Origin of the sequence: Tunturiibacter gelidiferens (assembly GCF_014201335.1) — a bacterium.
GTDB classification, from domain to species: domain Bacteria; phylum Acidobacteriota; class Terriglobia; order Terriglobales; family Acidobacteriaceae; genus Edaphobacter; species Edaphobacter lichenicola_E.
In genome coordinates, this window is sequence record NZ_JACHEB010000002.1 from 403369 (window position 1) to 461039 (window position 57671).

At 57.2% G+C, this 57671-nt stretch carries 46 protein-coding genes (2 of these 46 only partly in view); 22 read left to right on the forward strand and 24 right to left on the reverse strand.

The annotated features are described in order from the left end of the window. Positions 1 to 332, reverse strand: partial view of a TMEM175 family protein gene (locus tag HDF14_RS05425; protein ID WP_183974297.1) — the 5' portion only. It extends 286 nt beyond the left edge of the window; the window shows 332 of its 618 coding nt (coding positions 1-332); it begins with the start codon at positions 330 to 332; its stop codon lies beyond the left edge, outside the window. Positions 333 to 422: 90 nt separating this feature from the next. Here HDF14_RS05425 and HDF14_RS05430 point away from each other — a divergent pair, with 90 nt between their 5' ends. From HDF14_RS05430 to bamA, 6 genes are all read left to right on the forward strand, one after another. Further along, positions 423 to 2639: a molybdopterin-containing oxidoreductase family protein gene (locus HDF14_RS05430; protein ID WP_183974299.1), complete on the forward strand. Its 2217-nt coding sequence runs from the start codon at positions 423 to 425 to the stop codon at positions 2637 to 2639. Next, positions 2626 to 3624 (forward strand): threonine dehydratase, encoded by a 999-nt coding sequence (locus tag HDF14_RS05435; RefSeq protein WP_183974301.1) that lies wholly within the window; start codon positions 2626 to 2628, stop codon positions 3622 to 3624. The genes HDF14_RS05430 and HDF14_RS05435 overlap by 14 nt, the downstream gene beginning before the upstream one ends. Positions 3625 to 3687: 63 nt before the next feature. Next, the gene (locus tag HDF14_RS05440) at positions 3688 to 4425 is read left to right on the forward strand and encodes a hypothetical protein (protein ID WP_183974303.1); all 738 of its coding nucleotides are present in this window, start codon (positions 3688 to 3690) and stop codon (positions 4423 to 4425) included. A gap of 23 nt (positions 4426 to 4448) precedes the next feature. Continuing rightward, positions 4449 to 6461: a S9 family peptidase gene (locus HDF14_RS05445; RefSeq protein ID WP_183974305.1), complete on the forward strand. Its 2013-nt coding sequence runs from the start codon at positions 4449 to 4451 to the stop codon at positions 6459 to 6461. A gap of 8 nt (positions 6462 to 6469) precedes the next feature. Further along, positions 6470 to 6655: a CPXCG motif-containing cysteine-rich protein gene (locus HDF14_RS05450; RefSeq protein ID WP_179580454.1), complete on the forward strand. Its 186-nt coding sequence runs from the start codon at positions 6470 to 6472 to the stop codon at positions 6653 to 6655. A gap of 221 nt (positions 6656 to 6876) precedes the next feature. After that, entirely contained in the window at positions 6877 to 9828 is a 2952-nt protein-coding gene (gene bamA, locus HDF14_RS05455) for an outer membrane protein assembly factor BamA (RefSeq protein ID WP_183974307.1), read from the forward strand. Positions 9829 to 10060: 232 nt separating this feature from the next. On the opposite strand, the gene HDF14_RS05460 is transcribed toward bamA, so the two are convergent. Beyond that, entirely contained in the window at positions 10061 to 11470 is a 1410-nt protein-coding gene (locus HDF14_RS05460; RefSeq protein WP_183974309.1) for an RDD family protein, read from the reverse strand. A gap of 225 nt (positions 11471 to 11695) precedes the next feature. On the opposite strand from HDF14_RS05460, the gene HDF14_RS05465 reads away from it, so the two are divergent. The 4 genes from HDF14_RS05465 (at position 11696) to HDF14_RS05480 (ending at position 17494) form a co-directional block, all read left to right on the forward strand. Then, a complete protein-coding gene (locus tag HDF14_RS05465) occupies positions 11696 to 14230 on the forward strand; it encodes an LPS-assembly protein LptD (protein WP_260698039.1) in 2535 nt (844 codons plus the stop codon). A 72-nt stretch (positions 14231 to 14302) separates the two neighbouring features. Further along, complete coding sequence (locus HDF14_RS05470; protein WP_183974313.1) at positions 14303 to 15307, forward strand: DsbA family protein; 1005 nt, start codon at positions 14303 to 14305, stop codon at positions 15305 to 15307. A gap of 22 nt (positions 15308 to 15329) precedes the next feature. Beyond that, positions 15330 to 16448, forward strand: coding sequence for a SurA N-terminal domain-containing protein (locus HDF14_RS05475; protein ID WP_183974315.1), 1119 nt, complete (start codon positions 15330 to 15332; stop codon positions 16446 to 16448). A 44-nt stretch (positions 16449 to 16492) separates the two neighbouring features. Further along, positions 16493 to 17494 (forward strand): Gfo/Idh/MocA family protein, encoded by a 1002-nt coding sequence (locus HDF14_RS05480; RefSeq protein WP_183974317.1) that lies wholly within the window; start codon positions 16493 to 16495, stop codon positions 17492 to 17494. A gap of 66 nt (positions 17495 to 17560) precedes the next feature. Here HDF14_RS05480 and HDF14_RS05485 read toward each other — a convergent pair whose 3' ends face one another. Further along, positions 17561 to 18787 (reverse strand): DUF5715 family protein, encoded by a 1227-nt coding sequence (locus HDF14_RS05485; RefSeq protein WP_183974319.1) that lies wholly within the window; start codon positions 18785 to 18787, stop codon positions 17561 to 17563. A 110-nt stretch (positions 18788 to 18897) separates the two neighbouring features. Here HDF14_RS05485 and HDF14_RS05490 point away from each other — a divergent pair, with 110 nt between their 5' ends. After that, positions 18898 to 19317, forward strand: a complete 420-nt coding sequence (locus HDF14_RS05490; RefSeq protein WP_183974321.1) for a c-type cytochrome domain-containing protein — start codon at positions 18898 to 18900, stop codon at positions 19315 to 19317. Positions 19318 to 19419: 102 nt separating this feature from the next. Here HDF14_RS05490 and HDF14_RS05495 read toward each other — a convergent pair whose 3' ends face one another. From HDF14_RS05495 to HDF14_RS05520, 6 genes are all read right to left on the reverse strand, one after another. Further along, positions 19420 to 19656, reverse strand: coding sequence for a hypothetical protein (locus tag HDF14_RS05495; RefSeq protein ID WP_183974323.1), 237 nt, complete (start codon positions 19654 to 19656; stop codon positions 19420 to 19422). Positions 19657 to 20095: 439 nt separating this feature from the next. Continuing rightward, positions 20096 to 20566 carry a hypothetical protein gene (locus tag HDF14_RS05500; RefSeq protein WP_183974325.1) on the reverse strand — a complete coding sequence of 157 codons (471 nt, stop codon included), beginning with the start codon at positions 20564 to 20566 and terminating at the stop codon, positions 20096 to 20098. Positions 20567 to 20568: 2 nt separating this feature from the next. Further along, complete coding sequence (locus HDF14_RS05505; protein WP_183974327.1) at positions 20569 to 21459, reverse strand: hypothetical protein; 891 nt, start codon at positions 21457 to 21459, stop codon at positions 20569 to 20571. Positions 21460 to 21542: 83 nt separating this feature from the next. After that, positions 21543 to 22004, reverse strand: a complete 462-nt coding sequence (locus HDF14_RS05510; protein ID WP_183974329.1) for a nuclear transport factor 2 family protein — start codon at positions 22002 to 22004, stop codon at positions 21543 to 21545. 33 nt (positions 22005 to 22037) lie between these two features. Next, a complete protein-coding gene (locus HDF14_RS05515) occupies positions 22038 to 22439 on the reverse strand; it encodes a hypothetical protein (protein WP_183974331.1) in 402 nt (133 codons plus the stop codon). Between the two features lie 33 nt (positions 22440 to 22472). Continuing rightward, complete coding sequence (locus tag HDF14_RS05520) at positions 22473 to 22859, reverse strand: hypothetical protein (protein ID WP_183974333.1); 387 nt, start codon at positions 22857 to 22859, stop codon at positions 22473 to 22475. Between the two features lie 198 nt (positions 22860 to 23057). Here HDF14_RS05520 and HDF14_RS05525 point away from each other — a divergent pair, with 198 nt between their 5' ends. Together HDF14_RS05525 and HDF14_RS05530 are read left to right on the forward strand one after the other, a co-directional pair. Continuing rightward, positions 23058 to 23735, forward strand: coding sequence for a hypothetical protein (locus HDF14_RS05525; protein WP_183974335.1), 678 nt, complete (start codon positions 23058 to 23060; stop codon positions 23733 to 23735). A gap of 58 nt (positions 23736 to 23793) precedes the next feature. After that, a complete protein-coding gene (locus HDF14_RS05530) occupies positions 23794 to 24126 on the forward strand; it encodes a CsbD family protein (protein ID WP_183974337.1) in 333 nt (110 codons plus the stop codon). Positions 24127 to 24134: 8 nt separating this feature from the next. Here HDF14_RS05530 and HDF14_RS05535 read toward each other — a convergent pair whose 3' ends face one another. Continuing rightward, positions 24135 to 25049: a hypothetical protein gene (locus HDF14_RS05535; protein WP_183974338.1), complete on the reverse strand. Its 915-nt coding sequence runs from the start codon at positions 25047 to 25049 to the stop codon at positions 24135 to 24137. Between the two features lie 168 nt (positions 25050 to 25217). Between HDF14_RS05535 and HDF14_RS05540 the strand changes: the two genes are divergently transcribed. Beyond that, positions 25218 to 25580 (forward strand): hypothetical protein, encoded by a 363-nt coding sequence (locus tag HDF14_RS05540; protein ID WP_183974339.1) that lies wholly within the window; start codon positions 25218 to 25220, stop codon positions 25578 to 25580. A gap of 91 nt (positions 25581 to 25671) precedes the next feature. Here the strand turns inward: HDF14_RS05540 and HDF14_RS05545 are convergent, their stop codons facing one another. Beyond that, entirely contained in the window at positions 25672 to 25926 is a 255-nt protein-coding gene (locus HDF14_RS05545) for a DUF3606 domain-containing protein (RefSeq protein WP_183974340.1), read from the reverse strand. A 182-nt stretch (positions 25927 to 26108) separates the two neighbouring features. Here HDF14_RS05545 and HDF14_RS05550 point away from each other — a divergent pair, with 182 nt between their 5' ends. Further along, entirely contained in the window at positions 26109 to 26867 is a 759-nt protein-coding gene (locus HDF14_RS05550) for a PEGA domain-containing protein (RefSeq protein ID WP_183974341.1), read from the forward strand. A gap of 69 nt (positions 26868 to 26936) precedes the next feature. On the opposite strand, the gene HDF14_RS05555 is transcribed toward HDF14_RS05550, so the two are convergent. From HDF14_RS05555 to HDF14_RS05575, 5 genes are all read right to left on the reverse strand, one after another. Further along, the gene (locus HDF14_RS05555) at positions 26937 to 27506 is read right to left on the reverse strand and encodes a hypothetical protein (protein WP_183974342.1); all 570 of its coding nucleotides are present in this window, start codon (positions 27504 to 27506) and stop codon (positions 26937 to 26939) included. Continuing rightward, positions 27503 to 28075 carry a hypothetical protein gene (locus HDF14_RS05560; protein WP_260698040.1) on the reverse strand — a complete coding sequence of 191 codons (573 nt, stop codon included), beginning with the start codon at positions 28073 to 28075 and terminating at the stop codon, positions 27503 to 27505. Before HDF14_RS05560 ends, HDF14_RS05555 begins: the two co-directional genes overlap by 4 nt. Before the next feature lie 210 nt (positions 28076 to 28285). Then, positions 28286 to 28831, reverse strand: a complete 546-nt coding sequence (locus HDF14_RS05565) for a hypothetical protein (RefSeq protein ID WP_183974343.1) — start codon at positions 28829 to 28831, stop codon at positions 28286 to 28288. A gap of 285 nt (positions 28832 to 29116) precedes the next feature. Next, positions 29117 to 32020, reverse strand: a complete 2904-nt coding sequence (gene gyrA, locus HDF14_RS05570) for a DNA gyrase subunit A (RefSeq protein ID WP_183974345.1) — start codon at positions 32018 to 32020, stop codon at positions 29117 to 29119. Between the two features lie 183 nt (positions 32021 to 32203). Continuing rightward, entirely contained in the window at positions 32204 to 35659 is a 3456-nt protein-coding gene (locus HDF14_RS05575) for a TonB-dependent receptor (protein ID WP_183974347.1), read from the reverse strand. 580 nt (positions 35660 to 36239) lie between these two features. Here HDF14_RS05575 and HDF14_RS05580 point away from each other — a divergent pair. Then, positions 36240 to 39857, forward strand: coding sequence for a TonB-dependent receptor (locus HDF14_RS05580; protein WP_183974349.1), 3618 nt, complete (start codon positions 36240 to 36242; stop codon positions 39855 to 39857). 423 nt (positions 39858 to 40280) lie between these two features. Here HDF14_RS05580 and HDF14_RS05585 read toward each other — a convergent pair whose 3' ends face one another. From HDF14_RS05585 to HDF14_RS05595, 3 genes are all read right to left on the reverse strand, one after another. Then, positions 40281 to 42119 carry a glycoside hydrolase family 2 protein gene (locus HDF14_RS05585; protein ID WP_183974351.1) on the reverse strand — a complete coding sequence of 613 codons (1839 nt, stop codon included), beginning with the start codon at positions 42117 to 42119 and terminating at the stop codon, positions 40281 to 40283. 153 nt (positions 42120 to 42272) lie between these two features. Further along, positions 42273 to 45284, reverse strand: coding sequence for a PAS domain-containing protein (locus HDF14_RS05590; protein ID WP_183974360.1), 3012 nt, complete (start codon positions 45282 to 45284; stop codon positions 42273 to 42275). A gap of 24 nt (positions 45285 to 45308) precedes the next feature. After that, complete coding sequence (locus tag HDF14_RS05595) at positions 45309 to 46019, reverse strand: YceH family protein (RefSeq protein WP_221304560.1); 711 nt, start codon at positions 46017 to 46019, stop codon at positions 45309 to 45311. Positions 46020 to 46074: 55 nt separating this feature from the next. Between HDF14_RS05595 and HDF14_RS05600 the strand changes: the two genes are divergently transcribed. The 4 genes from HDF14_RS05600 (at position 46075) to HDF14_RS05615 (ending at position 50051) form a co-directional block, all read left to right on the forward strand. Continuing rightward, positions 46075 to 47001 carry an ornithine cyclodeaminase family protein gene (locus HDF14_RS05600; protein ID WP_183974362.1) on the forward strand — a complete coding sequence of 309 codons (927 nt, stop codon included), beginning with the start codon at positions 46075 to 46077 and terminating at the stop codon, positions 46999 to 47001. A 190-nt stretch (positions 47002 to 47191) separates the two neighbouring features. Further along, entirely contained in the window at positions 47192 to 47965 is a 774-nt protein-coding gene (locus HDF14_RS05605) for a YcbK family protein (protein WP_260698041.1), read from the forward strand. 43 nt (positions 47966 to 48008) lie between these two features. Beyond that, positions 48009 to 48575 (forward strand): hypothetical protein, encoded by a 567-nt coding sequence (locus tag HDF14_RS05610; RefSeq protein ID WP_183974363.1) that lies wholly within the window; start codon positions 48009 to 48011, stop codon positions 48573 to 48575. A gap of 48 nt (positions 48576 to 48623) precedes the next feature. Further along, complete coding sequence (locus HDF14_RS05615; RefSeq protein WP_183974365.1) at positions 48624 to 50051, forward strand: MFS transporter; 1428 nt, start codon at positions 48624 to 48626, stop codon at positions 50049 to 50051. Between the two features lie 224 nt (positions 50052 to 50275). Here the strand turns inward: HDF14_RS05615 and HDF14_RS27430 are convergent, their stop codons facing one another. The 3 genes from HDF14_RS27430 to HDF14_RS05630 form a co-directional block, all read right to left on the reverse strand. Then, a complete protein-coding gene (locus tag HDF14_RS27430; RefSeq protein ID WP_221304561.1) occupies positions 50276 to 50827 on the reverse strand; it encodes an HNH endonuclease in 552 nt (183 codons plus the stop codon). A 234-nt stretch (positions 50828 to 51061) separates the two neighbouring features. Beyond that, a complete protein-coding gene (locus tag HDF14_RS05625) occupies positions 51062 to 53152 on the reverse strand; it encodes a radical SAM protein (RefSeq protein ID WP_183974367.1) in 2091 nt (696 codons plus the stop codon). A gap of 471 nt (positions 53153 to 53623) precedes the next feature. Then, positions 53624 to 54469, reverse strand: a complete 846-nt coding sequence (locus HDF14_RS05630; RefSeq protein WP_183974369.1) for a hypothetical protein — start codon at positions 54467 to 54469, stop codon at positions 53624 to 53626. A gap of 240 nt (positions 54470 to 54709) precedes the next feature. Between HDF14_RS05630 and HDF14_RS05635 the strand changes: the two genes are divergently transcribed. Next, positions 54710 to 54952: a hypothetical protein gene (locus HDF14_RS05635; RefSeq protein WP_183974371.1), complete on the forward strand. Its 243-nt coding sequence runs from the start codon at positions 54710 to 54712 to the stop codon at positions 54950 to 54952. Between the two features lie 242 nt (positions 54953 to 55194). Beyond that, complete coding sequence (locus HDF14_RS05640; protein WP_260698042.1) at positions 55195 to 55731, forward strand: septal ring lytic transglycosylase RlpA family protein; 537 nt, start codon at positions 55195 to 55197, stop codon at positions 55729 to 55731. 5 nt (positions 55732 to 55736) lie between these two features. On the opposite strand, the gene HDF14_RS05645 is transcribed toward HDF14_RS05640, so the two are convergent. Continuing rightward, positions 55737 to 57425, reverse strand: a complete 1689-nt coding sequence (locus HDF14_RS05645; RefSeq protein ID WP_183974375.1) for a metallopeptidase TldD-related protein — start codon at positions 57423 to 57425, stop codon at positions 55737 to 55739. Continuing rightward, positions 57425 to 57671, reverse strand: partial view of a metallopeptidase TldD-related protein gene (locus HDF14_RS05650; RefSeq protein WP_183974377.1) — the 3' portion only. Its footprint extends 1508 nt past the window's final position; 247 of the gene's 1755 nt are visible here — the last part of the coding sequence; its start codon lies beyond the right edge, outside the window; its stop codon occupies positions 57425 to 57427. The genes HDF14_RS05645 and HDF14_RS05650 overlap by 1 nt, the downstream gene beginning before the upstream one ends.

Genomic DNA, 57671 nt, shown 5'->3' on the forward strand with positions numbered 1-57671 from the left:
GCGACGGAAAAGGAGTCCAACTTCTTTTCGAGGACGTAGGACGTGAAGAAGGGCAGGAGCGAGAGGCAGAAGAGGAAGAACAGGTTGGCGTAGAGAACCAGTTCATCAGCCTCGTCTGTGCGGTGGCAGAGATGATGATGATTTATCCAGTAAATGCCGGTGAACGCGAAGGAGATACCGTAGACGGCGAGGGTGGGGAGCACGGCGTAAAGTCCAGCGATGCCGTCCTGATGAGGGACTTTGAGCTCGAGCACCATGATGGTGATGATGACGGCGATGACTCCGTCGGAGAAGGCTTCGAGGCGGGCTGGAGTGGCGAGATGATGTTTCATCGTTTGCCTGAGGCTGATTTTTGGCGTTGGGAGCAGCATACATCGGCGATTGGCGCGGATGTGAGGGGTGGAAGAGACTAAGATACAGAGATGGCTGAAAACCCTACTGGTACAGGTGCGCATTCGCGTGCGATGAAGGTGGTGCATGCGGTCTGTTCGCATGACTGCCCGGATTCGTGCGGCGTGCTGGTAACGGTGGATGAGCTGACCGGGCGCGCAGTAAAGGTTCAGGGCGATCCATCGCACCCGGTGACCCGGGGATTTTTGTGCGGCAAAGTAGCAAAGTACCTGGACCGCGTCTATTCAACGGATCGGCTGCTGTATCCGATGCGTCGCAAGAAGGATGTGGCCAAAGGACCTCTGCCGCAGGGGCGCGAGGCGGAGGCGTTTGAGCGGATCTCGTGGGATGAGGCGCTCGATGAAGTTGCGGAGCGGCTGAAGAAGATCGCGGCGGAGTTTGGGCCGGAGAGCGTGCTTCCTTACAGTTACGCTGGGACGATTGGACAGCTGGGATATGGGTCGATGGATAGGAGGTTCTTTCATCGGCTCGGGGCCTCTCAGCTGGCACGGACGATCTGCGCCGAGGCTGGCGGCACTGCACTCAAGAGTGTGTACGGAGTGAAGCTGGGGACAGTGCCGCAGGACTTTGCGCATGCAGGGTTGGTGATCGCGTGGGGTGCGAATATTCACGGAAATAACGTGCACCTTTGGCCGTTTATTGAAGAGGCGAGAAGGAAGGGTGCGCGGCTGGTAGTGATCGATCCATATAGAACACGGACAGCGGCGCTGGCAGATGAGCATTTGGCCATCAATCCGGGGACCGATGCGGCGCTGGCGCTGGGGCTGATGCATGTGATCCTGAGCATGGGGCTTGAGGATCGCGAGTATGTGGATGCATGCACAACTGGATTTGCGGAGCTAAGGACGCATGCGCTTCGGCCCGAATATTCGCCGGAGAATGTGGCGAGGGCGACGGGGATCGATGCAGGGACAATTGTGCGGTTGGCCAGGGCATACTCTGCGGCGGGGCGCAGCGCGGCGCGGAACACTGACGACGGCTCAAACGTTGGCGGTCCAGCGGCGATCCGGTTGAACTATGGAATCCAGAGAAGTGAGAACGGAGGCACGGCGGCCCGAGCGGTATGCATGTTGCCGCTTCTGACCGGGGCGTGGAAGTACAAGGGCGGAGGGTTGCTGCTCTCTACCTCAGGTTCATTTCCGTTCAACGAGAAAGCGCTTCAGATGCCGGAGCTGATGATGGCCAGTGCTTTGGGCAGAGCGGCGCGCGTTGTGAATATGAGTCAGCTCGGCCAGGCGCTGACGACGCTCGGAAACGATGAGAGCGATGGGCCGCGTGTGAAGGCGCTGTTCGTCTACAACTCGAATCCCGGGGCGGTGGCTCCTAATCAGAATGCTGTGTTGAGCGGGTTGCGGCGGCCGGATCTGTTCGTTGTGGTGCATGAGCAGTTCTTTACCGACACGAGCGACTATGCCGATGTGCTGCTTCCGGCACCGACGTTTCTTGAGGTAAAGGATGTGCAGGGAGCCTACGGTCATCTGTTCGCACAGGTGAACAACCGGGCGATTGTGCCGCTGGGCGAGGCACGCAGTAACGTTGCCATGTTCGGCGAGCTGGGGCGACGGATGGGATTTGAAGAGGCCTGCTTTGACGATCGTGAGGACGAGATGATCGATCAGGCGCTTGACACCGAGCATCCATGGTTTGCGGGGATCACGCGGGATCGGCTGGAACGCGAGGGGCATCTTCCGCTGCAGATGCCGCTGGATGCGAAGGGCGAGGTGTTGCCTTTCAGTACGGCGGAGTGGTTTCGCACGCCGGACGGGCGCGGACAACTGGTGCCAGTACCGGTGTTTGCTGCACCGACCGAATCTCGTGCGCACGCGTCGAAAGGGGCTTATCCGCTGGAGTTTCTGCCGAGGAAGGCGGACAACTACATGAACTCGACCTTTGCAAACATCCCTTTGCATCAGCGCATGGAGGCGCGAACCGCTGGTGTCTTGGAGATGCATGCGACCGACGCGGCGGCAAGGAAGATTGTTACGGGCGACGAGGTGGAGGTATTCAACGGGCGCGGAAGCATTACGCTGCGGGCTCTGGTGAACGCACAGGTATCTGCAGGTGTGGTGGCGGCGCGGCTGGATTGGAATAAGCTGGGTTCGGACCTCTCGGGGAACGGCGCCAATGTGAATGCGCTGACATCGGAGACGCTGACCGATATTGGCGGTGGGGCTACGTTTTATTCGACGCTGGTCGAGGTCCGAAAGGGGCACGATGGTATCCGATGAGGCGGTGTTGCCCGGGCTCGAAGAGATCGAGTCGGCGGCGGAGTTGATCTACCAGTCGATGCCGGCTACGCCGCAGTACAGTTGGCCGCTGTTGAATGAGCGGGCTTCGAAGATCGCAGGCGCAGTTGAGGTTTGGGTGAAGCACGAAAACCATACGCCAGTGGCGGCGTTTAAGGTTCGCGGTGGGCTGGTGTATATGGATTGGCTCCGGCGCGAGCGGCCCGAGGTGAAGACCGTGGTATCGGCAACGCGAGGGAATCATGGTCAGTCGATGGCGTTCGCTGGCAAGCAGCTCGGATTTCGCGTGGTGATCGTGGTGCCGTTTGGAAATAGTCCAGAGAAGAATCGGGCGATGCGGTGCCTGGGTGCGGAACTGGTGGAGTGCGGCGAGGATTTTCAGGAGGCGAGCGAGCACGCGGCTTCTCTGGCAGAGAAATTTGGATGGCATCGCGTGCCGAGCTTCGATCTGTTGTTGGTGAAGGGTGTGTCGACCTACGCGTGGGAGATGTTTACGGCTTGTCCAGACCTGGATACGTTTTACGTACCCATTGGGATGGGATCTGGTTCGTGTGGCGCGATTGCAGCGCGAAATGCGTTGGGGCTGAAGACGAAAGTCGTCGGGGTGGTGTCGAGCCATGCGCCCGCTTATGCGCTGTCGCTCGCCGACGGACATGTGATTGAGAAGGAGTCGGCAACAAAAATTGCCGACGGTGTGGCTTGCCGGAAGCCTGACGCGACGGCGTTGGAGATATTGAAGTCTGGGCTGGATCGCGTTGTGATGGTGGACGACGAGGCCGTGAAGGACGCGATGCGGGCCTATTTCGTCGACACCCACAATGTGGCTGAGGGTGCGGGCGCAATTGGGTTGGCCGCTCTGTTACAGGATCGGTCCAACGGCGGAGCACGAGTGGGGACTGTGCTGTGCGGTGGGAATGTAGACAGCGATGTGTTTGCCCGCGTGTTGGCTGATGGCGGAGCAGTCTAAGAGGCTGCCACTTGCGAGATTACCCTGAAGAGTTTTACATAGGGCAATCTTCGAGGTGCGAACATGGTTCGTTTTTTTTCGAGTCAGAGCTTTCTGGCAATCTACTCTGGATGTCTTACGGTGGTCTTCGCGGTTACGGTGCTCGCAGGATTTGCGCGGCCATGGTCTGGAAACGCGAGCTTCGACCAGATCACCGTGCGGCGAATGAATGTGGTGGAACCGGACGGGACTGTTCGGCTGGTTATCTCGGATAAAGCTGAGTTTCCGGGACTTTATCTGCACGGCAAAGAGATTAAACGAGCAGATCGGCAGGATTCGGCAGGAATGTTATTCGTCAACGACGAGGGCACCGAAGATGGTGGCCTGATCTATGGGGCCAGCAAAGATGCCGGCAACGGTCCGTCGAGCTTCAGCCATCTTAGCTTCGATCAATATGATCAGGACCAGACGCTCGTGCTGGGTGCGAGCCTTGAGGATGGGAAGAAGGCTTCGGGCGTTACGGTGAATGACGTAGGTGCGTACGTGATCACGCCGGAGTTTATCGCCGATGCGGAACGGGTGAAAGCGATGCCGAATGGTGCAGAGCGCTCGGCAGCGTGGGCAAAGTTGAATGTGAAGTATCCCTCTGCTGCAGAGCGTGGCTTCTTCGGGAGACAAAAGGACGATTCAGTTCGAGTGAGTCTACGGGATACAGCGGGGCATGTTCGTGCCGTGCTGATGGTAAAAGCGGATGGAGAACCCGCGTTAGATTTCCTGGATGGCGCGGGCAAGGTGACGAGAGAGATTAGCGGGAACAAGTAGGAAGTTTATGACGTAGACGATGAATGAGCGTGCTAGTCTGGCGCGGTCGGTTTCTGGAGTTCATTTCAACTTATATGGAGTTTGCGATGACACGTCTCTGCCTCTTGCCTGGATTGCTGTTGCTGACTTCGCTCAACGGATTTGCTTCGGGACCGGGCGACCGGGTGGCGACGGATCCCAAGAGCGTGGTTTCAGCGGAGAACGTGGCCACCTCGGCTCCGATGCCGGTGGCGGAGTTGCTGCAGACGGTGCGAATTGGGGGCGCGACATGGTCGCCCGATGGCAAGCAGATCGGATACATCAGCAACTCTTCCGGTCGGCTAAATCTTTGGGTGATGCAGGCAGATGGGACCGGTGCGCGACAGTTGCTGAAATCGAACGACCGGCAGGCAAGCCCGTCGTTTACCCAGGATGGCAAAGAGATCGTCTACCAGCAGGACAAAGGCGGCGATGAGCTGTATGACCTGTATGCGGTTTCAGTTGAGGGCGGCGAGCCGAAAAATCTGACCAACACCGATAAGACAAGCGAGAGTAGGCCGCTGTTCTCGAAAGATGGAAAGTGGCTGGCGTTTGACAGCAAAGAGAAGGTAGAACCTTCGACCAACATCGCAATTATGGAGTGGCCGGCAGGCACGGCACGGCTGTTGACGCACGAGAAAGATCCGAAGGCCTCGTGGGATGCAGCGGATTGGAGCTCGGACGGACGGTATCTGTATGCGGTACGGGAGGTGGGGACCGATGACGCGGATGTCTACCGCTTGGACGTGAAGAGTGGGACGGCGGAGAACCTGACGGCACACACTGGGAATGTACGGATGATTGCGTCAAAGGTATCTCCGGATGGGAAGACGCTGCTGATGACGTCGAATGAGAAGGGCGGCTATCAGAATGTTGTGCTGCTCGATGTTGCGTCGAAGAAGAAGCGTTGGGTGACCGATACGCAGTGGGAGGCGCAGGCCGGCGGATTTTCTCCGAAGGGAGACACTTTTACCTACATCTTGAATTCGGACGGAAGGGCGACGATCAATTTTGTGGATGTGAAGAGGCTCAAGGCGAGTGACCGAGGCATACCGGCAGGGCTGAATACTCCCGGTGCCGACCCGAGTGCGTTTCGTGAGGACGGAAGTTATTTGTTTTCGCACCAGGACTCGACGCACGCCCCGAATCTCTATCTGTTGAGTACAGGTAGCGTGGTGTCGCAAGTGACGCATAACGAGAGCCAGGTGCTGGCCTCTGCTGCGCTGCCTTCTTCACAGTTGGTGACCTACAAGAGCTTCGATGGGAAGATGATCTCGGCGTTCGTGTGGGTGCCGTTCAATGTGAAACGAGACGGAACGGCGCCCCTGGTGGTGATGCCGCATGGAGGCCCGACAGGGCAGACGCTGGACAGCTTCAGTCCGCGTGCGATTCTGCTGGTATCACGTGGCTTTGTGGTGATTGCGCCGAATGTGCGCGGTTCAACGGGCTATGGGATGGAGTTCGAAAAAGCGAATTACAAGGATTTGGGCGGAGCCGACTTGAAAGATGAGATTGCCGGCGTCGACTTTCTGAAGGCCACAGGGTTTATAGATACGAAGAAGGTAGGCATCTGGGGCGGATCGTACGGCGGGTTCATGACGCTGATGGCGATCGGAAAGAATCCCGATCTGTGGGCAGCGGCGGTGGATGAGTTTGGGATTCTGAACTGGTACACGATGCTGGAGCACTCGGACGCGCGTCTGCAGGAATATGAAAAGACGCTGCTGGGCGACCCGGTGAAGGATAAGTCTGCGTATGAGGCGAGCTCCCCATTGAAGTACATCCGGGATGAGAAGGCTCCGCTGCTGGTCCTGCAGGGCGAGCGGGATATTCGCGTACCGAAGGAAGAGGCCGAGCAGGTTGTGGAGATCCTGAAGAAAGAGGGGCGGACGGTCGACGCGGTGTACTACCCCGAGGAGGGACACGGGTTCATCAAGCGGGAGCATCAGGTGGATGAATTGACCCGGTCGGTGGATTGGTTCGAGAAGTATCTTAAAGGAGAGACGAAGACCCAGTGAGGTTGGCGATGCATGCAGCGGGGTTTCAGTGCGCAGGTTGCGGGGAGTGGGTGGAGACCACTGTCGATGAATCAGGCGGTTCGAAGCAGCAATATGTCGAGGACTGCCAGGTCTGCTGCCAGCCTAACGTCCTGACAGTGCGCTGGGATGGGTCGGCGCAGGAGTTTACGATCACGGCGGAGCTGGAAAGCTAATACGGTGGCACTTGCACCGTGCGGGTGGCAAAGCCTCTATCAATAAAGAGTGAAGAGGCCTTTGGATGCGCACTTCGTCAAACGAGCACTGCAGAATTCGTTGGTTGGATTGAGTTTGTCCGACCTGAACCGGGGCGCGAACTCGCTAACCGCTGGCCGCTCCCATATAATCAGAACTTCGCTGACTGTGCTGGCGAGCGTCATTTTAGAGCAGTGAGGGTGTGCGTATCTTTACCGTGAATCGAGAGAGCGGAAGCTCCCTGAATAGCAAGACCAAGACTGTGTGCACGCGCTCCAGACGCTCCCGCATCGCTTATGCCGCGTACATGATTGCGTTTACGGCGCTGGCCGCCACGTCGCTCTCGGCTCAGACCGGATCGTCGTCGGGCAATGTCGAGACGCTTTGCCAGCCTCAGGTGATCGGTAATCGACGCATCCCGAAGGAGTCCGTGCTGGCCCGGCTGTACAGCCGCCAGAACGACCTGTACGACCCGCTGGTGGTGGAGCGGGACTTCAACTCGCTCTGGAATACGGGCTACTTCGATGACGTGCGGATTGAGCGCATCGACAGCCCGAAGTGCGTGCAACTAATCATCTACGTGAAAGAGAAGCCAACCATTCGCGAGATCAACTACAAGGGTCTCGGCGCGGTCACGCAGTCTGACATTCTGGACCGGTTCAAGAAGGCCAAGGTTCCGCTGTCAGTTGAAAGCCAGTACGACCCCACTAAGATCAAGCGTGCCGAGGTGGTTCTCAGGGACCTGTTGGCGGAGCATGGACACCAGTTCGCTACGATCAGGACCGAAGTGAAGACGATTCCGCCGGCAGCTGTGGCGATTACCTTCAACATCAAAGAAGGGCCTACCGTGAAGGTAGGCAAGATCGCGTTTCAGGGGAACAACAACCTGAATGATCGCACGCTTCGTGCGGCGATGAAGAACCTGCGGCCGATCGGGATTCCGCACTCCATCATTCTGGAAAATCTCTTTGCGCGGACCTTCGACGCGAGCAAGCTGGACGAAGACACCGAGCGAGTACGTCAGGCCTACCGGGACCGCGGCTACTTCAAGGCTCTGACCAGCGATCCGACGACCCACATCCGCGACGCGGGCGGGATCAACCCCTTTACGTTGCATCCCTCCAAAGGAAAGCGAATCGACATTCTGATGCCGGTGGAGGAGGGCGCACGCTATAAGCTCGGCGGAATTACCTTCACCGGCAACACACACGTGCCGAACACGAAGGCATTGCGGTCGCAGTTCACGCAGAAGGACGGCGAATACTTCAACGCGACCCTGTTCGGCAAGGGGCTGGATCAGTTGCGCAAAGCCTATGGCGAGCTCGGATATATCAACTTCGTCGGAACGCCGGTGCCCCAGATCGATGAAGCGAAGAAGACGATTACGCTGAACATCGATATCGATGAGGGCAAGCCGTTCTATGTGTCGCGGATCGAGTTTACCGGCAACACCATTACGCGCGACAAGGTAATTCGCCGCGAGCTGCTGCTCGAAGAAGGACAGGTCTATAACAGCAGGCTGTGGGATATGTCGATCCTGCGCTTGAACCAGTTGAACTACTTCGAACCGTTGAAGGCGGAGCAGGATTCGGAGAGCCGCCAGAACACCGATGACGGAACGGTCGATCTGCTGCTGAAGCTGAAGGAAAAAGGTAAGAACTCGATCGGCTTGAACGGCGGTATCAGCGGATTGTCAGGAACCTTTGTTGGTTTGAACTATGAGACCAACAACTTCCTCGGTTTGGGCGAGACGCTGTCCGTGCAGGCAAATATCGGCGACTTGTCGCGCAATCTGAGCCTGGGATTCACTGAGCCGTATCTACGGGATAAGCCGATCTCGCTCGGCGCGCAGGTATTCGCCAGCAAGTATGACTTCAATCCCTCGAAGAGCCAGTCCGCGACTGGCCAGGCGGCGGGGAATCTGACAACCGCCCAGCAGTCACTTCTGACGAACTATAACCAGTCGACTACGGGTTTGACAATCTCGGCGAGTGAGCCGCTGCGGCATCTTTTTTCGCGAAGTGGTGTGACCCGTGTCGGTATTTCGTACTCGCTGTCGCGGTCTTCCGTGACGACGTTCAACCAGAATACGACCAACGTGTTTCAGTCGCTGGCCTTCCGCTCGGGCGTGGCGGGGCAGAATCAGCTGACAGGCATCATTACTTCGGTAGTGACGCCGAGCTTTACGTTCTCGAGCCTCGATCGCGCGGTTGGTCCGCATCGCGGTAAGGACTTCAACGTGTCGGTGCAGCTGGCCGGTGTCGGCGGTAATGTGAAGTACTACTCACCGATCGCCAGTTACCGTCAGTTCTTCCCGATGAAGGGGCTCAAGGTCAGCGGCGACGGCCACAATGTCCTGGGATATCGTCTCCAGCTGGCTCACACATCAGGATTCGGGGGCGAGGTTGCTCCGCCGACACATCGTCTCTACAGCGGCGGCGAGACGGATCTTCGCGGCTTCGATATCCGGTCGGTTGGACCCTACACCTTCATTCCGAATAAAGTTCAGTTCATCCTGACGAACCCTGATGGAACTTCGGTTCCGCGCGATCCCACGAACCCGGCCCTGGGTCCCGTACAGATTCCGTTGCCGATCTACCGCATGGTGTCCATTGGTGGAGATACGTCGTTCATAGCGAACCTGGAATACCGGATTCCGATCGTCAACCAGGTGACGTTTGCTTTCTTCAACGACTTCGGCATGACCTTCGACGCGCAACAGGGCCAATTGCGTCAGAGCACAGCCGGTCAGTCGTTGATCAATGGCGCCCAGTATGGATGCCCGACGATCGTCAACGGCGCCTGCTTTGGTGGCCAGTCGGTGAAGTTCCCGGACCTGCTGACGATTGTGCCAGGGACGAACTACGTTCCGCGCGACTCCCTCGGCGCCGAACTTCAGGTGATTTTGCCAGTCGTCAACGCTCCGTTCCGCATCTTCTACGCCTACAACCCGCTGCGTCTTTACAAGACCGTTCCGCAGCAGCTTGCCGTGCCGAACTCTGGCCCGGATAACGTGAATACCTTCAAGAGCTACTTCCCGAGCGATGGAGCAGGTCAGTTCAGCTATCAGCAGGCGCTGCAGTTCTACGGAGCTGACTACATTCTGCGCGAGCCGAGAAAAACGTTCCGTCTGACGGTGAGCACGACCTTCTAGTCCGGTCTGTTTATGAGCCCGCCTTCGGAGCTATTTGTCCGACGGCGGGCTTTTTCACGTTCGGGTGTTTTGGCAGCTGCCGTTTTATTGGGACGTTTGTCCTGCCGGACGAGCCTCCTGCGCGGAGTGCGGCCACTTCGTGGCGTGTATACCATCAGTCGCTGCCGCCCTCCCGTTTGTCGGGATAGACGATGAGGCATAGATCATGGCCTCGGCAAGAAAGCTTAAATCCCTAGTAGCTGCGTTGATACATGCGAGAGATGCGATCGTGCCAGCCGAGGCCATCTTCGTCCATCCAGGCCCAGAGAAAGCCAATCCCCAGCGGGCAGGCGGCGAGCACCGTGGCGAAGATGCGGCGACGCATAGCTGACCGCGTCGGGTTGTCGTCCGACAGAGTGCAGAGGCCGATGCGGGCGTAGCGCATGCCGGGGGTGGCCTCGCTGAAGGTGAAAAAGAGCAGGTGATAGAGCAGCGTAAGGACAACCAGGGTGCCGGCCGTGCCGATGGCCGCAGTCTGCAGGCTCATGGGAACGACGCTGGCGGCGAGGGCCGAAGGATTGCCCGAGAGCTTACCCACCGTGAGCGCGAAGGCCGCGACGAAGACGAAGAAGGAGGCGGTGATGATGCAGCCGTCGACGACTGAGGACATCAGGCGCAGGTTGAGCGGGGCCGCTTCGGGCCTGTGCTCGAGCTGGAAGGGGGCCTCGCGGGTTTCTACCGGAGCCGATACCGGATGGGCCGCCAGCAAAATGGAGGACCATTCGGGCGTGACAGATTCGACAACCGGGGAAGTGGAGATCTGCGCAGCTTCAACCTCGAAGATGCGGAGCTGTGCCGCAGGTACGTTGTGAGGAGCCTGGTCGGCTTCTTCGCGAAGGGGGCCCTCAGCGAGACGGGGACGGGCTTTGCGCGCGGCTACAAGCTGGCGAGGAAACTCGATAAGGTTGGCAGGAATCTCGATAGGTGGACCTGACTCTTCGAACACGGGAGCCTGGCGGAAAGCGATCTCTTCGTCGAGGGCGAGCGCTTCAGCTTCATTGGCAGCTGCGTAGGTCTCGCGAGTTTCGTAGATCAAGGGACGGCTCGGGGAGGAGACTGCTTCCTGAAAAGGAGCGCGGTTTACGTCTTCGTAGGGCTTCACGGTGAGACGGGTAGACGACGATGGAGCGTCCGCCGAAAGACTAAGCGGGAGATCTGCGACGATCAGGTTTTCTGCGGTGCCGAGTTTAGCTGCTGGTGAGGAGGGGACCGGGGCGGGCGTAGGCGGAGTGAGCGTCCACTGGTCGAGTTCGGCAAGGAGTTGATACTGTGCGTCAGCGACCGCCTGGGCACTGAGTGCTGCAACCTCTGCGGCGGCTTTGGCTTCGCGAATCGCGGCTTCAGCCTGTTCAGCGAGGAAGGTGCGGTAACTGGGGGAGTTGGCATAGCGTTCAGCGACTGCTTCGGCGATGCGGGACGAGCGTGACTTCCCCGCGTTTGGCTGCGCGATGGGAGTGACGGAGGAATTCGATTGCGGGGTACGCCGGGCGCGGTGCGCTGCAAGGCGCTCCGCTACCTGTTCCCTGAGTGCAAAGGGTGCGGCCGCTTCCGTTTCGGTCGGGGCTTCGTCAAGTGGTAGCAGGTCACGTTGTGCAGAGCTCATTGTGCTCAAATCCAAACTCGGTTCCGTAAAATCGTTTAGCCTCAAAGGGTGGCGCGTCTGACAAGTTTCAAGCCGAACGAACACGGGATGAAGATCCATTGGCAGCGCCGACTGCTTTTAGCGGATTTGCTGTCCGGCAAATTGCCTGCTTTTTCTATAGCCTTGAACGCTCGAGGAACCTGCTCCAGAAGCGTCCGCGCGACTGTTTACCTCTTGATAACTATCATGGTGCTCGCGGCAAGTCATCCACATCTGTGGGCCCAGCAGGTGACGACTCAGGCAACCCCCCTCCCAGAAGATCAGCAGTCATCATCAAGCCTGCCGGACGCACCTGGGGCCACGCAATATCCGGTGGCGGAGGTGCTGTCCGACAACGACGATACGACCGACGTAACCCTCGAGTCGGACGGCGACCAGCGCAAGACAGGAAACGTCTTCTCGCTCGACAAAAATGTAGTCATCCACTATCGCGACCGGGTAATACAGGCCGACCACATCGAGTTCAATGAGGACACCGGCGAGCTGACCGCGACCGGGCATCTGCACGTAAGCGGAGGGGCGAATCACGAGGATCTTACCGCCAGCCACGGCACGATGAACCTGAGGAACCAGACGGCAACTTTCTACGATGTGACCGGCTCGGTGGGGTTGAAGGGCGGGGGCGCGGGTCCGGGCCGCACGCTGACATATTCGAGCAGCAACCCATTTCTGTTTACCGGGCGAATGGTCGTGCGAACCGGGCCGCAATCCTACGAGATCTACGACGGAACGCTGACCACCTGCCAGCTGCCAAAACCGGACTGGATGCTCAATGCTGGGAAGTTTACGGTGGACAGCGAAAAGGCGAAGGCGCAGAACAGCATCTTTCACCTGATGAATATTCCTGTCCTGTTTCTGCCCTATGTGACCCACCCCATCGACTCGGAGCAAAGGCAGACCGGCTTCATGATTCCTGTTCCCGGGTACTCCTCGTCCAAGGGTTTCACACTGGGTGAGGAGTTTTACTGGGCGATCAACCGCAGCACCGATCTGACCGTAGGAGCGCAGTACTACTCGCTGCGCGGATGGGAGCAGTCGGCGACCTTTCGATATCGCGGGTCCGGAAATAACTTTGCGAAGGCCAGATACACCGGCCTGCTCGACCGCGGAATCGTCACGAACGGTGTGTATCTCAATCAGGGCGGCGAAGATGTTACGTTTTCTGGCCGGCATGACTTCAGTTCGCAAACCCGCGTGGCCGGCGACGTCGAATATCTCAGTTCGTATGCATACCGCGAGGCGTTCGCAGAAAACTTCAGCGTTGCCGTATCGAGCGACATCCTTTCCATCTTGTATGGCGTGCATGAGTGGGATGGATATTCGGCGTCGGGACGAGTGGACCGGTACCAGGGATTGAAACAGGCAGCTACGGCCGCAACGCCGGACGAGCCCGCAGTCGCGGAGCAGGAGGTGAGAATCTTCCATGCGCCGTCCTTGGACTTCAACACTACAGAGCATGAGATCGGCCGAACTGGATTGTTCTGGAGTATGGATGCATCGGAGGCCGGGCTGTCGCGCGTTCAGCCGGATTTTTCTACCGGAGGGCTAACGCAGCGGTTCGATCTGCATCCCGAGCTCTCCTATCCGCTGGGATTCGACGGATGGCGAATGCGGGCATCGGTCGGGGTGCGAGAGACGGCCTACAGCAGGAGCAGGCAGGTTCCCTACAACGACACCGGAATACCGGTCGAGCTTCCCGATCCGTTGAATCGAGCAGACCTGGAAATTGAGGGTGACCTGCGGGCTCCGGTGGTCGAACGGGTATTCGATTCGCCGGGAGTAGAAAAGTTCTTCGGCGGCAACGATGTAAAGCACACAATCGAGCCCGAGCTGACCTACCGCTACGTCACTGGAGTCAATAATTTCCTGTCTGTTCTGCGCTTCGACGACGTCGACGTCGTAAGCGATACGAATGAGCTGGAGTATGGAGTGACGCAGCGGTTGTTTCTGCGTCCAGTAAAAAATCGGCCCTGCAAGGAAAGGCCGGAGAGCACGGCACAGTCCCAGAACTGGGATGACGAGATCGGGATGACCCAGACCAGAGAACGGGTCGGCGATAAGAAAGATTCGCTTCCGAGCTGCGGCAGCCATCCCCTCATCAGTTGGCGGCTTGCGCAGAAGTACTTCTTCAACGAGGACTTCGGCGGTGCCGTCATCAATGGGCGACGGAACATCTTCGACACAACGCTGAACTTCTCCGGGATCGCCTTTTTGACCGAGCCTCGGGCGATTTCGCCCCTGATCTCGCGCCTGCGAGTGAGAACTTCCGCGCATATGGACGTTGAGTGGGACTTCGACCTCGATACCGGAGCGAAGAAATTTACGTCCAACAACGTGTTGGTGGACGTGCACGAGAACAACATCTTTGCCGGATTGAGCTACGCGCGGCTCAATGCTCCCGGGCGCTTCTACACTGAGGGAGTAATTTCGGCGGTCTCGAACTTCAACCAACTGCGGCTGTTGCTCGGGTATGGTTCGCCGACCAAACCAGGTCTGGGCATCGCCGGTAATGTAGGTCTGGATCTCAACGCAAACAACACCGGTCTGGTTCAATATGGTGCCGTGCAGGGGTCCTATAACTGGGACTGCTGCGGCTTCAGCGTTGAGGTTCGGAAGTACGAACTGGGCTCGGTGCGAAATGAGACGGCCGAGAGATTCAACTTCACGCTGCTGAATATTGGAACCGCGGGCAATCTGCGGCGAACGGCAAGCCTGTTTTGAGTCCTGACAGTGCGGCTTTCAGAGGGATCCGCGGCCTGTTTAACCGCCTCTGCGTGAGATAATCGAGATATTGTGCAGATTGTTGTGAAGCCGTTCCGAACCCTCATCTTTGCCCTTACGCTGGCCGCCCTCGGCTGCCATGCCCAGACGCCGACCCAGACTCCGACACCGTCTGCCGCAGACGGCTCGGGGAAGCTCTCGCCGGAGCTCGTGCGCCGTGTCGAGGTGCTGATCCGGTCGCACGCCTCTATCCCGGCCGGCTATGTCATTCAGGTAGGACCGCGCACCAAAAGCGAGGTGCCGGGCTTCGACAAAATCACCGTCTTTTTTCTCTCTGACGGCAAGTCGAGCAAGCCATCGGAATTTTTAATCTCGACCGACGGAAATACCTTGGCCCAGTTCAGCAAGTTCGATATCAGCAAGGATCCGAAGCTGCTGGTCAGTGGCGACGGGCGTCCGGCGCGCGGCGGCCCGGCAACCGCTCCCGTGCTGATCGTTGGGTTCGACGACCTGGAATGCCCCTTCTGCGCCAAGATGCATGAGCAGTTGTTTCCGGCACTGACAGAGCGCTACAAAGATCAGATTCACATCGTCTATCGCGACTTTCCGCTCGATCAGCATCCGTGGGCCATGCGCGCCGCAATTGACACCAACTGCGTCGGGGCCAAGAGCGCGACGGGTTATTGGAACCTGGTCGACTATATCCACGCACACGCCGCCGATCTGGGCGGCGCAGATAAGAGTCTCGCGAAGGCCAACGAGACCCTCGACACTCTGACACGCGATGAAGGAAAGAAGCAGAATTTGGACGCCAACGCGCTCAATGCATGCATCGCAAAGCAGGATGACACCGCGATCAAGGAGTCGATCAAGCTGGGCGAAAGCCTCGGCGTAGACTCGACTCCGGCGCTGTTCATCAATGGCGAAAAGGTGGAAGGAGCACAGCCGGTCGAAGACGTGTATCGTATGATCGATAGCGCGCTGGTTGCCTCCGGGCAGACGCCGCCACCACCGCCAACGAAGACCCCAATTCAGGCACAGCCTCAAACCCCGCCGGCGACCAAACCCGGTAACTAGCAGAAGAACGCAGGAGATCTGGATGCGGAATACCGAGGACGTGCTGAGCTTGTCGACCGATACCGAACGTACTTTTGTAGGGCGCTCTTTTCGTAGCTTCTCTGTTCCGGTAGTTCTGATTTTGGCGTCCGGGCTGCTGCCGATTGCAGGATGCAATCGCGGACACAACGCAGACGTGGTCGCAACGGTGAATGGCCACGCGATCATGCAGACTGATCTGGATAGAGCCTACAAGCTCCAGCTCGGAGACGCGGCCCAGCAACAACAGCCTTCGCAGGAACAAGCGGACTCGCTGCGTCTCAATGTTTTGCGCGAGTTGATCGACGAAGAGATTGTCGAACAGCGTGCCGCGAAGATGAATCTGACTGCTACTAATGAAGAGGTCGATGCGAAGCTGGCCGAGATGAAAGCTCCCTACACGGAGGAGCAGTTTCAGCAGCGTCTCAAAGCAAGCAACCAGACCCTCGACGATGTAAAACATTCGCTGCGCCGCAGCCTAACCATCAATAAGCTGCTCAACAAAGAGATCAACTCCAAGATCACCGTTACTGACGCCGATGTGGCCAGCTACTACAACCAGCACAAGGCCGAATTCAACCTGCTCGAAACCAAATACCATCTGGCCACGATTCAGGTGACCGATCAGCCCTCGTCCCAGCCGGGAAACCTGCAGGGAAGCAAAGCCACCAATGACGTCGAAGCAAAGAAGAAGATTCAAGCCCTGAAGAATCGCCTGGACAGCGGCGAGGACTTCGGCACCATCGCGAGCAACTGGTCTGAGCAACCCCAGACCGCGCCCAACGGCGGAGAAATGGGTTTCATCGACGAGTCGCAACTCCATTCCGATCCGATGGTTTTCGCTGCAGTGACGAAGCTCAAGGCAGGCCAGATCACCGAGATTTTGCCTTTGCTCGATGCCCAGACCAAGAGACCAGCAGGCTATGCGATCTACAAACTCATCTCACGGGATCCCGCCGGACAGCGTGATGTGAACGATCCACGCGTGCAGCAGGCGATCCGGCAGCAGCTTCGTGACGTGCGCTCGCAGCTGCTGAAGAGTGCCTATCTCGAGATGGTGCATGATCAGGCCAAGGTAGAAAACTTCTTCGCCGAACAGATCTTCAAGAACGACGCCCACTAACTCTCCAACTCAATCTCGCCACTCATTCTCTTTGGGAGGGTCTCATGACGCAGTCGCCGGTGCGGTTCGCGATTCTTGGCTTCGGCCACCATGCAGTCAAGCGACTCTTGCCGGCATTTCCCAAATGCGAGCTTGCGACGCTCAGCGGGATGTGGCGAAGGGATCACGCCGCAGCGCTCGAGAACTGCGCCGAGTTCAAAATTCCTCATTGCTTCCGGACGCGCGAGGAGCTTTGCTCTTCGCCCGACGTGGATGCTGTCTTCATCACGTCGCCAGACGCCATGCACCGCGACGATACGTTACTGGCATTGAAGAGCGGAAAGCCTGTGCTCTGCGAGAAGCCGCTGGCGATGAGCGCGGCAGAGGCCGAAGAGATGAACGCCGCCGCCAGGGCAGCGGGATTGCTCTTCGGAGTTGCGCAAAACTTTCGCTATAACCGCAGCCTGGAGTGGATGCGGGATCAGATTGCGGCAGGACGCATCGGTAAGCCGCAGCTCGCGCGTGCAGAGTACTGCTACCCGGCCAACAACTCTTCCCGAAAGTGGATTGTCGACGCGACCCTGGCCTACGGCGGACCCATCGGAGACGTCGGCGTGCACTGCATCGACGCGCTGCGTTTTGTTCTCGGCAACGATGTGGTGAGTGTTAGTACATTGGCCAGGAAGGATGCGTCTTCAGGCGAAGTAGAAGCGGTTGCCTCCCTGCAGATGGAGATGACCGGCGATGTCTTCGCAACCGTGACGACAAGCGCACGTACACCCTACCGCTCGTATGTGGAGGTGAACGGCAGCGACGGTGTGATGTACTCCGAGGGAGGCCTGACCGTCGACCGTCCCGTGCAAATCGTTGTGCGTCGGGGTGCAGACGTAGAGGAGACCGTCACCCTCGACAATGGTGACGGCTACACCCGGATGCTCGATGGCTTTGCTGCCACCCTACGCGGTGGCAACGACTTCGCGGCCACCGGTGAAGACGCCATTCACAATATGCAAGCGCTCGATGCAGCAATGAGGAGTTGGCGGAGTGGAACTCGCGAGCTCCTGTAATCCTGTCACGCAGAATGCTTTGAAAAGAGTGTCCCGGTTCACACCATTGCCAGTGAGACGACCGCACTAGCGCAGAGCAGTAGCAAGCGCCGACGTTCCGCCGTGATGCAGAATGGCGAGATCGCGCTCAGGAGCGGGCGGCATGTATCTCTTGTAGACGCTGACGTGGAAACAAGACTGTTGAAACTCCTCCTCGACGTCGACTTTTCCCTCTTGCACCAACGGAAGAAGGTAGCCGCGAAGCCAGGCGATCTCAGCCAGCGAAAGTCCGTGTTTCGCGATGTCGATCGCCTGCCCGGTGAGATGAGGCGACGCCGTATCTCCCTCGGCAGGTGCAGCGTTGCCATTGATATGCATCAGATGCTGCTGAAACTCGACCGTACGCACTGCGGAATTAACCTGGAGTGGCGTGTGAAACCGTGCGTAGTGAGCGCGAGCCAACGTGGCCAGAAACTGAGCAGTCCAGGGGCGGCAATATCGGCGACTCGTCGGGAGGCGATCGTCCACCTGCAGCGACTCATTCTCAGGCAGCGCAACCAGGAGCCTCTTGTTACGCATGTCGAGAAGATCGTCGTCGTTCTGAATCCGAGATAACCCGTCACGATCCGCAACTTCGTTCTGATGAACGAGGATCTCGTGAGAGCCTTTGAGCGGCGGAGGAACGATCAAGTGCCCACGCTTGTTGTACAGATTCGGCAGAATGACCGGAGTCGAAGCGACCTCTTCGACGCTGGCCAGTTGCGGTTTCTCTGCAGCCGGCCGAACAACACTGATCACAGGAACCGGCTTGGCCACCGAGACAGGCTTCGACGCGGTGGCGGGCTTGCGCGCAGATACCATCGGCGATTGCCGGGTCTCATTGAGTTCTTCAGGACGTGAGGTTCCGTGGATCGCGACCGCCGCCTGGGTCTCCACTGGAGTCGACGTGGCCGCTTTGAGAAAGTCCTCCGACGTCGCCTTCTGCGGCGCAGTCGCCGTCTGCGTAGGCTGCATCGCTCCCGGCGCAGGAGCACTGACAGCATGGCGCAGTCGACGCCGTGAAGGGGCTTGCGCATGCACACGTGCAGTTACAGGAGGATCGACTTTGGGACCAGCATGGTGTTTTGCGCTATGAGCCGCATGCGCCGGCTTCGCACCAGACTTCTGCTTCGTCGGATGCTTCTCCGCCGTAGCAGCAACGGTCTTTTTGTGACCCGAGGGATGATGCGTATGTTTGGCGAGGCAGCTCGCAGAAGATAAAGACAGGGCTGCAAGCGCCAGAAGGGCCGGTATGGGGGCGTTCAAACGCATCATGATTTCGGAGGCGCGGAACGCCAGAGCAATTTCTACGTTAAACGTTGGTGAGAGAACGGGTAAGTGGCGAAGTGGGTTCCGTATACTTATCGATTAACGGGGAGGAATGAATGAAGAGGTTGCCGGTGGGTTTTGGCTTGATCGCCATTGGGTTGATGGGGTGGGGACTGCAACTTGGAACAGCGAATGCCGCAGCGCAGGATGAAGCAGCCACCCCCGAGTTCTACACAACGAAGGTGCAGCCGATCTTCCAGGCGAACTGCTACAGGTGTCACGGCGGAATGAACCATCGCGGTGGCTTGAATATTCAGACGCGCGCAGGAATGCTGAAGGGCGGGCATGAGGGTACCGTGCTGATTCCCGGAGACCCGACCAATAGTTTGCTGGTGCGGCTGATCCGCCATGAGGGGCCGCCGAAGGATCCGATGCCGATGCCGCCCAAGCAGCCAAAGCTCTCCGATGCCGACATCGCCACGGTAGAAAGATGGGTAAAGGCTGGGGCCATCACGCCTGATGACGTGCAGAAGTAAAGGCCCGCATATCCTGTCCTCAAGTTACTGCCGCACATCTCCGGCAGAGACGACCAACTCCTGAAACTGGCCAGCACGGGCCCTCGAACTTCGATCTGCAGCTTATAGCGTGTGGGACGGTGTTGTTCCCGGGCCCGACTTTGGTTGCGCCCTGACGAAGAGGTTCTTGATGCGGCGCCGGAAGTAAAAAAGCACTCCGGAGATCGTCGCACTGATGCCTTGAAACAGGAGAAGACCGGAACCTGGGTCGACGTAGGCGTGTGCCTGCCGCTCGAAGGTAAAGCTGAGCGCAACAATCAGCAACACGGTAACGGCGACAAGTTTGAGAGTATGAGTCATTCTTTGGTTTCCCCTGGGGAGCTGCGCCTCGGCGTGCGCAATCTCTTTTGAAGTGAAGACGTGAAGTGCAGGCAAAAGTTTCGCTGCGATGAATATTTTCATATTACATGGCGCTGAGTCTTTTTTTGCTTGCGTTTCGCCATCGAAAGATCTACAGCGATCCTACGTTGTTACCGACAGCAAAGGTAGGATTTCTGCGTTTAAATTGCCTCAAACAAAATTTGGCGCGGGCCATATCGGAACGGGGTGGCCGAGCCTCCCGCCCCCGACGTCTGGAAGCGATGGGCACGACCTGCAGCTCGAAAAGGCGGTGGGTCTCACAATGCAGCAGCTCGCGAAGCATCCAATTCAGGATCCCGCGAAGCCGCCTGTCGGAGCTATCACAGGAAGTAGAGCCGTTCCTTGGAAGCAGAGCCGTTCCTTCGTCGTCACCGCAGCGCTATACCGACACACCCGCCGCAGTCACCACACCCTTCGCAGCCGATGCAATCTGTCCCATATCCTTTGTCGAAATGGCCATCGCCAGAACGATCACCGAAGACGCGATACTTACCGCCTTGTCGATGTCCTGAAGTTTACTCAGCGCCTTATCCGCTGCTTGGGTAGCCAGCGAAATCTCGCTCACTGCTTGATCGGCATTTGCGAGCGTAAGATTTGCCGCCTGAACAGCGAAGTTCCCCGCAGTAGTCATTAGCGAGTAGACGTAGCCCTGAAGTTGAACAATCAGAGGATCCGTCAGCTTGCTGCCCGCACGGATCGCATCCAGCCGAACCTGCCCGACCTCCACAGCGATGTCATGAAAGGCTTGCGCCAGCGCCGTCATCTGATCATCGGTCAGCGTCGTATCAACAGGCGCCGCTACCGCCTTGGCAACGACCTGCGCCGCAACTGATTTGTAAGTTTTCTTCATGGCTAATTCGACCTCGACTGAATATCTGAGAGCGCCGACTTCAGTGATTCGGCGATCGGCCCAACTTGTTTTGCCACTTCGACCATGCTCATCTTCTTCCCGGCCTCGTCCTTCAGCTTCGCATGCAGTGCCCCCAGATCGTCCATAGCTTTGGCGTAGCTCGCAACGGCGTCCTTGCGAGTCTGCAACGCAGCTTTGTCATGGGCATATTGCCGCTGCACCAGGATGAGATCAAGCCGTTCATTCGGTTGAGCACTGGCCATGGGGCCTTGATAGAAGGTGTCGAGAGCAAGTTTCTCGTTGCCCAGAAGCACGCTGCCATAGTCGCCCGTAATTACCTTCTTGAGCGCCCGCGTAAGCGATTGAACAGCAGCGTCATTGGCAATCACCAGCTGGCCAAGCTGCTTTTCGCGATACCCATGTGTCGCTGCATCCGCTAAAGCCTTCATCAGATTTTGCGCATCATTGCCTGCCGTAATCGCATTCGCAGAGAAAGCTGTGTTTGTGCTGAGAGCAGTTACATTCTCGTCGATCGTTGCGTCGTAACCCAGCGGCTTATTGGAAGAGAGCTTTCCAAGAGCATCGAAGTAGGCGATAAGCGCCTCCTGATCCTTCGCAAGATGATCGGCAAGCTCCTGATACGGTTTGCAGTCCTGTGCCTGCTCTGTCTTCGCCCGTTCAGCTACTGGCGTGTTCTCAAAAAGCGTATTCTGTCTCGCACAGGTCGCTGCGACATCGTTAGAAACCTTCGGCAGCGCGATCCGGGCCTCATCGGATAGTTTTGAGAGACCGGCAGCATCATCAAGATCGACACAGCCATTCAAAGACGCACACAGCGTCACAATCGCGAAGCTTCGCAACCAAAGAGTCCGGCCAAACCTGGGTACTGACACAAACACCTCTTTCCGGGCAGATCGAATGTATGCCAAATTTCTGAACTTTGCGTCCCGAACTGAGCTCTTCATACAGACCGAACTCAAGGCTTCGCAGGTGTCTCAGTATGAACCTGTGCCAGCCACTTCCCACTCTTGGGCTGTCGAACCCAGACAGTGACGGAGTTGTTGTCATTGATCTTCAGAGTGGGATTGTGTTCAGTGCCGCAATTGAAGGTGTTCAGCACGTGATAAGCAGTAAGCGCTGAGTCTGGAGTCAAAATGCGAACCTGCAGATCACGAAGTTCGTAAGACTCCAGCTTGCAATGTTTGAGCGTGATCAGCAGCGTGTCCAGAGCCTGAATATGTTCATCGACCTGAATGAAGTCTGTCGTGAAGAGACCTCGAACGGCCGCGAAGTCGCCTTCAGCCATGGTGGTCCAAAGATTTTGTTCCAGCTTGACGATGTCCACCGGAGCAGGCGGCTGTGGAGTCGTTGTTTGAGCAGGCGCGCTCAAAGCAAAAAGTGAGGCGAGGACGACGGGGAGGAGACGCATGGCAACCATGTTAGCGTCTGCCTCCCTCTTTTGTGGCGGGAGTTAGTTGGTGGCAGCGGGTCTCGTGCCGACATGCCGCACTGCGGCGTCGACGATTGCATAGAGCAGCTGTCCGTGGTCGGTCTTCGCTTTGGCCTTGATATATTCGCCTGTGCGTTTGCCTGCCTCCGCGTTATCGGGCAGAGTCAGACCGCGCGCCTGCGCCGAGATTCCCGCAAGCTGCTGAATGATGTCAAAGAAAGTGGCTTCATTCTTCCCGGCAAGCTGCCAGCAGTCCGACACCGTGCAGGTAAGAATCTGCTCCGTATTCCAGGTGTGGTTGGCGGTGGAGTCCGCGGCAGCCGAAGGTGTGATCGTGGGCGCCGCAGGCTGTTGAGCCGACGCAGTCAGCGTACCCGCAGAGGCCAGAGCGAAACAAAGAGCGAAGCGATGGATCATGCGCATTGGAGGCGTTCCTTTTCGTTCGTAGTTGGAGATCTAGTAGCGGTTATAGTGATTGTCGCGATTATTCTGCGCAGCCTGCCCGACGACAGCCCCAATACCAGCGCCGGCTGCACCGCCGATGATGGTTCCCTTGAGTCCGCCACCGAACACGGCTCCCAGCACCGCTCCGCCGCCCGCGCCAATCAGCGCGCCTTTGCCCGGTCCGATGCCGCCCTGATTGTTGCGGTAGTGGTCGTCATGGTAGTGACGGTCGCGATCGTTATAGTAGTTGCCGCCCCGACCGCCCTGACGCATCCCGCTGTAGTAGGCGTTGTCGTTGTTGTTGTGACGCTGCGCATAACCGGCAGTCCCAAATCCCGGAACCATGCCAGTCGCGATAAGCAGAGGAGCGAGTAGGACCGCATTTCTTATCTTGGTCATTCCAGATTAGATGCCGGATCTTTCTACCGCGTCCGCCAAATCTATTCGTTCAGGCTTTGATTCGCTAAACCCCCACTATCCGTGGGGTTAGGTTCCCACCATCGCCAAAATAGAAACAGTTCCACTAGATTTCGACCATTTACCGTCCCGAAACGTCTCTTCTTACGGTAGCTTTCAAACAGCGGGGTTGGAGGATCAGTGAAGAAATTGATTGGCAACATCTCGGGCATCCTGGTCATAGCAACGGCGCTTACCGCCTCGCCCACACCAGCGCAAACCGCCCCCGCACCCGCCCCGCACAAGCCCAGACCCTCCGCCAAAGCAACCATGGCAGTGTGGTCGCCCGATGTCCAGAAGGCCCTCGGCATCTCCTCCGACGACTTCAAAGCCGACGGCCTCAACAAGCTCACCCAGCCCCAACTCGCAAACCTGATGACCTCAGCCAAGCCCGACCCCAACAAGCATTGGCTCGTCTGCCCAGCCAGCGGAACCGCCCCCATCGGCCAGATCCACGTCCTGGTCACCGTCGCCGGCGATGACTCCACCGGCGCCATCGCCGGCCAGATCCTCCACGCCATCAGCTCCCTCACCGGCGTCCTCATCGTCGACACCCCCGCCGCCGCCGACCGCGCCCTCCACGTCGTCATCCAGGAGCAGACCACCGCCAAGCGCACCATCGGCTTCACCGCCTCCTACCTCACCGCCACCCCCTGCACCGAAGACATCGCCGGCAAGAAGACCGACGTCGAGCTCAAGGGCACACTCGGCACCTACACCGACGCGAAGGGCGCCGGTCTCGCCACCGACCTCGCCGGCATGCTCGATCAGGACCTCCAGCCCCTCCGCAGCGCCACCACCGCCCCTTCCACCCGCTGAGGTTTTTCCTCACACCAATCCGCAACAAATTGCATCTCACGGCGTGGAGGTTTTTGCCATGAAGGCTTTCCCTTGGATTCTCGCCGGTGTTGGAATTGGTGCAATCGTTACCTACGCAGTCCTAACCAGTGAACCAGAGTCCGCCTACGACGCTATCGACGACAACTTAAACGATGCAGCCCGCAAGACATTCGCCTGGGGCACCAAACAGCAGGCCAAAGGCAAGGCTGGCTCTGTAAAAGGTGCCATCAAGCAGGGTGTCGGCAATCTCACCGGCAACCAGAACCTCGCCGACGAGGGCACCGCCGACCGCATCGTCGGAAACGTAAAGGACGCCGCCGGACAAGTCGGTCAGGCCGTAGGACAAACCATCCACGACCTCAATCGCTAAAACGCCCGCTACGTAATCGTATACAGCGGGGCAAACTCCGGAATCCCCGCCGTCTGCCCCGCGATCCAGCGCAGCACATACACCTGTGCCGGATCGGTCAACGAGTGCGTCAGCGCATTCGGCACCACCTCGAAGATCGTGTGCGCCCCCAGATCCCGGTAGTAGTCGATATCCGGCTCAATCATCACGCAGCTCACCCCGCCGATCGTCTTCTTATCGTTCTCATGAAACGTCAGCTGCACGTTCGCCTCGCCAAACTGTATCTGCTTCCAGCTCGACGTCGCCCCCGGATGAAACAGCCCCGGAGCATTCTCCACCGCAAACTGCCCCGCCGCCGCCCCCACCTTCACCTGGTCGATCAGCCTCACATCACACCACCCAAAGAACCGGTCCTGCGCCGGAGCGTACGGCGCATCCCATCGCACCTCTTTGATGTAGTCCAGCGGTGTACCCTGCGACAGCGCGATCTGGCTCATCGCCTCGCCCAAATTCAGTAGGCACGCCAGCGGCTTCTCCGCCTCCACCAGCCCATCATACCGAGCCTCCCCGGCTGCCTCGCTCACATCCCCGCCAAGAAACGGAAACGCACTCTTCGCCGCTGGCCACCGCGCATTCACAAAGCTGAACCCCGGGTCCTTCGCGATCAGCATGATGTCCAGCGTCTTCACATACTGCTCCGAGAGCTTCACCGGCACGAACCCAGCCTGTTGATACCCATCCGCCGAAACCACCACCGTGTAGTCATCGAACAGGTTGTCATAGAAAGGAAGATTGAAGTCCAGCTCAGGCGACTGGAAATCCTGCCGCACCTGCTGCGTCTGTTGCCCATCAACAATCTGCACCAGAAAATTAGCCGGCTTCGAAAACAACTGCCGCGTCCCATCAAAGATCCGAAGCTGTAACTTGCTCGTCTTATCCGCCATAGCTCTCCTTTTCTAAAGGAAACCAAGTTAGCACTTATGGCCGAACTCCGTCGTCACAGTCTCATAAACGAGTCCTAAGCATCAGCGGATAGGGCAACCCCGCCGATCCATACAGAGTCGTACCTATCAGGTGAGTAGTGCGGTAAGGCTGCCCATCTGGAGGTTCTTATGATTTTTCGCAAAAACGCTTTGGCGCATCTAATGCTGGCTGGTGTGCTTTCTCTCAGCGTTGTGCCCGCTGGCTTGGCGCAAGCCACGCAAGACAGTGATGTGAACAGTTGGTCTGCGCCACGCGGCTACGATATGGCTTATCCCGAGAACGGCACCCCCAACATGGTGGCTCGTCAAGGCTATGCTGCAGGCTTCAACCAGGGCCAGGCCGACGTATCGCGCGGCCAGTCGTTCAAGCCCACGGACAACAAGGCATACGCACACGCAAAGATCCCGAAGGGGATGGACAAAGACGCGTTCAAGACAGAGTTTCGTGAAGCCTTCGTGAAGGGATACACCAACGCCTACAAGGGCCAGTAGCACTCGCGAAATACCACAACTTAAAGAAACAACAATGCCCGCTTTCGTGACCACGCAACAGTCGCGAAAGCGGGCATCTCTGTATCAGCTGTTATTTGTGATGACTCAGAGCAGCGCGAACCTTCTCCACATGCGTACCATGCACGCGGATCGCCTCATGCAGTTGATCGCCCGTCACACCAAACTCCTTCGCCCAGTAATGAATATCGGACGACATCTTCGGATTAATCTCCTTCGGATCATGCGGGCCTTTCTCCGGCTCGACGTGTTCCGCATGAGCGGTGCGAACTTTAGACTTCTCAACCTCTTCATGCTCGTGCGGCCGTGCGGGATCTGGATGAGACATGTATTCATTCCCCTTTTTGTGTTCCACAGATTAGATGCGGAAGTGGTGGTGCAGGCACACCCACTACGGAATCCTCTGCGACTTTCGTGGCAAAGTTACGAAGGTGCTACTTGTCTTATGAATGGCGACAGGGTAGCTTTCGTACTGACTTTCAACTTACTGAGACTAGGTCGTACGAAAACATGCGTTACCCCCTTGCTTCACTTTTTTTGGTTCTTTCTGGATTGGGCAATTCAGCCTTAGCGCAACAAAGTGCAGCGCCCGCTGTACCTGTAAGTGATCAAGACAAACCCCGCGTCTACGTAACCGATAGCAATTCATGGTCGACCCAAGGCTCTGCGGGTGGATCTCACGGCTCGTTCGGTGCCAGCTCTTCAGGCGGAGCACGACCGCAGACTGCTGAAATCATCAAAACCTTCGGACAGCGTTGCCCCGAGGTCACCGTCAACAACCGCGCCGACGCAAGCAACTACATCGTTGAGTTGGACCACGAAGGCGGCAAAAGCGTCTTTGCTCATAAAGACAAGATCGCAGTCTTCGTCCAGAAAACAGGCGACTCGATCTTCAGCGAATCAACTCTATCAGTCGGCGGCTCCGTTAAAGATGCCTGCACGGCACTGCTCACTCATTGGTCTGCGCACTCAAGCGAATTGAAGACTCCGCCGAATGGATTCGCTCAGCCCGTTCCCGATGGCGGACACGGTGTTGCGCCATCGTCTGTCGCTTCCGTTCAACAGTCTTCCATCACGGTGGACTCAAGCGTTCCAAACTGTGACATCGAGGTAGACGGAAATTTCATGGGCAACACACCATCGACGTTGACTCTCGCCCCGGGCAAGCACCAGATTGTTGTGAAGAAAGCGGGTTTCCAAGATTGGTCGCGAAGCATGTTGGTGGCGAGCGGCTCTGTGAGACTTAGCGCAGAAATGGTTCAGAAATAGAATTGCCGCCCATCTCGACGAGATAATACGTCGTCAAGATGGGCGGCAACAGAAGAATCAACCCACGCTTCAGAACGCTAGCAGCCGATCAAAGAATGAGCGATAGCGCCGCAACGCCTGTCTCAAATCTTCAGTAGACACGTTATCCCCGCGATCCCATTGATGCTCAAGCTCCGTGCGGGTTGCGCTGAACTGCTCCGAGATCCGCGTCACCAAAGTTGCTACAAGCTCATCCGCCTGTTTCACAGCAGTCCTCGGCTCATCCACAAAACCAATCTGAGCCTTATCCCACTTTGCGCGAAGATCATTCAACTCAGTGGTCGGGAACAGCTGTCCCGGCTGGTCCGATCCGACCGTCGAATCGACCCCTGCAGTGGTCTGTCCGACAGCCGCTCTCTCGTCATACCTGTCGTCTGTCCTTCCCACAACCCGTGGCTCCCGAACGAACACATCATCGCTTTTCTCGGTAGTTCGCCAATCCTCGTCAACAACTCGCTCATCGCGTACAAGATCATCGCGGCGATCATCGATGACCTCCGGTGCAGTCTCCGCCGGATAGATTCTTCTTTCAGAACCCGCCACCCGGTTAGCAACTTCATCTGCCGTCAATCTTGCATCATCACGAATTTCGCCAATCATGCTACCTCCTTATGGGTCGCGGCCGACACGCCCAGTAACTCGTCAAACAGGGAACGAAAGTGCACCATGGCTCTTCGCAGGTCCTCAGTCGTGGACTGGCCCTTCGCATGGCGCAAAACAATGTCGTGTGCATTCCGGTAGTTGCCGACAGTTTCGGGATAATGAACCGAGATATCCTCGGCGCGCCGATCGAACTCACTCATCGGATAGCCCCGCGAGTTCATCACATCCGTCACCAACCGATCCGCCTCATTCACCGCACCTCTGGGATCGTCCACAAACTGCTTCTGGACGAAGGTCCACTGATGGAGGTACCGATCCCGGTCGGCAGTCGGCAGGTCACGCAGCTTCAGCGCCGATACGCGCCGCTCGCGTTCCACAAGAACGTTTTCAGCAAGTCTGGGATCGCCCTGCTGACGTACGACCCGGTCATACTCCGGTCCAAACTTCTCCTTCAGCCGTGCCGAACTGTTGCGCCGGTTATACAAAACCACCGCCACAATCACCAGCAAAGCCACCACAGCAACAATCGCAATCAACACCTTCGGGTCCATAGCTCTTGGGTCCATACTTCACCCCCTTTGCATTCCTTGATGCGGGCGATACCCGACCGCGTTGTGCTGGCCGTGCGTTCATCTGTGGACATCTGTGGATTGTTGGTAGCGCGAAAGCCCTGATCATTCCTGCGAAAACAAGCGTCAACTTCGCGGACAACGCAATGGTCCACCACCGAAGAGTGATTTGTGAGGAAAGATTTTTAGCAGCAAAGAGAAGCTGATTCAGTCTCCCGCAGGAGACTTCACATCGTCAACGACTCCGCGACCGAGCAACAACGCGTGAAGCTTCTCCTCACCCAACACCCGACGAAGCTCCCTGAACCCGAACAGAGGAACGAACGCGCAAAAGATGACCAGAGCCCGCGACACCATGTCCGTCCAGTGGAGACCGTGCATAACCGTCCCCGACGGCTCACCCTTGATGAGCCTCTTCACGAACTCTTCGAGGATATGGAAGACAAGCACAAGCGCCGCAAAGATCAACGACTTGAGCAGAATAGACTGGTACAACGGCCTCTTCTCGTAGCCCCTGCCCACATGCAGCATCTCCCCAATCAGAATCACCTTGCCGATCACCAGCGCATTGATCAGCGCGAAACTATAGTTCAGAACGTCGTTGTCGACGTCGTACTTCTTCAACAGCAGCATCGTGTACGTCACAAGCGCGCAGAAGAAGAACGCCAGGTACGTGGCGATCACCACGAACTCCATAAACTCATGCTTGGCCTTCTGCTTAAAGCCAACCTTTGTCTTCTCGTTGTCGCTCATGGAAGTTCTCCTGCCGCGGCAAACCCCATCACCACAGGGCGCGCGACACCGAATCGAGAGAAGAATAGCAGCCTACCTCAGCCTCATTCCCAAAAAGGGAACAATCAAAAATAAATCCCCAAAACCTGGCGCATTTTTTAAGCTCCAAAAACTGACTGCTTAAACTCCACGTTCACCACGCAATCCACCACGTTCTCACCACCAAATCACCACGAGAAAATGCCCGTTTTTGCCAAAAACCCCAGCAAAAACGGGCACGTCCACCCACAAAATAAAAATACAAAACTACTGCAGCAAAGTTCCCTCTTCCGGCAAAGTCTTAGCCTCCTCCGGAGGAATCACCACAGCCGCCGCCACCTTATCCTGATCCTCAAGATCCAGCAGCTTGACCCCCTGCGTACTTCTTCCAGCGGACCTAACACTCTTAGTATCAATGCGAATGATCTTCCCAAACTGGCTGATCACCATCATCTCCGTAGTATCATCCACCAGCTGAATGCTCGTAACCTTGCCAATCTTGGGCGTTGTCTTCATGTTGATAACCCCTTTACCACCACGAGATTGCAGGCGGTACTGGTCAACGTCGGTCCTCTTCCCAAACCCATTCTCACTCACCGTCAAAACCAGGCAAGGCGTCAAACCCAGCTGTTTATCAAGCTTTTCAAGCTTCGCCGCAACTTCAGCCGAAGCAATCGGCGCCGCAAGTTCCCCAGGCTCGGCAAGTTCCAGCGGCTGCGCCCCGGTCGACTCGGTAGCCTCATCGATCGCCGCCTCCACCTGATCCGTAAGCCCCTTCTGAGCAGCACGTTCGAGCCGAGCCTTATTGCGCGCCTCGTTCGAAGGCGTAACCGCCGCCCCAATCACATAATCGCCCTTCTTCAACGTAATGCCACGATTTCCCGTAGCAGGCCGACCCATCGGGCGTAAGTCCTGCTCATTGAATCGGATAGCCATACCGTCATGCGTCGCCAGGAAGATCACCTGCTCACCATCCGTAACCCGCGCAATGATCAGCTCATCGTCCTTCTCAATGTTGATAGCGATAATCCCTCGTGCCATCACATTCGAAAAGTCCTTCAGTGCAGTCTTCTTCACCGTTCCGTTTCGAGTGGCAAAGAGAATGTACTTGCTCTCTTCTTCGAGATCTCGAACAGGGAGGATGGTCACAACTTTTTCACCCGGCTGCAGCGCGACGAGCGAAGCCATCGCCTTACCCTTACCGGCTGCACCAATGTCGGGAACCTCATACACCTTGAGCCAGTACACGCGCCCGGTGTTGGTGAAGCACAGCAAATACGCGTGCGTAGAGTCGATGATGAGCTGCGCAACAAAATCCTCTTCGCGCGTCTTCATCCCGAGACGCCCGGTTCCACCGCGGCGCTGCTGCCTATAAATAGAGATCGGCGTGCGCTTGAGGTAGCCAGTGTTCGACACCGTCACCGCCACTTGCTCGTCAGTAATGAGGTCTTCAAGCTGGAGTTCGGCCGTCTCATCAATGATCTGCGTGCGGCGAGCATCGCCATACTTGTCGCGGATCTCGGTAAGCTCTTTGACGATCACCTTGCGCAACTTCGCCGGAGAAGCAAGAATTGACTCGAACTCAGTGATGTTGTCGCGGACTTCAGCGAGTTCCTTGAGAAGCTCGTCGATGGAAAGCTGAGTCAGGCGGTAGAGCTGCAGTTCGAGGATAGCGTCAATCTGCTTGTAGCTGAGAATCAGAGTCCCGGTCGTGCTGAACGTCATGTCGACGCCGTATTTAGCGGGATCGAGCGTAACACCGCGAAGCTCAGTTCCGCGAAGGTTGATACGTTTGTTCGAGAAGTAGGAGAACAGATTCTCGCGTGCATCGGCGCGGCTCGAAGACTGACGAATAATCTTGATGACGTTATCGAGGTGGTCAAGCGCGATCTGGTAACCGAGCAGAATGTGTTCGCGGTCGCGGGCCTTCGCGAGAAGAAAGGCCGTCCGGCGACGAACGACTTCGGTACGGTGATCAAGAAAGGCGCGAATCGCCTGATCGAGCGGCAGTTCTTTTGGCTGGCCGTTATGAACGGCCAGGAAGATCATCGAGAACGAATCCTGCATCTGCGTATGTTTGTGCAGCTGATTCAGAACAATCTGGCTCTCTGCACCGCGCTTCAAGCCGATGACGATACGCATGCCGTCACGGTCGGATTCATCACGGAACTCGTCGCGAGCGATGTCGGTGATGACACCCTCGTTGACCAACTCGGCGATGCGTTCGATGAGCTTCGACTTATTAACCTGATAAGGAATCTCAGTGACGATGATCGCTTGACGACCGCCGGAGATATTTTCGATGCTGCACTTCGCTCGCATCATGAAGCGGCCACGGCCCGTGCGGTAAGCATTCGGGATATTCGTCTTGCCGAAGAGATAACCGCCGGTAGGAAAGTCGGGGCCGAGAACATGCTCGAGCACCAGGTCAAGATCAGACCGGTGATCCTGCGGAGACTTTTGCAGTAACGAGATGCAGGCGTTCACGATCTCAGTCAGGTTGTGTGGTGGGATATTAGTCGCCATACCGACAGCGATGCCCGAGCTACCGTTGACGATGAGATTCGGAACGCGCGCCGGCAGAACCGTAGGCTCTAGCGAAGACTCGTCGTAGTTCGGCGAAAAGTCGACTGTGTCGTAGTCGATGTCGGCGAGCATCTCACCGGCGAGCCGCGTCAGCCGGGATTCCGTATAACGCATAGCTGCAGCTGAGTCGCCATCGACCGAGCCAAAGTTCCCTTGGCCATCTACTAATAGGTAGCGAAGCGAAAATGGCTGCGCGAGCCGAACCATCGTGTCGTAGATCGCCGAGTCGCCATGGGGGTGGTAGTTACCCATAACGTGGCCCACCACCTTGGCCGACTTGGTGTACTTCTTGTTGAACTGGAGGCCCATCTCCTGCATGCCATAAAGGATGCGGCGATGAACGGGCTTGAGGCCATCGCGGACATCGGGCAGAGCGCGGCCGATGATGACCGACATCGAGTAGTCGAGATACGATCTCCGCATCTCTTCTTCAATATTGATAGAGAGCATGAACGCGGCGCCGCGGCCCTGAACGGTCGAGCCGTCTGGAGGAGATCCTGCCGGGGGTGGGTTATTTGAATTAGCGTCCTGCGGGGAGGGTGCGTTGGGGTTCTTCGGGTCCTGCGGAAACAGATCGTCAGCCATGGTGTACTTCCATGATAAATGCTTGATTTGGCTGGGTAAAGCCGCTCCCTGAGAACCAAATCTTGGACATCAGCTAGACGCAGAAAATGCGGGACTTAGAGGCTATCTAGTCCAAACTTTTAAGGCAACAAAAAAGGGACAGGCTTTTTGGCCTGTCCCTTATGTCTTTTATCGAGCGTTCTCTTAGAAGTAGAGTTTGCCAGATAGTTGAACGGTGCGAGCGTTGTTAAGGAAGACCTTTCCAGGCTGATTGAAGAAGCCACTCCCCGCCGTCTGGAAGTTGATGTAGGTTGTTGTGTTGGAAGTTTGATTGACGTTGTTTACCGTGCCCGGGGTGTACTGAGCATGATTTAGGACGTTGTAGGCCTGAGCGCCAAACTCAATCGAATAGCGCTCACGGAACGTAACCCGCTTGAGAAGCGACATGTCAAAGTTATTGATGGGTCGCGTCGGCAGCGTATTGCGTGCGCCATTCGGTAAACTACCTTTCCCGCCAGCGATGTAGTAAGCATTCGGGTCGTCGGCCACGTAGCCCACGATGTTAGCGGTGCAAGTGGTTAGTTCGGTGCCCGGGGTGCAGAGGCTATCAAGGTTGGTAGCATGTTGAGCAGAAACCGTGCTCGAAGTTCCCTTCACTCCGTTCGGGTTGATGATGGTACGGTCGATAGCGGTGCTGTCGCCGTTCAGGTTGGAGTTGATGCCGGATAGTACGGTGGCATATTCAGGCGATTCATAGGTGTAGATCGGGGCAATCGTCCAGTTGCCAACTACATTCCTTAAGAGGAATGAGTGTGCATGCTTATAAAGCTGCAAATCGTACACAGCTTCGAGGGAGATACGGTTCGTACGATCAAGAGCCGAGCGGCTATAGTCGGCCGCTACGTTCTGCGAGTTTTGCGGTCGACGCGGAGTGAGCGTGGTCGCGAAGACCTCGGCCGTCGCATCGTCCATCGTCTTGCTGTATGTGTACGAGAAGTTGGTTTGCAAACCCGCAGTAAACTGCCGGGTCACGTTTGCGACCAGCGCGTTGTAGTTAGAGCTGGAGTAAGGCTGGTACGAAGTGATTTTGCTCGTGAAGCCCGCAGCGAGGAAGGCGGGAACAATGTTGGACAACGTGTTGATTTGTGCCAGAGTGCTGGCGCCAACCGGAGCTATAACTGAAGTGCCGCCTGACAAAGATGTAGGAAGAGCATTAGAGGCATTCACACGGGGTTGGACGTTGAGTTGATCCTGAGTCGGCAGGTGGATGCCGCGGGTTCCGACGTATCCGATCTCCGCAGTGTAGTTCTTCGCAAAAGTGCGTTGGATGGTGAGGGTGTAGGTCTCAGCATATGGCACCGACTGGTTGGGAATGAAAGCTGCAGTAGCCCCACGCTGGTCAGCAAGTCCTGCGGGCGTGTTCGGGAACACCAGGATCCCGCCGTTACCCGGAGGAAGGCCGCCGTTCGCGAGAAAGTTAGGATCGCCTGGTTGAGGATTTCCAACGTTACCCACATCGTTTGTCGCCGAGTACTGAGGTGGGAACGAGAGAGTACCCAGGTTGTCGAAGAGGACGTCGTACGACAAGCCGAAACCCGCGCGGATCGAGGTCTTGTCGTCTGGAGCGAAGTTCACACCAAAGCGAGGTGCAAAGCTCCCATAGGCTGGCTTTGGCTCGGCGAAGGAGATGAGACCAGGAACGGAAGCCGCTACATTCAACGATTGAGCGCGCTCACCGACCGGGACCGACGTGAACTCGTACCGCAGTCCACCGTTAAGAGTGACCCGCGGGCTGACGCGCCAGGTGTCGTTGACATAGCCGTAGAGAGCTGTCTGGTCACCGTAGTAGGTAAGGTTTCCAGTTGAACGCTCTCCAAAGCTGGTAGGCGCTAAATCCTGTAGAAACTCTGACAGGTTATTCCATTCGTAGTCGCCTCGAGCACGTTGAGTGAAACCCTGCGGAGAGATGTACTTTCTGCCATCAAATCCAATCTTGATGGTGTGCTTGCCTTTGACGTAGCTGACATTGTCAACAACTTGATAGAGGTTCTGAATCGTGAACTGTGGAGCGTTCGGATCGGGACCAAGGTTTACGAATCCTTGATCGTCGAAGGTCAGGTTCGGGAATTGATCCAGTCCTGGATAGCTGAAGTTTCCAGCGGTGAGAGTGTTGGAGTAGCGGTTGAAACCGATACGGAACTCGTTGGTGAGGTTTGGGGTGAAGGTGTGGAATTCGCTCAGAGCAACTAGCTGATAACGGAATGGCTGTTGCGTGAAGAAGATTGGAAATGGGATCGTGTTTGCGGCAGTGTCCGTATCGGAAAGCCGATTGTAGATATAACGTCCGCGGAAGCTATCCTTATTGGAAATGGTGTAATCGACGCTTGTCGTTAGCACGTCGAAATTTGAGGGAGCACCTGCTGTGCTCTGATAATTCCCCAGGGGAATATTGGTTGTTGATCCTGAGACGGCAGAGTTTACCGTCAGAAACTGGGCCCCAGTAGATTCACTGCCGCATGCAACGTCTGCCGAAGCATCGATGCCTGTTCCATTAGGACCCGACGTCGTCGCCGCAGGGGTGTACTTCAGGTATTGTGCAACGTTGTTTGCGTTTAGACCATAAGGAGTAGCAATCGACTGGAGAGCTGTAAGACCGGCCCCAGTTGGAACGCACGAGAAAATCGCTGGATTTTGCCCTACCGAGTTCCGCTCGTAATTAGCGAAAAAGAAGAGTTTGTCCTTCAAAATCGGGCCGCCAACCTGTCCACCATAACGGTTATTGTCATAACGCGGGTTGATGGCGGGCTTGCCGCCTTCGGTTCCGCTTTCGGCGTTCAAGTTCCGGTTCTGGAAATACTCATAGATGCGTCCGTGAAACTTGTTGGTTCCGGACAGCACGTCGGTATTGAACTGACCTCCAGAAGAGTGACCGAATTCTGGGGAAAACTGATTAGTGATTAGAGTGAAACTCTCTACCGAATCGTTGGGCACATAGATGAGAGGACCAGTAACAGCCTTGTTGTTATTGTCGACGCCTTCAATGGTGAAGTTATTATTCCGCGGACGCTGTCCACCGATCGAGGGGCCGATCCCAATACCAATACCGCCGCTCGATGCTACTCCAGGGCTCAAGAGCGATGCATTCAAAACCCCAAAACCAGTCGAACCACCCGATGCAGTCGACGGCAGATCAGTAAGCTCCACATTGCTAAAAGTCTGTGTCAGGTTCGTGCTGGTCGTGTCGAGAACCGCCCCGGCCTGCGCCGAAACTTCCACAGTGGTGCTCGCGCCGATCGACAGGCTTACATTGGTCGTAGCCGTCTTATTGAGCTCAACTTCGACACCGAGCAGCGTGAACGGCTGAAAGCCAGCGGAGTTGACGACAACGTCGTACTTGCCGGGAAGAAGATTACCGGCACGAAATTCGCCCGCCGACCCAGCCTTAACCGTAGTGGCCACGCCGGTGCTTTCATTCGTAACCGTGACGGTTGCATTTGGGATGGTGGCTCCCGTGGGATCCTTTACTATACCGACCAGATCGCCACTTGTGGTCTGACCATATATAGATGGCGCGGTTAGAAGGAGTGCGAAGAGAGCAACTGCGAAAAGGGATATCCCTTTCGCGAAAAGACGCGACTGAGGAAACTCATTGAATTTCATCGGTATAACTCCGAACTGAAGGGATGCAATCCTAAAAGCAAGTGGAGTACCAAAACGGATCGATCCGGTGTCGAGTCGAATCATAGAGTTGCGGCTGAGCAAAGTTAATATTCTATGAAAATAGGTATTCGACATCCGTTTGGCCCGTCGATAGACCGGCTCCAGCTCGAACCCGGGCGTGTAGGTTTTAGCCGGGAGTGGATGGCCCCATCTGCGAGACCTTTATTCCCCCGGACTCACCGGCCATCCCCTGCACCCACCTCCGGTTACCTGGTAACCGCCTTTGAAGCTTTTTGCGTGCCCAAACCCCCGAGCGAACCCCAACCAAAAGGGACGGAGATCTGTCTCAATCCAGTTTTCGGGAGAAGAAATTCTCTATTCCATAAAACAGGATCCTCACAAGGGGTGACTTATCAGCCATGTCGCAGAAAAAATCCTTGGTTTAGCTGGCTTTTCGAGTCAGTGAAATTTCTATTTGCAATGGCCCTAAAGATGCATATGCATCAGGAACAGTGTCGCGACGACCGATTGACCCCCGCTGTGGGATTGTTCCGACCAAGACCCAGGAGAGCAGAAAAAGATGAAAAGGTTTCTTTCGATATTGATGATCCTATTCGCCGCCGTGACGTTGAGCTACGGCCAGGCCACCTCGCAAAATGGTGGATCGATCCAAGGCTCTATTACGGACCCCTCGGGCGCCACGGTGCCCGGCGCCACAGTTACGATCCTCGATGTCGGTACTGCCTCCGAAAAGACAGTTACAACCGATAAAGCCGGCTATTACAGCGTCGGTCCGCTCACGCCTGGATCATATACGGTGACTGTCTCAGGATCCGGCTTCGAAAAGCTCACCGTGACGACCGTCGTCCGTACCGGTACTGCCACTCCCGGAAGCTTCAAGCTCACCCTTGGCTCCTCGGCTGAAACAGTCGAAGTCAACGCCGGCGAACTTCAGGTCAATACCGAACAGATCGGCGTCTCCGGCGTTATCACCCGCGAGCAGATCGACTCTCTGCCGGTCAACGGCCGCAACATTCTTGATGCCGCTCAGCTTCAGCCAGGCGTTGTTCTCCAGTCCGGCCAATCGTTTGATCCCACCAAGGCAGGCTATTCGGCCATCTCGGTCAGCGGCGTCGGCGGACGTACAACACGCATTCTGCTTGACGGTCAGGACATCACCGACGAGACCGTCGGAACCACAATCTACAACGTCCCGTCGGGCGCAGTTCAGGAGTTTCAACTCAATCGCTCCACACAGGACGTCTCCGGTTCGGTAACCTCGACCGGCCAGGTACTCGTTTCGACCCAGTCCGGTACCAACAAGATTCACGGCAATGCTTTCTACAACTTCCAGGATGCCCGAGCGGGCGCCGCGGACATAGCAGGAGCTACGGCTCCCTTCCAGCGCAACCAGTTCGGCGGCTACGTTGGCGGTCCTATCATTAAGGACAAGCTCTTCTTCTTTGGCGGATACGAGCGCATCCTCCAGCACGAACTGGACGCCGCGTTGGGTGCAGCGCCCGTCTTCCAACCGATCTTGACACAGTACCCTTTTGTCCCTGCGCCGTTCACGGATAACTTCAGCGAAGCGCGTCTCGACTACAACGGCCCGAAGGGTATTCATTTCTTTGCCCGCGGCGTCTATAGTGTCAACTCCGACTTTGCTACCTTCGGCTTGGCCCCTTACCAGGTTTATGAAAACAGGGACAACGTTCCGGGAGTCGTCGGCGGAGCCGACTTTACCACCGGCCACTTCACCCACTCCTTCCGCGGCGGCTGGGAGAAGTTCCACAACCTCCTCGAGGACGGAACTGCTGCGCTCGGCAACTCCATCTATAACCCCTCCGGTCCAGCATTGGGCGGCAACGTCACGCTCTACGGTAGCTTGTTCGCAGGTCCCAACTACCTCGCCCCTCAGGGAACCTTCCAGACCGACAAGCAGTTCCGCTATGACGGTACCTGGACCAAGGGCGCCCACACCTTCAAGTTCGGCTTCGACATGAACCGCCTGGCCAGCGGCGGTTTCGCAGAGTTCTATGGTGAGTCTTTGTTCACCAGGTTGAACGCTGTACCTGGCAATCTCGTCGCTGGGGGGAATGCAGCAGACCCTCTCGCCTACATTGCAAACTACTACCGCCTCGGGAATGGCAATGGTCTCTTCTCGGAGCGACCTGGTTTTGGTCTCCCCGGCGGTCTCTCTCCCAGCTGGCGTTTTGGAGCGTATATCGGCGACACTTGGAAGGCGAGTCCGTCCCTCACATTGACCGGCGGTCTACGCTGGAGTGTGGATACGGACCGTGCCAACCAGGACCTCGCAACTCCTCTTTGCTCAAGCGTAGATCCCTCGCTGCAGTTCCCTGGATGCACCGGCAACACCCCTCTGTTTGATCAGTACCAGCAGGGCCTGGGCGTCAGAACGCATCAGCCTTACGCCAACTTCGGGCCCCAGTTCGGATTCAATTTCAGCCCTGGGGATCACAAAACCTCTCTCCGTGGCGGAATCGGTATCTTCTACGAGAGCAGCGTCTTCAACAACACCGGCAACGCACGTACAGAGTCGGTTCAATCTGACTTTCCGGCCTTCAACTACGGTCAAGCGACCAAAGGTACTAACTCCGTCGCCCTTCCAGGCTTCGGCGTTGTCACCGCTGCGCCAGATGGAACCCCTCTCTCTACCATTCTGAATGAGTCCATTCGTCAGGCTGCGCCCGAGATGAACGCCATCAAGGCTGAGTATCAAGCTAAGGTCAAAAACGTTGCAGGTACCAACCCGTCCTACATTGGAAGCGGAAACGGACTATTTGCGAACAGTATCTATGGGGGTCCATATAAGAGCCCATACTCCATTCAGTTCAACGGCGGAATCCAGCGTGAGGTCGCAAAAGGCATCGTAGTAAGTGTGGACTATGTTCATAACGCGACCCTTAAGATCCCGATCTCGCAGGACGTCAACCACAGCGGCGCGGCACGTACCCTCAACGTCTCCGCAGCGCAAAACGCTATCGCCGCCACGACCGCAGCCTTTGGTTGCTCCGGAGGCGCTTCGCAGGCGGCTATTAACTGCGCACTCGCACAAACAAACAATAGTGTTCACCCTGGAACTGGCGCTAACATTACCGACTTCGCCGGAGCTGGTCTCGATTCAGACTCTAACTATCTCGGCGGAACATCAGCTTCCTACAACGGTCTAACCGTAGCCACAGGAGCAGCGTTCCCGGGCACCAATCCGAATGTGGGTACGGGCTTGTTCATCCTCCCCATTGGACGCTCGGGCTACGACGCGCTACAGGCCGTAGTTCAGCAGCAGAAGTCACACCCTGCTCCCGGTATCGTGAGCAGCAACATTCAAATCTCGTATAACCTCTCGCGTATCGTCACCTCCAACGGATCAACTGCTCCCGACGACCAGTTCTTCGCCGGTGGCCAGTCCTTCAACAACGATGATCCCAACCGCTACATTGGCCGTAGCCCTCTGGATCACTCCAACGAGTTGAGCTTCGGCGGTAGCCTCGCTGTCAAGTACGGTCTGAACCTCGCGATGATCGGCCACTTCTTCTCTGCACCCGCCGTTTCTCTGACTCTCGACCAAACGGCTGGAGCGACAGGACAGCTCTTCCAGACAGATGTTGACGGTGATGGAACCATCGGCGATCTCGTACCAGGTACTATTCCCGGAGCCTACGAGCATCAGATCAAGGGTGCAGGTCTCAACCGGCTTATCAACAACTACAACGCAACCAGTGCAGGTTCGTTTACCCCTGCCGGTCAGGCTGTCATTGCAGCTGGACTCTTCACCCCAGGGCAGCTGAGAGCAGCGCAAGGCGTGCAGCAGGCTATCGCTGTCGGTCCGGACAAACCATGGAACAATCCTGCACTTCGCACGTTTGATCTTAGCGCCAACTATCCGATCCGCCTTGGCCGCTTCCATGAGGGTCTGAGCCTCGTTCCTGGCGTTGCGATATACAACGTATTCAACATGAGCAACTTTGGATCCATCGAGGGTATCCCGGGTAACGGGACCGCTCAATTGATCAACCAGGCCAATAGCGGACCCAACTTCAACTCTGTCCCGAATGGTTACCTCAACGGCCCTGCCGATGAAACAACCGCCAACGCGGCTCGCACCACGCGTAACTCCGGCACCTTCGACCAGGGCGGACCTCGTACCACCGAGTTCCAGCTCAAGCTCAACTTCTAACCTGAAACAGTCCTAACTCAAAGGTGGGGACTTCGGTCTCCACCTTTTTTCTTGCACTCTGTATCTCTGCCTCTTCGGGTTCTCTCTCCTAAAACGGCCCGGCACACGCTTGGAAGGAAACCTCCGAAGCTGCGCCGGGCTCGCCGGAATGCCGATTCCCGAAGCAACGGCGACGCGATCCCCATCGACGGCGAGCGATCGGTTGGGAAGCTACGCAAAAAATATTTGGAATTGATGGCGTGTTTTTAGGCAGCGTCGGAGTGACTGTCTTTTTTCCACGTTCACCACGCATTTCACCACGTTTACACCAGCAAAAAACCATCGCTACGAAGGCAGTTTTCGAAAATACCCCTGAAAACACCCACAAAAAGGCGAAACCCCGGCTTGACCGGGGCTTCGATTTTTTTTCCGCAAGGCAATTTCTTACTCGGCTTTACCTAGAGTTTTGTCTTTATAGGCCTTCTGCAGAACAAAAAATGCCTGTTTCTTGACCCCCTGATCGGAGACAAGACCTTTGCGGTTGAAGTTGTCCTGCAGCCCCGGATTGACGCGGCGGGCAGAACGGAAGTCCATCAAGAGCCAGGGACTTGTGCCGCGTAGTTGAGGGATCTTATTCAGCATCGCAATCTGATGACGATAGATCTCTGCCTGATACTCCTCAGTCCAAAGCGCGGGATGAATATCGCCGGAAGGCGCGTGGTTACCGGCTTTTGCATCGCCTCCCCACTCGCTCATGATCAGGGGCTTGTCGTAACGAATGTCCCATGTGGTGGTATCGGCCCCCTCCGCATGTTGCTCATACCATCCGATGTACTCGTTGACGCCGATAACATCAAGCGCTTTGCCCAGCGGGTCGTCGACGATCTTGTTCGAGCCAGCCGCGGTCTTTTCCGTCCGGACAAGAAGTGCGGCGGTGACAAGACGAGTCGGGTCAAGCTGATGTGCGAGATCAACCATCGCCGTGAGGTATTTGGTACGAGCCTCAGTGTTTGGCGTCTCATTCGCAACCGACCACAAAATAATAGAAGCCTTGTCGCGATCACGGCGAATCATCTCCGCGAGTTGCTGTTTAGATTTCGCGAGAACAGCGGGGTTATCGAACCGCAGGGCCCAGTAGTCTGGGATCTCTGCCCAGACCATTAGGCCGAGGCGATCGGCGGCGCGGGTCATACGTTCATCATGAGGATAATGCGCGAGGCGGACGTAGTTGCAGCCTAGTTCTTTCGCCCAGCCCAGAAGAGTCTCGACGTCCTTTTCGGAATAGGCCCGGCCGGTGCGATAGGGCGCCTCGGCGTGAATGGAGATTCCGCGAAGAAAAACAGGCCGGCCATTCAGCAGGATCTGAGTGCCGCGAGTTTCGATGGTGCGGAAGCCGATATTATCTTCGATCCTATCCGGGCCCGAAGAGATTTCAACCGTATAGAGCTTGGGATTGTCGGGCGACCATAGGCTGACGGACTTCGCAGGGATGCTGACGGCCGCACGCGAGTTCGCGTCGATAGTGGATTCGACTTTGGCTTGAAGTTCAGGAATCGTCACGGTGACCGGAGTGCCCGGAGACGCGCCTTCGACGTGGACATAGCCTTCGATAATTGAGTGGTCGTTCTTGCTCAGATGGAGATCGTAGTCATCGATGAACTGAGTGGGGACGGTGACGAGTGAGACATCGCGAGTGAGGCCGCCATAGTTCCACCAGTCGGTCTGGAGCGTGGGGACTCCGTCCGCAATGCGAGTGCTGTCGACCGAGAGGACGACAAAGTTGTTGCCGTCGTGGAGAGCGGCGGTGATATCACAGTCAAAGGGGGTAAAGCCGCCCTCGTGCTCACAGATTTTTTTTGTGTTTACCCAGACAACGGTGCGATAGTTGGCGGCGCCGACGTGTAGGAAGGTACGAGTGTTCGGAGCGGCAGTGTGCTGAAAGTCTTTCTCGTACCAGATGGGGCCTTCGTAATAGAGAAGTTCGGGGCGTTGCGTGTTCCAATCGCCAGGAACGCGAAGTGTGGGGGCGTTAGCGAAGTTGTAGTCCTGCGGATTGCCATTCGGGTCAAAGGGTGCGTTCATGAAAAAGCCATCTTTGCGCAGTTGCTGATGCAGGTTGTAGAGGCCCGTCGAATACTGGTCGACGATAGTGTGCCATTCGCCGTTGAGCGATGTGGCAGGGCGGTGGTCGATATCGACCAGCAGCGTAGTCCCTGTGGTCTGGGCATACATGGGCACTGCGAGAAGCACTGAGAAGACAAGTGTGCAGATTGCGGATTGCATGAAGTGTTCTCCGGTCGTGGTGCGCGGTTGGTGCGAGCGCTATGAAGGCCATAATACTTCGGTCTCTGAACATTGCTTGGTCATGTGCGAACCAGCTACGAGGCAATTGCCAAATGCGAGTGCTCTTTCATTGATGTGCGAACGGAAATGTTGCTAGGCCGAAACGGGGGTATCGACCTCGGCCCACGGAAGAAAGAGGGAGAAGATGGTGCCGTGGTGGATGGGGTGTTCGCTGCTGCGGTACGTGAGCTTGCCTTGGTGCCGAGTAACGATGCCGGCAGAGATCCACAGGCCAAGTCCCGTGCCGTTGAGGTCTTTGGTTGTATAAAAGGGCTCGAAGAGACGGGCCTTCACGGTAGGAGACATGCCGTGGCCGGTGTCGACGATGGTTATACGAATTCCATGGCGAGGCTCCTGGTAATCGGTTGAGTAATCGGTGGCGTCGTGGGCGCGAACGATCAGGCGGCCGCCGCCAGGACGCATTGCATCGATCGCGTTGGCGATGAGATTGTTGAGCACCTGGCGAATGTCGTTTTCGAAGCAAAGGATGGTCGTGCTGGTGGCATATCTCGCGTCGACCTGGATATGCGAGTTGGCGAGCCGACCCTGATAAAGATTGAGGACGGCATCGACGAGATCGGCTGCGCTGACGTGGGTGGCGCGGACAGCCTGGCGATGGAAACGCAGGGTCTGTGTGGCAATCTGGCAGACGCGGGAGAGCTCACTCTGTGCAGTCTGGAGGTACTGCCGGGTCGACTCGGGAAGGTCCTCAGACAGGGCGATAAGGTAGAGGAGGTTGGTGATGGCCTCGAGCGGGTTATTAATCTCATGCGAGATGGAGCTGGCGAGCCTGCCGACGGCCGCAAGCTTTTCGCTTTGGATGAGAGCAGCTTCAGCTTTCCTCTGATGCGTGACCTCGAGGACGACCGCAGCGATGGCCTCGACCGAGCCGTCCGCAGCAAAGACCGGTGAGTAGCTGACGTTGAAGGTGCGTTGTTCGCCGGGACGACCAGGCAGGTCGCCGTGCAGGAGATTGCTGCGAACCGGCCGGCCTGAAGCGGCCGTCTGGAGAAGTTCCTTGAGACCCGGAAGTTTGACGATATCGGTAATCACCTGGCCGAGAATCTTCTCCCTGGGAAGTCCGATGATCTCGACCTGACGATCATTGACGCGGAGATAGCGAAGTGTGGCGGCGTCGAAGAGAGCGAGGCCCACAGGAGCAGTCTGATAGATCGACTCAAGTTCGGCGCGCTGGCGTTCCGTCTCCTCCTGTCGCTTCTGGAGGGTTTCAGCGAACGTCTTGCGATCGTCGATGTCGATAGCAACGCCGAGCCAGTGGAGAATCTTTCCCGAGTCATCGCGGACGGCCTGCGCGCGGAGCCACCACCAACGAGAGAGGCCATCCTTGGCGCGAATAAGACGGGCTTCGAGATCGTACTCCGTTCCTGTGGCGACCGAGTGCGTCCAGGCCTCCAAGGCTTGCTGCCGGTCTTCGTGGTGGAAAGCCGTTAGCCAGTTGAGGCCATTGAGAGTTTCGATGGTGAGTCCGGTGTAATCGAGAAATCCCTGGTTAGCATAGGTAATGCTGCCGTCTGGCGCGCCCATCCAGATGGCTTGCGGGTTGAGGTCGGCAAGGACGCGGTAACGCGCTTCGCTGGTTACAAGGGCTTCTTCATTCTTTTTCCGTTCGGTAATGTCGATCGTGAGGCCCCGAAGACTGGCAGGCTTGCCGCCGACGGAGATGATCTGGCCACGATTCTCAATCCACAGAAAGCGACCATCCGCGGCCTGTACCTGACACTCCACAACAATCATGTGCCCCGTTTCAACGGCGGCTTGCACGGCAGCAGCGATTGTGGGGAGATATTCAGGAAGAAGAATGTTTCTAAAGGCGCGGGAGTCGGGGATGTCGGCCAAAGGATGGCCGAATACGGGATAAGAGCCTGCCCCGTAGATGGCTTTGCCGGTCGCGTAGTCCACGTCCCAGGTAGCGGCACGAGCGGTCTGCTGCACCGAAGCGAGAAGATCCTGCTGTCGCTTGAGAACCTGATCCGATTGACGGCGGGCGGTGATGTCGCGGAAAAAGAGGACGATGCCATCGTCGTAAGGACGGCATTGAATCGAGAGCCAGAGATTGAACGGCTCGGGGTAGAAGGCCTCGAACTCGCCCGTGATACCTTCGTCCATCGCTCGATGGTAGTGATAGCGGAACTCGCTGTGGCGTTGAGCAGCCGCAGGAAACTCCTCCCAGAGATTCTTTCCGAGTAGCTCGCCCACGGGGCTGAGCAGTTCCCGGGCACGGCGATTGAGATAGGTGAAGTTCCAATCATGGTTGAGGCTTACGACCGCGTCAGTAGTGATCTCGAGAACCTGGCGGAGCTGACGAGCGGCTGCGGCGCGAAGCAGCTCCGCGCCTTTGCGATCGGTGATATCGCTTGAGAAGATGATGATGCCGTCTTCGAAGGGACGAGCGGAGACTCGAAACCAGATATCTAGCGGTTCGGGATAGTAGGCCTCGAACTCGGTGGCGATTCGCCGCTCCATGGTGGTGCGATAGTGAGATCGAAAGGGCTCCCTCTGGTTGGAGGGGAACCGCTCCCAGAGATTCTCGCCGATAAGATTATCGGTTTTGAGAACGCTGAGTGCCGCGCGATTCGCGAAGGTGCAGATCCAGTTGCGATTGATGCAGACGATCGAGTCCGGAGAGGCATCGAAGATCAGTTGCAGCTGTTGAACGGCAGAGTCGCGAAGAGACTCGGCGCGCTTGCGGTCGGTGACGTCGCGATAATAGAGCGCCACGCCCTCTTCGGTCGGCAGGATATGCACATCGATCCAGACATCGAAGGGCGCGTAAAAGTGCTCGATATGCTGCGGCTCGCGCATCTGCATGGCAGAGCGATAGGCGCGTTCAAGAGCTGTGCCGACCGTCTCAGGAAAGAGCTGCCAGTGGGTTTTGGTGTGGATATCGGATGGCTTGATGCGGCTGATCCGAACCGCTTCCGCATTGGCATACGTGATGACCCAGTTACGGTCGAAGCAGAGGACGGCCTCTGGCAGCAGCGAGACCAGGCGCGCGAGGTTGTCGTTCTCGGCATCGCTCTCACGCCGGAACTGAGCGCGGCGGTTGAGAGTGACAGGCGCTTTGGTGACGATCGAGTCAGACATAGCGGCAAAGGTACCGACGAAGCTTCATCTTACAGAGGAATCGTTGATTGACACAGATGCTTCTGCTTGCAATGGAAGACGCGCTTCGAGTTGGTCGATCCGTGACTTCAGGGTTTCGAGGGCAGCCGACAGATTCGTAATTTCAGTCTCCAGTTGAGCTAGGCGCTGGCTTGAGCTCGCGGGCGCCTCGGCTCGCTCGACGGGGTAAGCGGCGAGGTCGGGCGAGGCCCCAAGAAGATGGGCGTAGCGGGCCTCCCGTGAGCCGGGCTGGCGAGGGAGGATCGTTACGAGCGGTCCGGTGGCCTCGGGCGTCCCCTCACTCATTGACGGGCGAGCGGAAAGGCGTTCCAGAGTGGACTGGACGGCGGTAAGGTCATCAAAAGTATAGAGGCGGTCGGCCCGGCTCCGGAGTTCTCCCGGAGTCTGGGGCCCGCGCAGCATCAGGAGGCAGATCACTGCGGTCTCGTCTCGCCGGAGGTTGAGGACCGTGCGGACGCGATGCTCGTACTTGGGAACCCGGGCGTCGCGGACCGGGTTGGTGAAGGCGAGGTCTTCGAGTGTGTGAAGCGCCTGCCGCACCTCTTCTTCGCTGAGTTCGAGGACAGGGTCGCGGCTGGACCGCTGATTGCACGCGTTGACCAAGGCGTTGAGCGAGAGGGGATAGTTCTCGGGCGTTGTGATTTCTTTTTCGATGAGCGAGCCGAGGACGCGAAGCTGAATGGGGTCGAGCTGCATGTCTATTAGGGTGCCATACCCAGGGTTGGCTTGGCTCGGCTGATAATAAAGAACTATGACAGTCGATCGGTTACCGTTTTTCGATGAAGGCCAGGTGAGAGCAGTGCTCTCTTATGACGATCTGATTCCCGTGATCCGTCAGGCACTGATGGATTTTTCTGCCGGGCGAGCGGTGCAGCCGCTGCGAACCGTGATGTCCCTGGCCGCTCACACAGGTTGGTTTGCGGTAATGCCAGCCGTATATAGGGGCGTAATGGGCGCGAAGATGGTCACGTTTTACCCCGGGAACGCCGATAAAGGTATGCATACGCATCAGGCAGTGATTCAGCTGTTTCGTGCGGATACGGGCGAACCGGTGGCCATCATGGACGGCCGGCTGATCACTGAGATGAGGACGGCGGCGGTATCGGCCGTAGCTGTTGACCTGTTAGCGCCGGTCGATGCGAAAGTGCTGGGGATTCTAGGCAGCGGAGTTCAAGCCCGCTCTCACGTTCAGGCACTCTCGCGAGTTCGGAAGTTTGAGGAGATCCGGGTTTGGAGCCGCATGGATGGCAACGCGAGAAGGTTCGCTGAGGAGGTTGGAGCACAAGTGACGACGGCGGAAGAGGCAGTGTCCGGAGCGGACGTAGTGCTGACACTGACAAGTTCGCCGGAGCCGGTTCTGTTTGGACGGTGGCTGAAGAAGGACGCGATGGTTTGCGCAATAGGAGCCGTGACGCCGAATCGCAGGGAACTCGATGACGAGGCCATGCGCGGAGCGGTAGTGGTGGAATCCCGAGAAGCAGCTCTGCGTGAGCCCGGGGATATCCTGCTGGCAAAGGCCGAGGTGAGTGCTGAGATCGGAGAGTTATTGCAGGGAAAGCAGTTGGATAGAAGAGATCGACCAGTGGTGTTCAAATCGGTCGGGATCGCGATCGAAGATATAGCATCGGCGAAACTGGTTTACGACCGGATCTCTGGAGGCGATAGCGGTAAGTATTGATGCAGATTCGTTTACGTAGCGACACAAGGCAAAGAACGGATCGGAGGACAGGTTCGTAAGTATGACACTAAAGTTACAGAAACGATATCGGCGCATTTGGATGGGTTCTATAAACTAGAAGAAGGAAATGACAAATTGCGAAGCGCATTTGTTGGTGCGCATTCGAACACTGGAAGCTCGGAGAGTCTGAATGCAGAGATCGCACGCTAAGGGCGTTGCAGCGGTTGTCGCCATCATGACGGTTCTATTTGGGATGAGTGGGTCGTCCTGGGCCCGGAGCGTGCGGACACGTGTCCACGCCGGCTTGCATAGTTCCATGCGAACCCCGTCGCGGACGAAGACGCATCCGGTGGCGATTACTGGCGAAGAAGTTGTGGCTGGAGTAATGCCGGACGAACTCTCCTCAGGAACGGCCTCAGGTGAGCTGCCCGACGACGGAAAGCCTTATCAGCTGCGGATGACGAATCTGCACACCGGCGAGAGTCTGGATGTGGTCTATAGGATCGGCGATACCTATGTGCCCGAGGCGCTGGAGAAGCTGGATTACTTTTTGCGCGATCACTACACGCAGGACGTGGTTCACTACGAGCCGAAAGAGTTTGATGTACTGCACGCTATGATGTCGCGGCTGGGGCGGGTAAATGGCATCATCCAGGTGGTCTGCGGGTATAGGACTCCCGAAACCAATGAGGCGCTGCGGCATGCGTCTGTGAAGACCGGAGTCGCCGAACATAGTCAGCACATGGAAGGTCATGCGATCGATCTTCGCGTCCCGGGAGTTTCGACGGTGCAGGTGCGGAATACGGCCCTCTCGCTCCGCGCAGGCGGGGTAGGATACTATCCTGTCTCGCAGTTCGTCCACGTGGATGTAGGGCCCGTGCGTGAATGGGCATTCGGCGTCACACCTCGCAAGCCAGCCCGGCGGGTTCATAGTGCTCACTCAGGAACCGTTACCGGCGAATAAAGTGCAAGGTTGAATATGCAAGGGCTCCGGAGCCCTTTTGTTTGTGCGCGGTGGGTTGGCTATACTTCGCCGCATGGAGTCTCTGCGGCGACAACTCAGAGGGCCAAAGTGGGGTCTGCACCTTGCCCGAAAGATCGCTGAGAAGATCGGCACGGACAAGTTCGCAGTTCGGGCATTGGTGAGAGAACTGTTCGACGGCGAGATCGAGGTGCGGAAGCGCGCGGCGGACGTAGCTAGGCGCATTACAGAAGCCGATGGCAGCCTGCTGGAGCCCTACGCCGACGAGTTTGCCGGATTGCTGGAGACTCTGCCGGTGGAGGAGTCGCGGACGCGGTGGCATCTGGGATTGGTGGTGCCGCGGGTAGCGTGCACGTGTGCGCAGCGATTGCGGGCGGCTTGGACGATGTCATTGCTGGCCGAGGATGAGAGCAACGTGGTGCGGTGCTCGGCCGTGGAGGGGATGGGGCTACTGGCGTTGCAAGAGCCTTCGTTGCGGGATGAGGCGGAGGAGATGGTGGAGAGGTATCTGCGCGAGGGGACGGTGGCAATGAAGAGCAGAGCGCGGGGGGTGCAACGGAGTTGGACGAGAGCGGAGCAGAAGAAGAGATGATGTCGCAGAGATGATCGTGGCGTTACTCAATTTTCGTAAAATAGAGGGATGAGCAAGAGCCGTTCGCCGCTATATGTCACGACATTGATCGCGGGCGCCTTTTTCATGGAGAACCTTGACGGCACGATCATCGCCACGGCGCTGCCGCAGATGGCGCGCAGCTTCCACGTGGGTGCGGTAAATCTGAACATCGGGATGACGGCGTATCTTCTGACGCTGGCGGTGTTCATACCGATCAGCGGGTGGGTAGCGGACCGGTATGGTTCGCGGTCGGTGTTTGCGTCGGCGATTGCGATCTTCACGCTGGCGTCGCTGCTTTGCGGGGAGGCGCGGACGCTGACCCAGTTCACGCTGATGCGGATTGTTCAGGGCATGGGCGGTGCAATGATGGTGCCGGTGGGACGGCTGATTGTGCTCCGCAATACGCCCAAGGAGGAGCTGACCCAGGCGATCGCATATATCACCTGGCCTGGGCTGACGGCCTTGGTGATTGGGCCGGCGCTGGGCGGTTTTATCACGACGTATGCAAGCTGGCATTGGATCTTCTTCCTGAATCTGCCACTGGGCGTGTTGGCCCTGACGCTGGCGCTGCTTTGGATTGAGAATGTACGGACGGATGAGCGGCATCCGTTCGACTGGCTGACGTTCGTACTGGGAGGATTTGCTTCGGTAGGCGTGGTGTACGCGATGGAGAAGCTGGGTGGCGAAGGAGGGCGCTGGCAGTTACCAGCGACCATCCTGGTGCTGAGCCTGCTGAGCGGTTCGGTGGCGGTGGCGGTTGGCAGGCGCAGGCCGGCGATCTCGCTGATCGACTTCGAGTCGCTACGGCTGAAGACGTACTCGCTTTCGGTATATGGGGCGAGTGCGTTTCGCGTTGCGGTGTCAGTGCTTCCGTTTCTTCTCCCCCTGATGTTCCAGATTGCATTTGGACTGAATGCATTTCGATCGGGGCTTTATCTGCTGGCGCTGTTTGCGGGCGACCTAAGCATGAAGGCGTTTGTGATTCAAGCGCTTCGCCGGTTCGGGTTTCGGCGGATTCTGCTGGTGAATGGAGTGATTACTGCTGCCTCGATGGTGTTATGTGCAACGCTGACGCCGGCGACGCCTCCCATGCTGATTGTGGCGATTCTGTTCTTTCATGGGGCATGCCGGTCCATGGAGTTCACCTGCATGACGACGCTGGCGTACACGGAGATTCCGGCGAGCAGGATGAGCCGCGCGAACGGATTTTTGAGCGCCATCATGCAGCTCAGCATGGGACTTGGTGTGGCGGTGGGCGCGATAACGTTGCGGCTGGTGGCGCATGCGCATGGACACTCCGCCGTGACGCCGCAGCTGCGGGATTTTCATATTGCAATCCTGGTGATGGCCGTGCTGGCGCTTGGACCGGTGGTGGATAGCCTGGGGCTGTCGCCGAACGCGGGCGTTGCCACAAGCGGCCATACGGAGGCGAATCTTGAGGTCAACCCAGTTTGAAGTGAGGACGAAAGGTCCGCTATGTTCGATGCGATGGTTGGTCGCGCTGAGGGTTGCGCATACGGACGCAAAGGCTGAGGGCTGCACAAACAATGTCGCTATTGGCTGAGGATGAGAGCAATGTGGTGTTCGCGGTGGAGGAGATGATTGAGAGTTTTTGCGCGAAGGAACATAGCGATGAAGTGCGGCGGGAATTAGTGAGCTATCTCGTTGAGGCCCAATAGCTATAGGAGCTTAGCCCCTTTTTGTATGTTGTGCTTCATGCATAGAAGTTGGATATTCTCTTCAGTGACTGATGTACCGCCCTTCGAATAAGGGAGGATGTGGTCAAAATGAAGATTTTGTTTCGAACCACACTGGATGCAGGCACCTCCATCTCGCTTCCAAACGGCTAATTTCACGAGTGAAGAGATAACTCGACGCTGCTCTATTGGCAGTCGTTCGGTAGACGGAAGGCTGGTTTCATCAGGAATTGAATGGAGCTTAAATTTGAAGACTCGTCGATTGCCATTCGTTTCTGTCCAGCTATCCACTAAATTGAATAGGCCGTTATAGGACCAGATACCATCCTTGATCTTTTCATATACTCGGACGCGAGCGGGCGGGGCTTCACTGCGAACATAAGCCTGAGCCGCATCGTGAAAGTAGCCATTCTGCGTAAGTCTTCCTGACCTGGTGCTGAGAGGTTGGTCGACTTGCTTGGGATATGGAATTTCTTTCGTCTTTGGCTCATCGTGTCCCTCGTAAATAAGCACGATCCCGTCCTCTTCAAGCACATCATCCTACGGGGCGCCTGGCCGATGTGAGGACAGCACAACAGAATGCGATTTCGTCGCATTGAAATTCATCCCGTTGAAGAGACAGACCTTCGCGATTACACATCTCGATATACGAGATAATTTCATTTGATTGCATGTAAGTATTATTGCCACAAATGAAGGCCGCCATTGCTGGCGGCCTTCATTGTGGGTGTCTGGTTTGGCGTGAAGCGCGTCTACTGCATGCAATGATTAGTCGCCGGAGACGGTCTCTTCGACTTTGGGTGCCGGAGCGGCCTTGATCTCTCCGAGGGAGATGAAGCCGGCGGGAGCGTCGGGCTCCTGCAGGATCTCCTTGCGGTAGAGCTTGGCCATGCGGGCGTTTTCGGCGTCCTGCTTGATCTTCGCATCGCGTGCGCGGATCTTCTCTTCGCGAGAGTTCTTCGCGATGCCGGACTTGTCGAAAGTGTCGTTGGCGGCGGCGTTGACGTGCTCGTCGTTGAGGACCAGGTCGTACTTCATCTCGGCTTCGAGACCGACCTTCTTACCACCGGCGAAGATCTCGTGACGGCCATGCTCCTCGTACCACTTGGTCAGGGTGGAAGTCATGTGCATCTTTTCGATGATGTTTCTCCAGCCCACGCCGGTGTTGTATGCGCAGAAGCTGATCTCACCCTCTTGTGTGGCGTAGGGGATGATGCACTGCTCGGTGCGGCGGAAGTCGTAGTTGAAGAGGTCCTGGAACCACATGCCGGCGATGAAGAGGAAGTTCCAGCGGTCCGCGCGGCGCTTCTCGATGTCGGCCATGGTGCGGTCCGCAGTGACCTTGCCGTAGTTCTTTCCGGTAGCGCCGAAGCACTTATCGAACTTCTGCAGCAGGTCGACGATCTTGAAGTGCGTAGGGGCCTTCGACGGGTCGTAGTTGCGCAGCAGCGCAAGCGACACACCCACGATCGAAAGGAACTTGCCGCGAGCCGCATCGTTGATCTTTGCGACATCCTTCGCGAGCTGCACGGCATCGAGGAAGGCGGTGACCGGAACGGCCTCTTTGGTCTCCTTGTCGATCATCAGAGCCATGCCGATGCCGCAGTTGGGATGGCAACCGCAGGAGAGCTGACCCCAGTCGCGGTCCGGTCCGTGCACGAGGTCGGCCCAGTCGGAGAAGGTGGACATAAACGAGATCGGGAACCAGTCGCGGGTGCTCTCACCAAGGCCAGTCTGGTCACGGACGTCGTGTGCAAGGTGCGACAGAGTGTAACGCTGCGCATGGCGACGCTCGTCGGAGATGTCTTCGTCGCGACCGGTAAAGCTGACGGGCTGGAACGAGAGGAAGTTGATCTTCTTCGGGTTGTCGAGTGCGAACTCGATAATCCGGCCGACCTGCTCGTTGTTGATGCCGTTGATGATGCAGGTGACGGGGACGATGTCCACGCCGGCCTCATGCAGGTTGTGAATGGCCTGAAGCTTCACGTCAAACGCGTTGCCAACCTTACGGTGCGAGTTCGGCGCATTGCCGATACCGTCGAACTGGAGATAGGCGTAGCGGAGGCCGGCTTCTGCAGCAGCCTTGGCAAACTCCTTGGACTTCGCGAACTCAATGCCGTTGGTCGCGGCCTGTACAGAGTTGTAACCAACCTTGCGGGCGTAGGCGACGGCGTCGAGGAAGTAAGGCGACAGCGTTGGTTCACCACCCGAAAACTGCACGCTCATCTGACGACGCGGCTTGATCGTGATCGCGTTGTCGAGCATGGTCTTGATCTCGTCCCACGTCAGCTCATGGACGAAGCCGACCTGGTTGGCGTCCATGAAGCAGGGATCGCACATCATGTTGCAACGGTTCGTCAGGTCGATCGTAAGAACCGATCCGCGGCCGTGCGTCACGGTCGAGGTGCCGTGGTTGTGCAGCTTCTCGTCGTTGTGGGCGCGAATGTCGCGGCCAGGGAAGACGTCTTCGAGGTGCTTCATCATCGGCGGGTCGATGGACATGACGTCCTCGAAGTGGCCGTGAATCGGGCAGTCCTTGACCATCAGGATCTGGCCGTCGCGCTCAATGATCTGGGCCTTGATCTCGCCGACCTTCTCGTTGAGCAGGATCTCGTGAGGCAGCTTGCCGTCAACGATCTGCTGACGAATCTCCGGGATGCACTTCGGGCAGAGAGAATCGGTCGTGCGGGGCCAGCCCAGGGGCGGCTTCTCTTTCTGATAGCTCTTCAGAAGCGGCTTATCGCTCCACCGGGGGGTGAAGCTGGCGTTGGGGCTGAACGAGTTCAGCTTGTTGAATACTGCCCAACCTGCTTTGGCTCCATAGGTGAGAGCTTTTTCCGCAATTTTTGCCTTCGGCATGTACTTTGTCTCCTGAGTGTTCGTCTAACTCTTCCAGATGTCTTCTGGATTGTTACTTAATTTCGTCTACGAAGACCGTTTTTTACACTGCTGATCCGATGCGGTTACCGCGAAGAGCAACCCTCGCTTGATCGACCTATCTGTTGCTTTTCCTGTCAGATGCAGCGGGGATCCGGTTCGACTCACCCCTTAACAGTACCCAGCTTGGGGGTCATATCGAAGCATGTGGTATCGAACGGCAAGAATCTGCATTGAACGGCAGTTTAGAGCGGCGGATGGGGGCGAAGTTTTTACGCTCAATAAGGAAAATATGTCACTGAAAGTCTGAATCTGAGGAAGCGGCCGCAGTGTCGGTGCATATCGCGTTGAGAGTTGTGATTGCAGATAGCAGCAAAACCAAGATCAACCGCCGACGCATACGAATGACTGCGTTGCCTCCATCAATAGGACGTAGCGGAACTCCACTCAAGCTTATTTGAGGTGAGTGATTTCGAGCGCCTCATCGAGAAACTCAGTAACGACAAAGCCGATTGCACCGCCGGCCATCGAGGTGCCAAAGGTCTGTGCTGTCTGGCTGAAGCTGCGATTTATATCAGGGTAGTATGCGTTGCTAAGGGCGGCTCCAAAAACGCGGCCGGAGATAAGGGAGTAGTTCGGTGTAGCATGGCCATCGTCTGCGCGGGTGATGAGAGCGCGGGTTGCGGCGTATGCGGCGCGTTTGACTACATTGTGGCCTTTGCCCATCTTGTAGTAACGCGGATCCTCATGAAAGAGCGGAGCGAAGACGACGTTGCCGAAGATGTTCTGACTGGTGTTGCGTAAAGCGGCGGCGGCCAGGCGTTCCCCGAATGCACCACTGTCGGTACCGTAGTTGGGGGTGCCGTTGATGAGTTGAGTGTATGCCGCTGAGGTAGTCCATCCGACGAGAGAGAACAGGGTAAAGCTCTGCTTGAATCCCATCACCTCTTTATCGTGCGCGGAGAGGGGTGGAGCTACTTGCCCAGGGTAGATGGTGATATCGCTGCGCGTGGCTAGAATCCTGCGTTTCACTGAGGCTGGATTGAAGGCGTCGCCTACCGGGTTCGCGAAACTGTCCGTTTCGTTGCCTGAACCGCTGGATTCGTCGGTGGAAGAGGTGCTGCTTGAGACCTCAGGAGCGTCGGGAAGAGAGAGCATGGCGTTCGTTGCGACGAGCGCGCGGGGTTGGGTTTGCGCCTTCGCGATGAGGCCCATTGAGGCAAGCAACGCCACGGTGGTGAAGATGAGGCTTTTATTGAGGAGCTTTCCTGAAGCCAGCCGTACCCTTGCAATTGTCAAAAAATAACTCCCTTACAGGCTAAATATCTCACCACCGGTTAGAGTTCAGCGACCGGCTATTGGTCGCAACCTGCATGATGAGAACTTTTGCCTACGTATAACGGACGCACAAACGTCACGGCAAGTTGTATTTACCCACTCCGCCCCATCCAAACACTTGTTACCATCCCGGCACGTAGATGCAATGACCATTGACGCTCTCTTTTCCACATCATCTAATCAATTGGTGGAGGTGCGCGCATGTCAACCGAAGAGCCGAAGCGACCGTGGGAGCAACAGTTGCGGGATGCGGCAACCCACCTGGAAGCAGATCTTAAGAACGTCGTAAAGTACATCAACGATGAAGTGGTGCCCGATGTGCGGCGCAACGGCTCAGAGGCGCTAAGAGCTGCTGCAGCAGAGTTACACAAACTCGCATCGCGAATGGACGATCATGCGCGCAGGTCGTCAACCCCACCACCGAAAGACACATCGAAGCCGTGATCACCGTCCGGCGTAGGTGTGCCGCAATGCTGTCGGCGTGTGCGCTGATAGTCAGCGGTTGCCATAAGGAGAAAACGAGAGCCTACCGGCCGCCTCCTCCGCCGTCGACGACAACTGCGTCCAGTCAAGGCAAAGTTTCGCGGGGATCGCGGACAAACCCCACAGCTGCTCAAATATCACCTCAACCGACTCCAGCCCCGATTCCAGGCAATCTTGGAAAGCCCGTCTCAAGTGAGGTAGGAATGGCGAGCTGGTATGGCCCTCCCTACGCCGGTCGAAAAGGCGCTGACGGCACGGTCTACGACCAGAACGCGATGACCGCCGCGCACCTGACTCTCCCCATGGGGACCATGGTGCGTGTGACAAATCTGACCAACAACCAATCTGTCGTGGTGAAGATCACTGATCGCGGCCCGTTCGTTCATGGACGCATTATCGATCTGTCACTTGCCGCCGCGAAGGCGACCGGAGTGTATCGCGCCGGCGTCGCCAAAGTGAAGGTGGAAGCGTTCGCAGCGCCCGTTCGTGCGAACGGCGATCCGGGCGGACACTGGTGCGTACAGGTCGGGGCCTTTGCGCGAGAATCTGACGCAATAAAGCTTAAAGAGGAGATGATTCGACGCTACGCCACGGCCAAGGTCATCGAGTTCCCCGGGCCCACCGGGCATTGGGTCAGGATCAGCCCAAAGCTGCCGAACAAAAGCAATGCAACCGAGGTGGCCGACAGCATTCACCCCAAAGATCCTGCCGCTGCGCCCTATCTGATCCGAACCGACTAGCGATGCTACTTCCGGGGCGGCGGGGGAGGATCATAGTACGGAAGCTTTTGCTGCTCCACCGTTGCACGCTTCACGCCGATGTCGTCAAAGAGCAGGCTGGGAGCAATGGTGGTCTGGGGCACCGTACCGAGCGAGTTCGAAACATAGGGGTCGTTGCCGGCGGCGACGATATCTGAGCGCAGGCTGCGGTTGTCGAGCTCATCGAAGATCGCGCCGCGAACCAGTTGGCGTGAGCCATCAGGGTGCACGAGATAGAGTAGCCGCGGAAGAAGCTCGCCACCGAGGGTCTCGACGGAGTAGACGTCGCGGCCTTGCTCCTTCGCCATACCGAGAAGACGTTGATTGAGTTCGCCTCGCGACAGAGGATGGCTCGACTTGACCAGAATGACTCCAGCGCGCGAATGAGCTGACTGTGCCGGCGCGGCGCGCCCATGGCCATTCGAGTTGTCAAAGTCTTTAATGGGCTCCCGGCCGATAAGAAAATTCTCGAGCTTGCCATTGACGACGATATCGACCGACTGTGCAGGGACACCCTCGTCATCGATCTTGTAAGCGCCAAGAAGAGCCTTCCCGTCGAACTTTGCTTCCAACGGATCATCCGTGACGCTGAGCATCTCCGGCAGAACGCGCGCCTTGAAGCTAGAAGAGTAGGCGCCAGTAGTGCGCGCAGTAGTGCCCATCTCCGGCCTGTCGGCCTCGATGTTGGGCACGAGCAGTCGGTCGATCACGTCCGAAGCAGCATCTCCGCTAAAGAGCACGGGCCCGTGATAGTCATCCGCCGAAACTACTGGAGCATTGCGAAGCTCTTCAAAGCTCTTAAGATCCTCGATGACGCGTTTACGAAAGGCACCTGCGTCTTCGAGTTCCTTCGCGTTGGCAGCGACAGTTCCGTTGTCGCGGCTCAGGCGCATGCCGTCCCCTGCCTGTCCGCCTACGCTGATCGCACCATCGTAGCCGGTGTAGCCCTGCCGCACTACGGTCCCTTCGGTGTTAACGAGATAGCGGTTGAGTGCGATGCCGCGAATGTTAGCGGTCGAGTATTGGACGTGCTCTGCGAAAGACCGAACCTGTGGGTCCGAGGCAAAGAGGCCGCTGGCCTCAACAATACGTCGCTTCCACTCTGCGCGATCAAGATCAAGCGTGACGAGGGAAGAGATCTGCACAACCGGCTTGGCTTGGGCAAAGTCGGGCTGTGCCTGCACAGATTGAAACTGCTTCAATGCAGCCTGCTTGGCAGAATAAGCTCGCAGAGCGTTTTTATAGGCGGCGTCAGTTGCCGTCCAGAGCGCATACCGCAGTGCTTCGGGGTCATTGTCCGTCGGGGCCAGTTCAACTGTGCCGTCACCACGGCTGGTGCTGCTGTCTACGGCATAGTCGCCGATGCGCACAGTGACGCGGACGATCCGCTGATGATTGTCTTCTTCGCGTGTAAGCGCACCGTAGTTGGCGACAGCTTCGTAGGAGTTCAGGTCGTCCAGGCGGTACTCCACAAAGTAGGGATGTTGCATACCCGGAAGCAACAACGCCTTCTCGCGGTCGAGCTCTACCTGCATCGCATGAATCATAGGATCGTTCGCTGCAGGCGCACTTTCAGCAATAGCCGTATTTGTAACTGCAACCGTACTCAAACAAGCGATCGACCAGAGCGCTCCATAAACAATACCGGCAACCTGTGTCTTCCGTAGTAAACCCATTACTGGCCACCCTTTCCGCCAGAGATAGAGGCCGCACCAGGCGGCGGCAGAATAGGCGGCCGCGCTGTGCCCTGAGCCTGACGCTGGGTTTCAATCTCGCTGACCAGCATCGCCGGAGCAACAGCGCTGACAGGAATACTCCCGGACTCGGCCCCGCAGATCCCGTTGAAGATATCCTGCTTATCGTTCGTCGCGAGGATACGGTTCAGTGCGGCCTGAGGCGTCCCTACGATGCTCACTCCACGT

Excerpts from the sequence above, each read along its gene's own strand:
- HDF14_RS05430 (WP_183974299.1), top strand. The coding sequence starts at position 423 with ATGGCTGAAAACCCTACTGGTACAGGTGCGCATTCGCGTGCGATGAAG.
- HDF14_RS05435 (WP_183974301.1), top strand. The coding sequence starts at position 2,626 with ATGGTATCCGATGAGGCGGTGTTGCCCGGGCTCGAAGAGATCGAGTCG.
- HDF14_RS05440 (WP_183974303.1), top strand. The coding sequence starts at position 3,688 with ATGGTTCGTTTTTTTTCGAGTCAGAGCTTTCTGGCAATCTACTCTGGA.
- HDF14_RS05445 (WP_183974305.1), top strand. The coding sequence starts at position 4,449 with ATGAGCGTGCTAGTCTGGCGCGGTCGGTTTCTGGAGTTCATTTCAACT.
- HDF14_RS05450 (WP_179580454.1), top strand. The coding sequence starts at position 6,470 with ATGCATGCAGCGGGGTTTCAGTGCGCAGGTTGCGGGGAGTGGGTGGAG.
- HDF14_RS05460 (WP_183974309.1), bottom strand. The coding sequence starts at position 11,470 with ATGAGCTCTGCACAACGTGACCTGCTACCACTTGACGAAGCCCCGACC.
- HDF14_RS05465 (WP_260698039.1), top strand. The coding sequence starts at position 11,696 with ATGGTGCTCGCGGCAAGTCATCCACATCTGTGGGCCCAGCAGGTGACG.
- HDF14_RS05475 (WP_183974315.1), top strand. The coding sequence starts at position 15,330 with ATGCGGAATACCGAGGACGTGCTGAGCTTGTCGACCGATACCGAACGT.
- HDF14_RS05480 (WP_183974317.1), top strand. The coding sequence starts at position 16,493 with ATGACGCAGTCGCCGGTGCGGTTCGCGATTCTTGGCTTCGGCCACCAT.
- HDF14_RS05485 (WP_183974319.1), bottom strand. The coding sequence starts at position 18,787 with ATGATGCGTTTGAACGCCCCCATACCGGCCCTTCTGGCGCTTGCAGCC.
- HDF14_RS05490 (WP_183974321.1), top strand. The coding sequence starts at position 18,898 with ATGAAGAGGTTGCCGGTGGGTTTTGGCTTGATCGCCATTGGGTTGATG.
- HDF14_RS05495 (WP_183974323.1), bottom strand. The coding sequence starts at position 19,656 with ATGACTCATACTCTCAAACTTGTCGCCGTTACCGTGTTGCTGATTGTT.
- HDF14_RS05500 (WP_183974325.1), bottom strand. The coding sequence starts at position 20,566 with ATGAAGAAAACTTACAAATCAGTTGCGGCGCAGGTCGTTGCCAAGGCG.
- HDF14_RS05510 (WP_183974329.1), bottom strand. The coding sequence starts at position 22,004 with ATGGTTGCCATGCGTCTCCTCCCCGTCGTCCTCGCCTCACTTTTTGCT.
- HDF14_RS05515 (WP_183974331.1), bottom strand. The coding sequence starts at position 22,439 with ATGCGCATGATCCATCGCTTCGCTCTTTGTTTCGCTCTGGCCTCTGCG.
- HDF14_RS05520 (WP_183974333.1), bottom strand. The coding sequence starts at position 22,859 with ATGACCAAGATAAGAAATGCGGTCCTACTCGCTCCTCTGCTTATCGCG.
- HDF14_RS05530 (WP_183974337.1), top strand. The coding sequence starts at position 23,794 with ATGAAGGCTTTCCCTTGGATTCTCGCCGGTGTTGGAATTGGTGCAATC.
- HDF14_RS05535 (WP_183974338.1), bottom strand. The coding sequence starts at position 25,049 with ATGGCGGATAAGACGAGCAAGTTACAGCTTCGGATCTTTGATGGGACG.
- HDF14_RS05540 (WP_183974339.1), top strand. The coding sequence starts at position 25,218 with ATGATTTTTCGCAAAAACGCTTTGGCGCATCTAATGCTGGCTGGTGTG.
- HDF14_RS05545 (WP_183974340.1), bottom strand. The coding sequence starts at position 25,926 with ATGTCTCATCCAGATCCCGCACGGCCGCACGAGCATGAAGAGGTTGAG.
- HDF14_RS05550 (WP_183974341.1), top strand. The coding sequence starts at position 26,109 with ATGCGTTACCCCCTTGCTTCACTTTTTTTGGTTCTTTCTGGATTGGGC.
- HDF14_RS05555 (WP_183974342.1), bottom strand. The coding sequence starts at position 27,506 with ATGATTGGCGAAATTCGTGATGATGCAAGATTGACGGCAGATGAAGTT.
- HDF14_RS05560 (WP_260698040.1), bottom strand. The coding sequence starts at position 28,075 with ATGGACCCAAGAGCTATGGACCCGAAGGTGTTGATTGCGATTGTTGCT.
- HDF14_RS05565 (WP_183974343.1), bottom strand. The coding sequence starts at position 28,831 with ATGAGCGACAACGAGAAGACAAAGGTTGGCTTTAAGCAGAAGGCCAAG.
- gyrA (WP_183974345.1), bottom strand. The coding sequence starts at position 32,020 with ATGGCTGACGATCTGTTTCCGCAGGACCCGAAGAACCCCAACGCACCC.
- HDF14_RS05575 (WP_183974347.1), bottom strand. The coding sequence starts at position 35,659 with ATGAAATTCAATGAGTTTCCTCAGTCGCGTCTTTTCGCGAAAGGGATA.
- HDF14_RS05580 (WP_183974349.1), top strand. The coding sequence starts at position 36,240 with ATGAAAAGGTTTCTTTCGATATTGATGATCCTATTCGCCGCCGTGACG.
- HDF14_RS05585 (WP_183974351.1), bottom strand. The coding sequence starts at position 42,119 with ATGCAATCCGCAATCTGCACACTTGTCTTCTCAGTGCTTCTCGCAGTG.
- HDF14_RS05590 (WP_183974360.1), bottom strand. The coding sequence starts at position 45,284 with ATGTCTGACTCGATCGTCACCAAAGCGCCTGTCACTCTCAACCGCCGC.
- HDF14_RS05595 (WP_221304560.1), bottom strand. The coding sequence starts at position 46,019 with ATGCAGCTCGACCCCATTCAGCTTCGCGTCCTCGGCTCGCTCATCGAA.
- HDF14_RS05600 (WP_183974362.1), top strand. The coding sequence starts at position 46,075 with ATGACAGTCGATCGGTTACCGTTTTTCGATGAAGGCCAGGTGAGAGCA.
- HDF14_RS05605 (WP_260698041.1), top strand. The coding sequence starts at position 47,192 with ATGCAGAGATCGCACGCTAAGGGCGTTGCAGCGGTTGTCGCCATCATG.
- HDF14_RS05615 (WP_183974365.1), top strand. The coding sequence starts at position 48,624 with ATGAGCAAGAGCCGTTCGCCGCTATATGTCACGACATTGATCGCGGGC.
- HDF14_RS05625 (WP_183974367.1), bottom strand. The coding sequence starts at position 53,152 with ATGCCGAAGGCAAAAATTGCGGAAAAAGCTCTCACCTATGGAGCCAAA.
- HDF14_RS05635 (WP_183974371.1), top strand. The coding sequence starts at position 54,710 with ATGTCAACCGAAGAGCCGAAGCGACCGTGGGAGCAACAGTTGCGGGAT.
- HDF14_RS05640 (WP_260698042.1), top strand. The coding sequence starts at position 55,195 with ATGGCGAGCTGGTATGGCCCTCCCTACGCCGGTCGAAAAGGCGCTGAC.
- HDF14_RS05645 (WP_183974375.1), bottom strand. The coding sequence starts at position 57,425 with ATGGGTTTACTACGGAAGACACAGGTTGCCGGTATTGTTTATGGAGCG.